This window comes from Streptomyces roseus, assembly GCF_001044425.1.
GTDB lineage: Bacteria > Actinomycetota > Actinomycetes > Streptomycetales > Streptomycetaceae > Streptomyces > Streptomyces roseus.
The window spans coordinates 36,116-78,759 of the sequence record NZ_LFML01000158.1; the positions used below are offsets into that span (position 1 = coordinate 36,116).

General features: G+C 74.8%; 28 protein-coding genes, 1 tRNA gene and 1 pseudogene. 11 read left to right on the forward strand and 19 right to left on the reverse strand.

Annotation, left to right across the window (positions count from 1 at the left end):
* From ACS04_RS32445 to ACS04_RS32475, 7 genes are all read right to left on the reverse strand, one after another.
* On the reverse strand, nucleotides 1-1,746 hold a 1,746-nt coding region (locus ACS04_RS32445; protein ID WP_048480442.1), incomplete at its 3' end, for a condensation domain-containing protein.
* Between the two features lie 52 nt (nucleotides 1,747-1,798).
* The gene (locus ACS04_RS32450; RefSeq protein ID WP_245236666.1) at nucleotides 1,799-8,155 is read right to left on the reverse strand and encodes a non-ribosomal peptide synthetase; all 6,357 of its coding nucleotides are present in this window, start codon (nucleotides 8,153-8,155) and stop codon (nucleotides 1,799-1,801) included.
* 178 nt (nucleotides 8,156-8,333) lie between these two features.
* Nucleotides 8,334-10,634: a lantibiotic dehydratase gene (locus tag ACS04_RS32455; RefSeq protein WP_048480443.1), complete on the reverse strand. Its 2,301-nt coding sequence runs from the start codon at nucleotides 10,632-10,634 to the stop codon at nucleotides 8,334-8,336.
* Nucleotides 10,635-10,644: 10 nt separating this feature from the next.
* Nucleotides 10,645-10,938: an acyl carrier protein gene (locus ACS04_RS32460; RefSeq protein ID WP_245236667.1), complete on the reverse strand. Its 294-nt coding sequence runs from the start codon at nucleotides 10,936-10,938 to the stop codon at nucleotides 10,645-10,647.
* Nucleotides 10,939-11,023: 85 nt separating this feature from the next.
* A complete protein-coding gene (locus ACS04_RS32465) occupies nucleotides 11,024-12,208 on the reverse strand; it encodes a threonine ammonia-lyase (protein WP_245236668.1) in 1,185 nt (394 codons plus the stop codon).
* Complete coding sequence (locus ACS04_RS32470) at nucleotides 12,205-13,710, reverse strand: amino acid adenylation domain-containing protein (protein ID WP_048480444.1); 1,506 nt, start codon at nucleotides 13,708-13,710, stop codon at nucleotides 12,205-12,207. The genes ACS04_RS32465 and ACS04_RS32470 overlap by 4 nt, the downstream gene beginning before the upstream one ends.
* Nucleotides 13,710-16,061 (reverse strand): lantibiotic dehydratase, encoded by a 2,352-nt coding sequence (locus tag ACS04_RS32475; RefSeq protein WP_048480445.1) that lies wholly within the window; start codon nucleotides 16,059-16,061, stop codon nucleotides 13,710-13,712. Before ACS04_RS32475 ends, ACS04_RS32470 begins: the two co-directional genes overlap by 1 nt.
* A 233-nt stretch (nucleotides 16,062-16,294) precedes the next feature.
* Here ACS04_RS32475 and ACS04_RS32480 point away from each other — a divergent pair, with 233 nt between their 5' ends.
* From ACS04_RS32480 to ACS04_RS32495, 3 genes are all read left to right on the forward strand, one after another.
* Entirely contained in the window at nucleotides 16,295-16,501 is a 207-nt protein-coding gene (locus ACS04_RS32480; RefSeq protein ID WP_048480446.1) for an MbtH family protein, read from the forward strand.
* An 804-nt stretch (nucleotides 16,502-17,305) separates the two neighbouring features.
* A complete protein-coding gene (locus ACS04_RS32485; RefSeq protein ID WP_048480447.1) occupies nucleotides 17,306-19,366 on the forward strand; it encodes a phosphocholine-specific phospholipase C in 2,061 nt (686 codons plus the stop codon).
* Between the two features lie 802 nt (nucleotides 19,367-20,168).
* Complete coding sequence (locus ACS04_RS32495; protein ID WP_048480449.1) at nucleotides 20,169-20,924, forward strand: alpha/beta fold hydrolase; 756 nt, start codon at nucleotides 20,169-20,171, stop codon at nucleotides 20,922-20,924.
* A 60-nt stretch (nucleotides 20,925-20,984) separates the two neighbouring features.
* On the opposite strand, the gene ACS04_RS32500 is transcribed toward ACS04_RS32495, so the two are convergent.
* The 3 genes from ACS04_RS32500 to treZ form a co-directional block, all read right to left on the reverse strand.
* A tRNA-His gene (locus tag ACS04_RS32500) sits at nucleotides 20,985-21,057 on the reverse strand.
* Between the two features lie 141 nt (nucleotides 21,058-21,198).
* Nucleotides 21,199-21,714, reverse strand: a complete 516-nt coding sequence (locus ACS04_RS32505) for a hypothetical protein (protein ID WP_245236669.1) — start codon at nucleotides 21,712-21,714, stop codon at nucleotides 21,199-21,201.
* A gap of 67 nt (nucleotides 21,715-21,781) precedes the next feature.
* The gene (gene treZ / locus ACS04_RS32510) at nucleotides 21,782-23,536 is read right to left on the reverse strand and encodes a malto-oligosyltrehalose trehalohydrolase (RefSeq protein ID WP_048480451.1); all 1,755 of its coding nucleotides are present in this window, start codon (nucleotides 23,534-23,536) and stop codon (nucleotides 21,782-21,784) included.
* Between the two features lie 112 nt (nucleotides 23,537-23,648).
* On the opposite strand from treZ, the gene ACS04_RS32515 reads away from it, so the two are divergent.
* Both ACS04_RS32515 and ACS04_RS32520 read left to right on the forward strand, forming a co-directional pair.
* Nucleotides 23,649-24,212: a DUF1707 and FHA domain-containing protein gene (locus ACS04_RS32515; RefSeq protein ID WP_048480452.1), complete on the forward strand. Its 564-nt coding sequence runs from the start codon at nucleotides 23,649-23,651 to the stop codon at nucleotides 24,210-24,212.
* A gap of 32 nt (nucleotides 24,213-24,244) precedes the next feature.
* A complete protein-coding gene (locus ACS04_RS32520; protein ID WP_048480453.1) occupies nucleotides 24,245-24,784 on the forward strand; it encodes a GNAT family N-acetyltransferase in 540 nt (179 codons plus the stop codon).
* Here ACS04_RS32520 and ACS04_RS39095 read toward each other — a convergent pair.
* On the reverse strand, nucleotides 24,774-26,303 hold the full coding sequence (locus ACS04_RS39095) for a M14 family zinc carboxypeptidase (protein ID WP_078865593.1): 1,530 nt from the start codon (nucleotides 26,301-26,303) through the stop codon (nucleotides 24,774-24,776). The two genes, ACS04_RS32520 and ACS04_RS39095, sit on opposite strands and share 11 nt — an antisense overlap.
* Before the next feature lie 145 nt (nucleotides 26,304-26,448).
* A complete protein-coding gene (treY, locus tag ACS04_RS32530; protein WP_048480454.1) occupies nucleotides 26,449-28,698 on the reverse strand; it encodes a malto-oligosyltrehalose synthase in 2,250 nt (749 codons plus the stop codon).
* A 231-nt stretch (nucleotides 28,699-28,929) separates the two neighbouring features.
* Here treY and ACS04_RS32535 point away from each other — a divergent pair, with 231 nt between their 5' ends.
* Nucleotides 28,930-30,336: an MFS transporter gene (locus tag ACS04_RS32535; protein ID WP_245236670.1), complete on the forward strand. Its 1,407-nt coding sequence runs from the start codon at nucleotides 28,930-28,932 to the stop codon at nucleotides 30,334-30,336.
* On the opposite strand, the gene glgX is transcribed toward ACS04_RS32535, so the two are convergent.
* Entirely contained in the window at nucleotides 30,321-32,435 is a 2,115-nt protein-coding gene (glgX, locus tag ACS04_RS32540) for a glycogen debranching protein GlgX (RefSeq protein WP_048480455.1), read from the reverse strand. The two genes, ACS04_RS32535 and glgX, sit on opposite strands and share 16 nt — an antisense overlap.
* Before the next feature lie 307 nt (nucleotides 32,436-32,742).
* On the opposite strand from glgX, the gene ACS04_RS32545 reads away from it, so the two are divergent.
* Entirely contained in the window at nucleotides 32,743-34,041 is a 1,299-nt protein-coding gene (locus tag ACS04_RS32545) for an SAV2148 family HEPN domain-containing protein (protein ID WP_048480456.1), read from the forward strand.
* Nucleotides 34,042-34,113: 72 nt separating this feature from the next.
* On the forward strand, nucleotides 34,114-34,839 hold the full coding sequence (locus ACS04_RS32550; protein ID WP_048480457.1) for a 3'-5' exonuclease: 726 nt from the start codon (nucleotides 34,114-34,116) through the stop codon (nucleotides 34,837-34,839).
* A gap of 49 nt (nucleotides 34,840-34,888) precedes the next feature.
* Here the strand turns inward: ACS04_RS32550 and ACS04_RS32555 are convergent, their stop codons facing one another.
* Together ACS04_RS32555 and ACS04_RS32560 are read right to left on the reverse strand one after the other, a co-directional pair.
* Nucleotides 34,889-35,515, reverse strand: a complete 627-nt coding sequence (locus tag ACS04_RS32555; protein ID WP_048480458.1) for a hypothetical protein — start codon at nucleotides 35,513-35,515, stop codon at nucleotides 34,889-34,891.
* Nucleotides 35,516-35,539: 24 nt separating this feature from the next.
* The gene (locus tag ACS04_RS32560) at nucleotides 35,540-36,400 is read right to left on the reverse strand and encodes a phosphotransferase enzyme family protein (protein WP_048480459.1); all 861 of its coding nucleotides are present in this window, start codon (nucleotides 36,398-36,400) and stop codon (nucleotides 35,540-35,542) included.
* Nucleotides 36,401-36,431: 31 nt separating this feature from the next.
* Here ACS04_RS32560 and mgt point away from each other — a divergent pair.
* Nucleotides 36,432-37,768, forward strand: a pseudogene (mgt, locus tag ACS04_RS32565) (macrolide-inactivating glycosyltransferase).
* Complete coding sequence (locus ACS04_RS32570) at nucleotides 37,765-38,316, forward strand: DUF1697 domain-containing protein (protein ID WP_048480461.1); 552 nt, start codon at nucleotides 37,765-37,767, stop codon at nucleotides 38,314-38,316. Before mgt ends, ACS04_RS32570 begins: the two are co-directional and overlap by 4 nt.
* 2 nt (nucleotides 38,317-38,318) lie before the next feature.
* Here ACS04_RS32570 and ACS04_RS32575 read toward each other — a convergent pair whose 3' ends face one another.
* Nucleotides 38,319-39,176 carry an aldo/keto reductase gene (locus ACS04_RS32575; protein WP_048480462.1) on the reverse strand — a complete coding sequence of 286 codons (858 nt, stop codon included), beginning with the start codon at nucleotides 39,174-39,176 and terminating at the stop codon, nucleotides 38,319-38,321.
* A 45-nt stretch (nucleotides 39,177-39,221) separates the two neighbouring features.
* Between ACS04_RS32575 and ACS04_RS32580 the strand changes: the two genes are divergently transcribed.
* Nucleotides 39,222-40,238, forward strand: a complete 1,017-nt coding sequence (locus ACS04_RS32580; RefSeq protein ID WP_048480463.1) for a ketopantoate reductase family protein — start codon at nucleotides 39,222-39,224, stop codon at nucleotides 40,236-40,238.
* Nucleotides 40,239-40,269: 31 nt separating this feature from the next.
* Here ACS04_RS32580 and ACS04_RS32585 read toward each other — a convergent pair whose 3' ends face one another.
* The 3 genes from ACS04_RS32585 to ACS04_RS32595 all read right to left on the reverse strand — a co-directional run.
* A complete protein-coding gene (locus ACS04_RS32585; protein WP_048480464.1) occupies nucleotides 40,270-41,052 on the reverse strand; it encodes a sirohydrochlorin chelatase in 783 nt (260 codons plus the stop codon).
* An 8-nt stretch (nucleotides 41,053-41,060) separates the two neighbouring features.
* Nucleotides 41,061-41,945, reverse strand: a complete 885-nt coding sequence (locus ACS04_RS32590; protein WP_048480465.1) for an ABC transporter permease — start codon at nucleotides 41,943-41,945, stop codon at nucleotides 41,061-41,063.
* Nucleotides 41,932-42,644 (reverse strand): ABC transporter ATP-binding protein (locus ACS04_RS32595; protein WP_048480466.1); only part of this gene is annotated, 713 nt, incomplete at its 5' end. The genes ACS04_RS32595 and ACS04_RS32590, both read right to left, overlap by 14 nt.

Genomic DNA, 42,644 nt, shown 5'->3' on the forward strand with positions numbered 1-42,644 from the left:
GAGCAGCGCGACGGCCAGGTCGACCGAGCGGCCCAGGCAGACCCCGACCAGGGACTCCGGGCCGATGCCCGCCGCCCGCAGCCGCCGGGCCAGGGCCCGCGAGGCCGCGTCGAGTTCGCCGTACGTCAGGCTGCGCCCGCCGCCGGAGACGGCCACGGCGGCGGGGGCCTGCCGGATCCGCTCGGCCAGGCGCTCCATCGCGAGCCGGGGGGCCGGCTCGGGTATGGCGCCGGCCGGCGGGCGGTTCGCCGGGCCGTCGGGGCCGAGCAGCGCGGCGCGCTCCCCGGCGGTGAGCAGGTCGGCCATGGCGAGCGGTACGTCCGGCGCCTCGGCGAAGGCCCGCAGCACCGCGACGGTGTGCTCGGCCAGCCGGGCCACCGAGGCCGCCTCGAACAGGTCGGGGCGGTAGACGAAGCGGAGCCGGATGCGGTCCGCGTCCTCGCTGACGTCCAGCGTCAGGTCGAACTTCGCGGTGGTCAGGTCGATCGGGAAGGCCGTGCCCCTCGCCCCGCCGAGGGCGTACCCGCCCTGCGGCGCGGCGGCGGAGTGCGAGAACAGCACCTGGAACAGGGGGTTGCGCGACAGGTCCCGCTCGGGGCTCAGCTCGTCGACGATCCGCTCGAAGGGCAGGCTCTGGTGGGACAGGGCGCCCAGGACGCTCTCCCGCGTCCGGGCGAGGAGCTGCGCGGAGGTCGGGTCGCCCGCCAGGTCGGTGCGGATGACGAGGGTGTTCACGAAGAACCCGACCAGCTGCTCGATCTCCGGGCGCTCCCGGTTGGCGACGACGGTGCCGATCGCGATGTCGTCCTGGCCGCTGTGGAAGGCGAGCGCCGCCTGGAAGGCCGCCATCAGGGTCATGTACGAGGTGGTGTCGGCCCGGCGGCCGAGCTCGGCCAGCGCCGCCGTCAGCTTCTCGGGGAGCTCCACCGTGTGCACGGCCCCGGCGGAGCTGCGGACGGCGGGCCGGGGGTGGTCGGTGGGCAGTTCGAGCGGGGTCAGACCGGACAGCGCCGTACGCCAGTAGTCCAGGTCGGCGCTCTCGTCGGCCCCGCGCTGCCAGTGCGCGTAGTCGGTGTACTCGACCGGCGGGCGGGCGGACTGCGGGGCCCGGCCCTGGCGTCTGGCGCGGTAGCAGACGCCGAGGTCCTCGGTCAGGATGTCCAGCGACCAGCCGTCCGAGACGATGTGGTGCATGGCCAGGACCAGGACGTGGTCCTCGGCGCCGATCCGCAGCAGCGTGGCCCGGAACGGGGGCGCGGCCGCGAGGTCGAAGGGGCGCAGCGCCACCTCCCGTACGGCGGCGGCGATCGCCTCGGGTCCGCCTTCGCGGACCGCCGGAGGCAGGTCGACCACGTCGAGGCCGGCCGCCTCGGCGGCGGGCAGCACGCGCTGGGCGGGCACCCCGTCCTGGTGGGAGAAGACCACCCGCAGCTGCTCGTGGCGGTCGGTGAGGTCCCCGATCGCGGCGCTGAGCGCGGCGGTGTCCAGGGGGCCGGTGAACCGCCAGGCGGCGGGCATCAGGTATTCGACGCCGCCGGGGTCGAGCTGGTCGAGGAAGTACAGGCGCTGCTGGGCCGCGGACAGGGGGGCCTGCGCGGGGCGCGGGTCCAGGCGGGGGATCCCGGCGGGCGCGGCGGCGGCCTTGCCGCGCAGGCGCATTTCCAGGAGCCGGCGGGCGGCGGGGGAGAGGCCGCCGGGGGTGTCCGACGAGGCGGTGGTGGAGGGTTCGACCTGTGCAGTGGTCATCGCAAGTGCCGTCCAATCAAGGCTGGGATGGAGGTCCGGAACGCGGTGGCGGTCAGAACTCGGAGGTCAGGGACAGGTCGATCTCGTCGTCGCTCATCGAGGAGATCTGGTCGACGAGCTGTCGTTCCACTTCGATGGCGAGCAGTTCGACCGTCGGGTGGTCGAACAGGTCGCGCACCTGGATCGGGCAGTCGAAGGCGGTGCGCAGCCGGGAGGCGGCCGCCACGGCGCGCAGCGAGTGGCCGCCCAGGGAGAAGAAGTCCTCCCGGATCCCGACTTCGGGCAGGCCCAGGACCTCGGCCCAGATCTGGGCCGTCACCACCTCGGTCGGGGTGCGCGGCGCCACGGACGCGGCCGGCGCGGGCAGGTCCGGGTCGGGCAGGGCGGCGGTGTCCACCTTGCCCTGCACGGTCCGGGGCAGGGCGTCGAGCAGGACGAACGCGGCGGGCACCATGTAGCCGGGCAGCAGGGTCCGGCACCAGGCGGTCAGCGCCCCGGCGTCCGGCCCCCGGTCCCGGACGGCCGCGTAGCCGACCAGGGCGCGCTCCCCGCGCAGTTCGCGGACCTGGACGGTCGCGGCGTGCACGTCCGGGTGCTGTTCGAGGACGGTCTCGATCTCGGCCGGTTCGATGCGGAAGCCGCGGATCTTGACCTGGTCGTCGGTGCGGCCGAGGAACTCCAGCTCCCCGGAGGGCAGTCGGCGCACCAGGTCGCCGGTGCGGTAGAGCCGACCGCCGGCGCCGCCGTACACGTCCGGTACGAACCGCTGCGCGGTGAGGGCGGGCTGCCCGAGGTAGCCTCGGGCCAGCTCCGGGCCGCCGATCAGCAGCTCGCCCGGCACCCCGACGGGGACGAGCTGGTCGAGCGCGTCGACGACGTACGCCCGGCGGGAGCCCAGCGGCCGGCCGATCGCCACCCTGCCCTCGACGGGCGCGGTGACGGTGTGGGCGGTGGCCGAGATGACCGATTCGGTCGGGCCGTACGTGTTGACGACCGGCACGTCGGGCAGGTGGGCGAACCACCGGGCCAGCGGCGCCGAGGGCAGCGCCTCCCCGCCGGTGACCAGCAGCCGCAGCCCCTTGAGGTCCCCGGCGACGGTGTCGAGGCGGGCGACGATCTCCTCCCAGTAGGCGGGGGTGGCCTCCATGACCGTGATGTCCCGGGTGCGTACGGCCTCCGCGAGCTCCTCCACCGACCACACCTCGTCGGGGCGGACCACCACCGAGGCTCCCGCGCCGAGGGCGGGCAGCACCTGCTCCAGCGAGGCGTCGAAGGAGAAGGAGGCGAAGGCGAGGACCCGGTCCTCGGCCGTGATGCCGAACAGCTCGCGGGCCGCGGCGGTGTGGGCGCCCAGCGCGTGGTGTTCCACGCCGACGGCCTTGGGCCGGCCGGTGGAGCCCGAGGTGAAGATGACGTAGGCGAGGTCCCCGGGAGCGGGCGCGTGGTGCGGCGCGTCCGGATCGGGTACGACGGAGTCGACGGGGACGGTCCGCGGTCCGAGTGCGGCGGCCAGCGCCTGCGTCGAGCCGTCGCTGAAGACGCTGTGCACGCCCGCCTCGGCGCACATGAACCGCAGCCGCTCCTCGGGCAGCCGCGGGTCCAGCGGTACGTAGACCCCGCCGGCCCGCCAGATCGCGGCCATGGCGGCGACCGAGCGGATGCCGCGGCGCAGGCACACGCCGACCGGTGTCCCGGGCCGCACCCCGGTGGCCGCCAGAGCCCTGGCCAGGCCGCCGGTCACGCCGTCGAGCTCCGCGTACGTCAGGCTCTCGTCCCCGCAGAGCAGGGCCACCGAGTCCGGGGCCCCCGCCACGGTGAACGGCTGCGCCGGGGCGGCGACCGCGGTGCCCGCCGCCTCGGCCAGCTCCTCGTACTCGGAGGCGGACAGCAGCTCCAGCCGTCCGACCGCCCGCTCCGGATCGGCCACCACCGCCTCCAGCACCCGGCCCACGTGCCCGGCGAACCGGGTGACCGTGGCGGCGTCGAAGAGGTCGCTCGCGTACTCCACGTTCAGTGCGAAGCGGTCGGGATAGAGCAGGAAGGTGGCGGTCAGGTCGAACTTGGCCGAACCCCACGGCAGGACGAAGTGCTCCACGTCGAGGCCCTCGATCCGCGGGCCGCCCGCCGCGCTCTCCTGGACGTCGAACATCACCTGGAACAGCGGGTTGCGCGAGGGGTCCCGCTCCGGCCGCAGCTGCTCCACCAGCCGCTCGAAGGGCACCTCCTGGTGGTCGAAGGCCCCGAGCACCGACTCCCGCACCCGGTCCAGGAACTGCGTGAACGTGGGCTCGCCCGACAGGTCGGCGCGCAGCACCACCGTGTTCACCAGCAGCCCCACCAGCCGCTCCAGCTCCAGCTGTCCGCGGCCCGCGACCGGGGTGCCCACCGCCACGTCCCGCTGCCCGGACCAGCGGCCCAGCACGATCTGCACCACGGCCAGCAGCACCGTGAACCGGGTCACCCCGTGCCGGCGGGCCAGCTCGCCGAGGGCGGCCTCCAGCTCCTTCGGCAGGTCGATCTCCACCGCCCCGCCCCGCCCCGACCAGCCCGCCGGACGGGGCCGGTCCGTCGGCAGTTCCAGTACGGGCACACCGGCCAGGGCCTCCTCCCAGTACGCCAGCTGCCGCTCCAGCACCTCGCCGGCCATCCGGTCGCGCTGCCAGACCGCGAAGTCCCCGTACTGGAGGGGCACGGGAGGCAGTTCGGCGGGGCGCCCGGCCGTACGGGCGGCGTAGGACTCGGCCAGCTCGCCGATGATCACGTCCTTGGACCAGCCGTCGGTCGCCGCGTGGTGGAAGGCGATGACCGCCACGTGGTCCTCGGGGTCCAGCTCCCACACCCCGGCCCGCAGCAGCGGCGGACCGGCCAGGTCGAAGCGGCGGGTGGCGTACGGGACGGCCACCGCGCGCAGCCGCTCCAGCCGTACGGCCTCCTCGTCCCCGGGCGGGGCCGACTGCCACACCAGCGGTACGCGGACCCCGTCGACCACCCGCTGCACGGGCTTGCCGTCCACCTCGACCAGGGCGGTGCGCAGCGCCTCGTGCCGGGACACCACCTCGTCGAGGGCGCCCTGCCAGGCGTCGCGGTCGAGCCCGCCGCGGATCCGCCACGAGAACCAGAGCACGTACTCGTCGCCGACGTCGGACATCCGGTCCAGGAACCACATCCGCTCCTGCCCGAAGGACAGCGGCAGCGGTCCCGAGCGGTCCACCGGGACGACGGTGGCGGCGCCGGCCTGCCGGGCCGCGGCCACCACCGGGCCGAACGCGCGGATGGTGGGGTTCTCGAACAGGGTGCGCAGCTCGACCTCGCGGCCGAGGCGCTCGGCGATCCGGGAGACGGCCATGGTGGCGAGCAGCGAGTGGCCGCCCAGGTCGAAGAACCCGTCGTCGATGCCGACCCGGTCGACGCCGAGGACCTCCGCCCAGATGTCGGCCACCACCTGCTCGGTGGCGTCGCGCGGCGCGGTGAACTCGGCGCCGCCCGCCACCGCCCGGTCCCGCTCGGCCCGCTCCCCCTCCGGCCGGGCGGCGGGCAGCGCGGCCCGGTCCAGCTTGCCCGAGGCGTTCACGGGCAGCGCGTCGAGTGCCACGAACTCCCCGGGCACGGCGTAGTGCGGCAGGCGGCCCGCGCAGAAGGCGCGCAGGGCGGCGGGCTCCACCGGGCCCTCGGGGCCGGCCACCACGTAGCCGGTCAGGCTCTTGCCGCCCTGGGCGTCCGAGCCGACGGCCACCGCGGCGGCCACCACTCCGGGGCATTCACCCAGCGCCGCCTCGACCTCGCCGAGTTCGATGCGGAAGCCGCGGATCTTCACCTGGTCGTCGGTGCGGCCGAGGAACTCCAGCTCCCCGGAGGGCAGTCGGCGCACCAGGTCGCCGGTGCGGTAGAGGCGTCCGCCGTCCCCGCCGAACGGGTCGGGTACGAAGGCGGCGGCGGTGAGGGCCGGCCGGCCGAGGTAGCCGCGGGCCAGCTCCGGGCCGCCGATCAGCAGCTCGCCCGGCTCCCCGGCCGTAACGAGCTCGTCGTGCGCGTCCACCACGTACACCCGGCGCGAGCCCAGCGGCCGCCCGATCGGCACCCGGCCGGGGTCGGCGTCCCCGGCCGCGCCGATCTCGTGGGTGGTGGCGGTGACGGTGGTCTCGGTCGGCCCGTACGCGTTGAGGACCCGTACGTGCGGGGCCCGTGCCTGCCAGGCGGCCAGCGCGGCGGCCGGGACGGACTCCCCGCCGAGGATCAGCAGGCGCAGCGGGGCCAGGGAGGCGGCGGTGCGGTCGGTGAGCGAGAAGGCCAGCTCGGCCCAGTAGGTGGGGGGCAGGTTCAGCACGGTGATCGCGTAGCGCTCGACCACCAGGGGGATCTGCGCGGGCAGCCACTGCTCGTCCGGCCGGACCACCAGCGTGGCCCCGCAGCCGAGCGCGGTGAGCAGCTGATCCAGTGAGGCGTCGAAGGAGAAGGACGAGAACGCGAGCACCCGGTCCCCGGCCGTGATGCCGAACTCCGCCCGCGCGGCGGCGACATGGGCGTCGATCGCGCCGTGCTCGATCCCGACGGCCTTCGGGCGGCCGGTGGAGCCCGAGGTGAAGATGACGTAGGCGAGGTCCCGCGGGTCGGGGACGTGGTGCGGGGCGCCCGCGTCGGGCCCGGCGTCCTCCACCCGCAGCACCCGCGGGCCGAGCGCCCCGGCCAGTTCGGCGGTGGCGGCGTCGGTGAGGACGTACGCCAGAGCGGCCTCCTCGGCCATGAACCGCAGCCGCTCCTCGGGGAGCGCCGGATCCAGCGGTACGTAGACCCCGCCGGCCCGCCAGATCGCGGTCATCGCGGCCACGGATCCGACCCCGCGCTTCATGCACACGCCGATCGGGGTCCCCGGGCCGGCGCCGGCCGCCCGCAGGGCGGTGGCCAGGCCGCCGCCGAGGGCGTCCAGCTCGCGGTAGCGCAGGATCCTCTCCCCGCAGACCAGCGCCACCGCGTTCGGCTCGCCCGCTACGGCGAACGGCGCGGCCGCCGGCGCGGGGCGCCCGGAGCCCGCCGTCGCGAGCAGGCGGGCCCGCTCCTTGCCGGGCAGCGGCGCCAGCCGTCCGGCGAGCTCGGCCACCGGGGTCCCCGGCGAGGCGGTGACCGCGCGCAGCAGCTCCAGGTACCCCTCGGTGAAGCGGACCATCGTGCTCCGGTCGAACAGGGCGGTGGAGAACTGCAGCCGCGCCGCGATGTCCCCGTTGGCGCGCAGGCTCAGGTCGAGGAACACGTCGAGCGGTGTGCCCGTCAGCGGCGTCCGTACGAGACCGACGTCCAGGTCGTCGAGGCGGGCCGCCGCGGGGACGGTGTTGAGCAGGGTGAAGGAGGCCTGCGCGAGCGGGTGGCGGGACAGGTCGCGCTCGGTGACCACCTCGCCGACCACCCGGTCGAAGGGCGCCTCGGAGTGCGAGAAGTCCCGCAGGGCCCCCGCCCGGACCCGGCCCAGCAGTTCGGCGAAGGTCGGATCGCCCGACAGGTCGGTGCGCAGGACGATCGTGTTGACGAACGGGCCGATCACATCGGCCACCTCGGCCCGCCCGCGCTCGGCCAGGGTGGTGCAGACGGCGATGTCGCGGCGGCCCGAGTAGTGGCCCAGCAGGGTCTGGTACACGGCGAGCAGCAGCATGTAGCGGGTCGCGCGCTGTTCGCGGGCCACCCGGTCCACCTCGGCCACCAGCTCGGCCGGCAGCTCGAAGCGGACCACGTCACCGGAGCCGTCCCAGAAGGCCGGCCGCGGCCGGTCGGCGGGCAGCGCGAGCGGGGCGACCCCGGCCAGCCGCTGCCGCCAGTACCCGAGCAGCCGCTCCATCCGCGGCCCGCTCAGCCGCTCGGCCTCGGTCCGGGCGACGTCGGTGTACTGCAGCGGCGGCGCGTCCACCGCCTCGCCCCGGTAGCCGGCGTCCAGTTCGCGCAGCAGCACGTCCCAGGACCAGCCGTCCACCGCGATGTGGTGCACCACCAGGAGCAGCACGTGCTCGTCGGCGCCGATGCGGGCGAGGGTGGCCCGCATCGGGTGCTCCGTGGCCAGGTCCAGCGGCCGCGCCAGCTCCCGGTCGAAGAGCTCCTCGGTGCTGCCCGCCTGCGTCCGCGCCAGGCGGGTGCGGCCCGCCGGGTCCACCACCGGTACGGGCTCGCCGTCGACGGCCGTGAACCGGGTGCGCAGCACCTCGTGCCGGTCCACGATGCCGGCCAGCGAGCGCTCCAGGGCCTCGGCGTCCAGGGCGCCGCGGATGCGCAGGGCCAGCGGGAGGAGGGACTCGGCGGAGCCTCCGCTCAGCTGGTCGAGGAACCACAGCCTCCGCTGCGCGAACGACACTCCGTCACCGTCACGTACGACGTCGACGGCTTCGCTGCCGTGCCTCGCCGGTCCGCCGTGCGCTGCGACAACCTTCACTGTGGGCCTCCAAGCGGTGTTTTCCTCAACACTGCTGGCTGCGGAGATCCGTCAGTAGGGAAGAAGACGCAGCCGCGCGCGCAGCCCCGGGGGGTAGAACGCGCAACGGCGGCGCGCACGGCGGCCCTCGCTCCGCCGTGCGCGCCGCCGGTACGCGTCGCTCCTCGGGTGGTGCCCTCTAGCCCTCGTCCACCGCCACGAAGCGCAGCTCGGAGGTGTAGGCCTCGCCCCGGTCGTCGGTCAGCCAGGCCTGTTCGGGGTTCGGCAGCATCTCGGTGAACACCGCCCGGCCCCCCGGCTCCTTGCGTGCCATCCTGCGGACGGCCTTGGCGAGGATGTTGACGTACACCGGACTGTCGAAGTCCACGTAGAACGGCCGGGTCTCGGTCGGCAGCACGACGAACACGAACCGGGGCAGCTCGCGCCGCTCCCGCCACTGCCGGGCCCGTACGAAGCGGCGCGCCTCGTCCTTCTCGTCGGCGAAGTCCATGTCCGACGGCGGCAGCCGCCAGGTCTCGCGCGCCACGACGAGGCGGTCCACGGTGACCCGGGGGGAGTGCTCCGCCCCGTCCGGCAGGATCTGGAACAGGTCCATCGCCAGGGTGGTCAGGACGTGCGAGAACACGTCCACCGCCGGGAATTCGGCCCCGTCGGGCAGCACCACCGCCAGCTCGCCGTCCGCCCGCTCGGTCACCGCCACGTCGGCGCTGAGTACCGTACGGGGCCGGCCCGGGTCGGCGGTGAAGTCGACGAGGGCGACGTAGTAGTCCTCGGGGCGGACCAGGGAGAGCCGGATCCGCGCGGAGAGCCGGGAGCGGTGCTCCTTGGGCAGCAGCGGCAGCAGCCGGGGGCCCGGATGGTCCCGGCCGGTCAGCCCGAGCAGCTCGCCGGGGTCCGGGTGCTGGTTGACGAACAGCGAGGCGCCCAAGGTGTTGGCGGCGACGTGCAGTTCGCCGAGGACCAGTTCGAAGTCGCCCCTTTCCACGGCCTGTTCGCCGGATGCGGCGATCATGATGTCGGGGCTGAGGTAGCGGGCGGCGGTCCAGCCCCCGCCGGGGCCGCCGAACTGCTCGGCGACGGGGCCCGCGACGGCCTCCAGCGGCAGCCTGACCCGGCGGGTGCCGGGCGGCGGCGACAGGATGGCGTCCCAGCGCCTGCGGAACTCCTGCTGGAGCCCGGCGGATTCCGTGCGGGCGGCGCCGTGCAGGATCGGCATGCAGGCGAACCAGAACGCGGCCAGGTCGACCGGCCCCTGCCCGGCCAGCCGGCGGTACACCTCGCGCGCCCGGGCCATCACGGCCTCGGCGAGCCGCGCGGTGAGCCACCCGGCGCTGGTCAGCAGGGGGTCCAGCGGGGCGAGGGCCTCGTGCACGGTCCGCCCGAGCGTGGCCGTGGCCGCCCGCCGGCAGTCGGAGTACACCAGCGCCCGGCAGGGCGCCGTACCGGCCGCCTTCTCGCGCACGGCGGCGGTCTCGGTCAGCGCGACGAACTCCGCCTCCAGGTCCGTCAGCGCGGCCACCAGCGCCTCGGGCCCGTCCGCCTCGCCCACCCGGTCCCGGCCCCGTTCCAGGGCGTCCAGGGCCGCCAGGCCGGACTCGCGCAGCTCCGCGTCCCCGACCCGGTCCAGCCAGGCCCGCAGATGCCGCTCGGGGCGGGCGTCGGCGGGCACCTCCAGCTTCCACACCACCCACCGGCGGGCGACCAGGTCGGCCAGCACGGCCGACACGTCCACCTCCGGCAGCGCGGCCCGGATCTCCCGTGCCGGGCGTACGCCGTCGCAGAGCGCGAGCACCGCGCGCGCCCCCTCGTCCAGCGCCTGGCGCGGCCGGCCCGGCACCGTCACGTCCATGCCGGCCTGGCGGACGAACGGCACGCGCCGGGGCGCCACCCACTCCCGCAGCGCCGGGTCGGTGTCGATCCGGGCGGCGAGGGCGTCGATGGCCCAGCTGGCGAAGTACACCTGCGATCCGGCGATCAGCCCGGTGCCGGGATCGACGCGGATCCCCTCCTCGGCGCCGGCGGCCAGGTCCCAGCGGCCCCAGCCGACCGGCCCGAAGAAGCCGATGGTGTCGTTCTTGACGCAGAACCGCTGCCAGTAGTGGGCCACCAGCTCCTCGCGCTGGCGCGGCATGCTGGTGCGGCCCGCCGCGGTCGGGGTCCAGTTCAGGAAAGGCGTGATCCCGGAGGTGAGCACCGGCCGGTTCTGCCAGGCCACCGCCTCCCGGAAGGCGGGCATCCGGGCGATGTCCTGGAGCGCGTGCGCCGTCTCCACCTGGGCGTCGGCGAACAGGGCGGCGAACTCCCCCCACCGCTCGCCGGCCAGGCCGGCCGCGCCCTCCTCGGGATCGAACTTGTCGGCGGCCTGGGCCAGCCCGCCGGGGGCCAGCCGCAGCACGCCCCCGGCCGGAAAGCCCGCGCCGCGCAGGGCGAACTGGTCCCACAGCCGCCAGCGGCCGCCGGGTACGTAGGTGTCCGTCATGACCGGCCCCTCATGCCTGGACGTAGTCGGCGTGGACGACGTCGGCGAGGTCCGCCGGCGAGGGGTAGGCGAAGACCAGGGCCACCGGGACCTCCGCCCCGAGGGCCTCTTCGAGCCGTGCGGTGATCCGGAAGGCGGTCAGCGAATCGCCGCCCCACTCGTAGAAGTCGCTCTGCTCGTCGAGGTCGGCGACCCCCAGCGTCTCGCGGTAGACGGAGACGACCAGCTCGGTCAGGGCGGTGGCGGTCAACTGCGAGGTCAGCTGCGCGGTCGGGTTGGCGGTCTCGTTCGCGGTCATGGTCATGAGGTCTCCTTCAGGAGCGGATCTGCGCGTGGTGTGGGTGCCGTGCGGGTGGTGCGGGTGGTGCGGGTGGTGCGGGTCCATGGGTTCAGGTCGTGCAGTGGGTACGGGAAGGGGGCGCGGCCGCGGCGGCCGCCATCAGCGCCGCCTTGGTGTTGCCTCCCGAGACGACGGCGACGCAGGTGCCGGCGCCGCTGCCGCGGCCCGCGCGGATCGCCCCGGCCAGCGCGACCGCGCCGGAGGGCTCCGCCTCGACCCCGCGCCGGCGCAGCAGCGCGGCCGCGGCGAGGATCTCCGCGTCGGAGACGGCGATCAGGTCGTCGACCCGGTCCCGGATGACGGGGTACGGGACCGCCCCCGGCTGCTGCCCGCGCAGCCCGTCGGCGACGGAGTCGCCGGGCGCCAGCCGTACGGGATGCCCCGCGGCCAGCGACCTGGCGTAGCGGGGGGTGCCGGCGGGCTCGACGCCCACCACCCGTACCGGATGCCCGTACGCGGCGAGGCACACTCCGGCGAGCAGCCCGCCCCCGCCGGTCGGCACGTACACGGTCTCGGTGTCGGGCGCCTCGGCGAGGATCTCCAGGCCGACCGTGCCCTGCCCGGCGACCACCAGCTCGTGGTCGGAGGAGGGGATGAGGACGGCGCCCGTCTCCTCGGCCAGCTCCCGCGCCCGGGCGTCGCGTTCGGCGACCCCGCCCGGCACGCGGACGGTGCGCCCGCCGAGGGCCTTGATGACGGCGATCTTGGCGGGATGCGCCCCGCCGGCCAGCACCACGGTCACCTCGGCCCCCAGCGCGCGGGCCAGCCGGGCCAGCGCGATGCCGTGGTTCCCGGAGGAGCCGGTCACCATCCGGCGGGCGCCGAGCGCCAGCACGGCGTTGGCGGCCCCGCGCAGCTTGAACGACCCGCTGTACTGGAGGTGTTCGGCCTTCAGCAGCAAGCCCCGCCCGGTCCGGTGGAGTCCGGGCGCGGGCAGCCCCGGCAGCAGCGGGGTCCGCCGCACCCGGCCGGCGATCCGCGCGGCGGCGGCCTCCACATCGGCCCGGCCGAGCGCGGTGCCCCGGGCGGCGAGGGCGGATGCGGCGGCCGGACCGGCCGCGCCGGCCGGAGCGGCCCGTGCCGCCAGGGCCCCGGGCGCCAGGGGCGCGCGCGGCCCGGGCAGCGAGACGGAGGACATGGAGGGCGCGGAGGGCCCGGAGGTCCTGGACGCCACGGAGGTCATGGAGGCCGCGCCCCTCACGGGCGGGCGCGGCGCGCTCGGTGCGGTGGTCATGGCCGGCCTCCGGTCTGCGACAGGGCGCGGCGGTCGGCCTTGCCGCCGCGGGTGGTGGGCAGTTCCGCCAGCCGCGCGAACCGGCGCGGCATCAGGTGCGGGGGCAGCGACCTGCCCAGATGGGCGCGGAGTGCCGCGTCCTTCACCTCCGCCAGCTCCCCGGTCAGGTGCGCGACGAGGAACACCCGCCCCTGCGCGTCGGTGTCGGAGGTGACGACCGCCCCCGTCACCCCCGGATGGGCCAGCAGCGCGCCCTCCACCTCGGCCGGGTCCACCCGGTAGCCGCGGATCTTGACCTGGCGGTCCCGGCGCCCCAGGTACTCCAGCCCGTGCGGCCCCATGGCCGCGAGATCGCCGGTCCGGTACATCCGGGCGCCGGGCGGCCCGAGCGGGTCCGGTACGAAGCACTCGGCCGTACGGGCGGGCCGCCCGCGGTACCCCCGGGCCACCCCCACCCCGCCGATGCAGACCTCCCCGACGGACCCGTCGGGCACCGGCGACAGTCCGGAATCCAGCAGCCGGACGACGACCCCGTCGATCGGCGTTCCGACGACGTCGGTCAGGACGTCCGGCTCGGCCGGTACGGCGTAGCGGGTCGACGTCATCGTGCACTCGGTCGGCCCGTACTGGTTGACCAGCGCGCCCGGCACCAGGGACCGGCCGCCGGCGGTCAGGAACGGCCGCAGCGACTCACCGCTCGACACCACCACCCGTACGCCGTCGAGCAGCCGCTCCCCGTCCGGCTGCCCGGCCAGGAAGGCCAGGAAGGAGGGCGTCACGCTGAGCAGGGCGCTCACCGCGTGCTCCCGTACCGCCGCCCCGAACTCCTCGGGCCGCAGCAGAGCCGAACGCGGCACCACGACCAGCCGCCCGCCCGCCAGCAGCGGGGCGAAGGTGTCCCGCAGCGAGGCGTCGTAGCCCAGCGGGGCCACCTGGAGGGCCACCGTGTCCGGGCCGAGGCCGTACTCGCGGGCGACGAAGCGCAGGTACGAGTCCAGGCCGGCGTGTTCGACCAGGACGGCGCTGGGCTCCCCGGTGCTCCCCGAGGTGTGGCTGACGTAGGCCAGGGCCCGCCCGTCGGGCGGCCCGCCGCCCCACGGCTCCTGTCCGTCCGGGCTCCCCGGCCGGTCGAGCAGTACGGGGGTCCCCGGGATCGGCAGGTCGAGCCCGCCGGCAAGGGCCGAGGTGGTCAGCAGCATGTCGGCGCCGCCGCTGCGGACCAGAGCCGCCAGCCGGGCCGGCGGCTGCTGCGGGTCCAGGCTCAGGAAGGCCGCCCCGGAGCGGACCACCGCGGCCGGCGCCACCACGGAGTCCACCCCGCGTTCCACGGCCACCGCGCACACCGTCTCGGGCCGCGCGCCCCGCGCCCGCAGCGCCGCGGCCAGCGCCTCGATACGGGCGACGAGCTCCCCGTACGTCAGCTCGCCGGCCGGTGTGGCCACCGCGATCCGGCCGGGGTCCAGGGCCGCGTGCGCGGCGATGTCGTCGACGAAGGTCCGCATCACGCACCCCCGTCCGCGGCGGGCTCGGGCGCCGGCCGCGAGACGTCGGTGACGGTCTGGTCGACGGCGACGAAGCGCAGCTCCGAGGTGAACGAGGCGCCCTCGTCGTCGGTCAGCCAGGCCTGCTCCGGGGTCGGCAGCATCTCGCTGACCTTCAGCTTGGCGCCGGGGTCCTTGCGGGCGAGCCGGCGCGCCGCCTTCGCGAGGATGGTCAGGTACACCGGGCTGTCGAAGTCCACGTAGAAGGGCCGGGGTTCGGTCGGCGAGACCACGAAGACGAAGCGGGGCAGATCGTGTTCCTTCCGCCAATGGCGGGCCCGCACGAACCGCCGGGTCTCGGACTTCTCGTCGGCGAAGGCCAGTTCGGACGCGGGGAAGGCCCAGGTCTCGCGTGCCACCACCATCTTGTCGATGCTGATGCGCGGGGTGTGGTCTCCCTCGGGGCGCAGCGTGAACCGGTCCATGACCCGCTGCGTCAGGGTGTTCGCGTACACGTCCAGCAGGTCGAACGCGGCCCCGTCGGGCAGCACCGCCATCAGCAGGCCGTCCCGCTCCTCGACGCGGACGTCGGCGCACAGGACGGTGCGCGGGCGGTGCGGGTCACCGGTGTCGTCGACCAGCGAGACGTAGTAGTCCTGCGGCCGGTCCAGCGAAGGCCTGCTGCGCGTCGACCACTTGAGCGGCAGCTCCTTGGGCAGCATCGGCAGCAGCCGGGGCCCGGGGAAGTCGCGGGTGGTCTCCGCGATCAGCTCCTCGCGGTCCGGGTGCTGGTGGACGAAGAGCGAGGCGCCCATCGTGTTGAGCGCGCTGTGCATCTCGCCCAGCACCATCTCGAAGTCCCCGCGGGCCACCGCGTCCGCGCTGTCGGCGAGCAGCAGCACGTCCGGGCTGAAGTAGCGGGCCAGCGACCAGCCGGCGCCCGGCTCCTCGAACTCCTCGCGCACCCGCTCCGCAATGTCCGCCGAGGAGACGCGGACCCGGCGCGCCCCCTCCGGCACGGCCAGGATCCGCGCCCATTTCGCCCGCAGTTCGGCCTGGACGGCGTCGAGGTCGCGGGTCGCCTCCGGGTAGGGGGAGGGCAGGCAGCCCAGCCACATCGCGCCGAGGTCCACCGGGCCGGCCGCGCTCAGCCGCTCGTACACCTGGCGCAGGCGCGGCCGGACCCGCTCGGCGAACCGGTTCGTCATCCAGCGCGCCGCCGTCAGGCACTGCGCGAGCGGGGTCAGCTCGTCCAGCAGGGCGGTGCCGAGGGTGGCCGTCGCCGCGCGCCGGGCGTCGGAGTACACGAGCCCCCGGCAGGGCGCCGTCCGCTCGCCCTTGGACCGCTGGGCGTCGGTTGCGGTCAGCGCCGCGAAGTCCGCTTCCAGCGCGGAGATCGCCGAGGTCAGGGCCTCCGCGTCGAGGCCGGCCGCCTGTACCGCGTCCCGTCCCCGCTCCAGTACGGCCAGCTTCTCCAGGGCCGGCTCGCGCAGGGCCGGATCGCCGATCCGCTCCAGCACGGCGCGCAGCTCGCGCTCCGGGTAGGTGCCCGTCGGCACGTCGAGGCGCCAGTGCACCCACCGCTTGGACAGCAGCCACCGCACGGCCTCGGTGGCCTCGGCCACCGGGATCCCCAGTGCCGCGGCGATCGCGGCCGGCGGCCGGGTCCCGTCGCACAGGTCCAGCACGGCGCGGGCCCTCTCGCCGATGGGCTGCGGCGGCCGGCCCGGCAGGTGCACGGACAGGCCCTCGGCCCGTACGAAGGACACCCGGCGCGGCGGGATCCAGGCCCGCATCGCGGGGTCGGCGTCGAGCGACTTGGCCAGGGCGTCGATGGCCCAGCTGGCGAAGTACACCCGCGAGTCGGCGAGGAACCCGCCGCTGCCGGGGTCGACCTCCACCCCGTGCGTGGCGAGGTCCCAGCGGCCCCAGCCGACCGGGCCGAAGAAGCCGATGGTGTCGTTCTTGACGCAGAACCGCTGCCAGTAGTGGGCCACCAGCTCCTCGCGCTGGCGGGGCATGCTGGTCCGGCTCGCGGCGGTCGGCGTCCAGTTCAGGAACGGGGCGATGCCGGTGCGCAGTACGGCCGGGTTCTGCCAGGCCACGGCGGCCCGGAAGCGCGGCGAGGCGGCGATGGACTGGAGCAGTTCGGCGGTGGCGACGGCGCCGTGGTCGAAGGCCCCGGTGAACGCCTCCCAGTCCGGGCCGGCGAGCGCGTCGCCGGGGCCGAACTTGTCGGCGGCCAGGGCGAGGCCGGGCGGGGCCATGCGCAGGACCCCCTCGGCCGGGAAACCCGGACCGCGGAGTGCGAAGTGCTCCCACAACCGCCACCCGCCGGTGGGCAGGTGCACGGTCTCTGGGGTGTCCGACATGGCGGAGCTCCTTCCAGCCTGATGGGGTGACGTGGCCGGCGGCGCTGTACCTCTCGGTCGCCACCCTGGCTGCCCCGAACACTGCCGCCGCGCGCACCGGCGCCACCAGGGAAGGAGCGGCAGCACCGGCCGCCGGTCCTTCTGCGCGTTTGTCCCTATGGCGCCCCCGCCCCGGCACTGCACGCTGTGACCCATCACGGAACAGCCGAACAACCAAAGGGAGGGCCGGACCAATGGCCGAGACGGACGAGAGCGGCTACCGCGTCGTACGCAATGACGAGGAGCAGTACTCCATCTGGCGAGCGGACCGGGAGCTCCCGGCCGGCTGGCAGGCCGAGGGCACGCAGGGCACCCGCCAGGAGTGCCTGGACCACATCGCCGAGGTGTGGACGGACATGCGCCCCCTGAGCCTGCGCCGCCGCATGGCCGCGGCATCCTGAACGGGGGCACGAACGCCGGTCGGCGCGGCTGAGCCGCGGGGGAACCGAGCCCCGCCGACCGGTGCACCACCCGGGGCCGCACGGAGCCCCGCGGGCGATGGCGCGCGGGGTGAGGTGCTGCCTCCGTACGGGTTGACCGGCGATACGCGCGCGGTGGCCGGACGTGGCCGACCGGACGCCACCGCGGGCCCGGGCGTGGCTCACCGCAATCCGGTACCCGGCGGCGGGACCCGCGCAAGCGACCGATCGCCCCGGTCCTCGTGAGCGCGGGCCTCGTCCGGCCTGGGTTCGCGTGAGCGGCGTCCACCGGAGCCGCAGCGCGGCCGGGTCACGCTCCTGGATCCGGGCCGGAGGTTCCGGTAACGCGCCCGCCCCGTCCTCCGGGTCCCCGCCACCGGCCCGCGGTCCGCGCGGGACCTGCGCCCCCACGTGCCTGCACGTGCCTGCGCCGCCCCGGCTCTGGGACCGTGAAGACGCCGTCGAGTACCCGCACCCGCCCCCCGGCCGGAATCGGCGGCTCGCCCAAGTGGGCCAAGTGCAGGGTCTGTTGCACGGAGCTGAGTTCCCCGTACCGTGCCACCAGCGGAGCGGCCGGCAGGCCGGAAAGTGCGCGGGACCGCCCCATGGCATGCCCGAGCTCGGTCCCCGCCATCCGCTCCGCACCCCGTGCGCAGGGCCCGGGAGGTCTTTCCGTTCTCCAGCTGTACCGCGCCGCGTCACGAACCGATCCCCGTCCGGTACCCCGGGACCGCTCTCCTTGGGGCGCCCCTCGACATCCCCCTCACCCCCAGAGGTCGTCACCCCATGGCTGAACTCAATCGCCGCAGGTTCCTGCAGATCGCGGGCGGAACCGCCGCGGCCGCGATGCTGAACGAGAGCATCGCCCGCGCGGCCGCCATCCCGGCCCAGGGCGCCACCGGCACCATCCAGGACATCGAGCACATCGTGGTGCTCATGCAGGAGAACCGGTCCTTCGACCAGTACTTCGGCTCGATGAAGGGGGTGCGCGGTTTCGGCGACCCGCGCCCCGTCCTCCAGGACAACGGGAAGTCCGTCTTCTACCAGTCCAACGGGACGAAGGACATCCTCCCCTTCAACCCCCAGGTCACCAACCTGGGCATGCAGTTCGTCGAGGGCCTCAACCACGACTGGGCCGGCGGCCACGCCGCGTACAACAACGGCAAGTACGACAAGTGGGTCCCGGCCAAGACGGCCACGACCATGGCGTACATGACGCGGAACGACATCCCGTTCCACTACGCGCTCGCCGACGCCTTCACCGTGTGCGACGCCTACCACTGCTCGTTCATCGGCGCGACCGACCCGAACCGCTACTACATGTGGACGGGCCACACCGGCAACGACGGAACCGGCGGCGGCCCCGTCCTCGGCAACCAGGAGGCCGGCTACGGCTGGAAGACCTACCCGGAGCGCCTGGAGGCGGCCGGGGTCTCCTGGAAGATCTACCAGGACGTCGGCGACGGCCTGAACGCCGCCGGCGGCTGGGGCTGGATCAGCGACGCCTTCCGCGGCAACTACGGCGACAACTCGCTGCTCTACTTCAACAGCTACCGCAACGCCCAGCCCGGTGACCCGCTGTACGAGAAGGCCCGTACGGGCACCAACGCCAAGGCGGGGGAGAGCTACTTCGCCAAGCTGCGCGCCGACGTCGTGAACGGCGCGCTGCCCCAGGTCTCCTGGATCGCCGCGCCCGAGGCCTTCAGCGAGCACCCGAACTGGCCAGTCAACTTCGGTGCCTGGTACATCTCGCAGGTCCTGGACGCGCTCACCGCGAACCCGGCGGTGTGGGCGAAGACGGCGTTCTTCATCACCTACGACGAGAACGACGGCTTCTTCGACCACGTCGTCCCGCCCTACCCGCCCGCCTCCGCCGCCTGGGGCCTGTCCACGGCGGACGTCACCCGCGACCTCTACGCCGGTGGCGGCGGCTACGCGGCCGGCCCCTACGGCCTCGGCCCGCGCGTCCCGATGATCGTGGTCTCCCCGTGGAGCAAGGGCGGCTACGTCTGCTCCGAGACCTTCGACCACACCTCGGTCATCCGGTTCATGGAGAAGCGCTTCGGCGTGCAGGAGCCCAACATCTCGCCCTGGCGCCGCGCGGTCTGCGGCGACCTGACCTCGGCGTTCGACTTCACGCGTGCGGACGCCTCGCCCGCGGCCCTGCCCTCCACCGCCGGGTACGTCCCGCCGGACCACAACGCGCACCCGTCCTACCACCCGGTGCCGCCGGCGACGGGCTCCCTGCCCAGGCAGGAGGCGGGCCGCAAGCCCACGCGCGCGCTGGGCTACGCCCCGTACGTGGACGGCAAGGCGGTCACCTCCACGGGCCAGTTCACCCTGACCTTCTCCTCCGGTCCCGCCCTCGGCGCGCACTTCCACAGCACCTCGGGCAACCGGACCGACGGCCCCTGGCCCTACACGGTCGAGGCGGGCAAGACCCTCTCGGACACCTGGAGTACCAGCAGCTCCACCGGCAACCAGATCAACCTGACGGTCTGGGGTCCGAACGGGTTCCTGCGCACCTGGAAGGGTCCGGCGAAGAAAGCCGGTCCGGAGGTCACGGCCCGCCACGACGCGGCGACCGGCAACCTGAAGCTGACGCTGTCCAACTCCGGCACGGCGGCGGTCGACCTCACGGTGACCAACGCCTACGGCGGCGCCGCCCAGACCCTGCGGGTCGCGGCGGGCGGCACGGCCACGTACACGGCGGACCTCTCCACGACGGGCCGCTGGTACGACGTGCAGGTCGTCTCCGGCGCGGACGCCACCTTCCTGCGCCGCTTCGCAGGCCACGTCGAAACCGGCGCCCCGGGCCTCTCGGACCCGGCCATCAAGACCGTCTGACGCGGTCGTCCGGTGCGCGCAGCAGTCGCCGTTCCAGGACCGGCAGGTCCGCGGGACGGTGGCTGCGGGCGTGCCGCAGCAGCAGGTCGCGGGCGGTGTCCGGGACGCGCCTGCGCTTGGGTGGCGGGTGGTGAACGCCTCGCTCGCGAAGAACCGCACGGCCCCGTCCAGGCCGCCGCGGTCGGTTTCCCGGACCGCCCAGGCGAGTTCGTCCGTGGGCTCGGCGGCGAGCAGCCGCACCGGCGCCTCCACGGCCAGCACCGACGCCGCGCCCGTCCCCCGCGGCCTCGGCGCCCCGAGCCAGGAGAACACCAGGGCGGCCCGCACCCCGGGGCGGTCCGGTTCCTCCCCCCGCGCCAGGGCGGCGGCGTACTCGCGCAGCCGCGGGGGCGCAGCCCGCGCCCAACGGGCCCGGTGCCGGGCCGGGATCCCCTCCGCGGCGGCGGGCGCGAGCAGGCGCGCCAGCGGCTTCGCGCGGGACAGGTCCACGGCCCGCACGCACTGCCCGCCCGGCTCGTACAGCGTCACGCGGCCGTCGTGCCCACAGCACGGGCAGTCGTCGGATCCGTCCGGTCCGTGGTCCGGCGGCCATGCGGCGAGCAGCTCCCGGACCTCGCCGGGCTCGTGGATCTCGTACTGCGCCGGGTGGTACGGGTGCGTCGCCGGTCCGGACGCGGCCGCCCGGCCGGTGGAGACGGCGGCGCGCACCGCGCGGGAGAGGGGTTTCACGGTGTGATCGTAGATCCGATGGGCAGAACGTACGGCGTCCGTCCAGCCACGCCCCGTCACCGAGGGAGAACGCATGGCCATCGCCCACCGCAGGATCGGCACCGGCCCCGTCCGCGTCATCGTGCTGCACGACTGGTTCGGCACCTGCGCCAACTGGGGCTCCGCCCTCGACTACCTGGACCCGGAGGGTTTCTCGTACGTCTTCCTCGACTACCGCGGCTACGGGGACCGCCGGGACGTCCCCGGCCGCTACACCCTCCCCGAGATCGCCGACGACGTCCTCGCGCTCGCCGACGAGATCGGCTGGGACACCTTCTCCCTCATGGGGCACTCCATGGGCGGCAAGGCCATGCAGCAGGTGCTGGTCCGGGCCCCCGAACGGATCGAGAAGCTCATCGGGATCAACCCGGTCCCCGCCGCCCCGTACGAGATGGACGACGCGACCCACGCCCTCTTCCACGGCGCCGCGGGCAGCGCCGAGCACCGGCGGACCATCCTCGACCTGGTCACGGGCCACCGCGCGGGACGCCACTGGCTGGACCGGATGGTCGCCCACTCCCTGGGCGCCTCCCGACCGGAGGCCTTCGCCGCCTACCTCGCGAGCTGGCAGCCGCTGGACCTCTCCGCCGCCGTCAAGGGCAGCACCGTCCCCGTGCTGGTCCTCGTGGGGGAGAACGACCTCGCCCTCACCCCCGAGGTGATGCGGGCCACCTGGCAGGTCTCCTACCCCGACTGCCGCGTCCACCCCGTGGCCGGCGCCGGGCACTACCCGCCGCACGAGACCCCGGTGGCCTTCGCCGCGGAGGTGGAGAGGTTCCTGCGGGGATAGCCCGGGGCGGACGCGAAAAACCCCCGGGGTACGAGGAAACCTCGTACCCCGGGGGATCAGGGTGAGTGACGGGACTTGAACCCGCGGCCACCTGGACCACAACCAGGTGCTCTACCAACTGAGCTACACCCACCACGAAGGGCGGCGAACGCCCGTCGATGTGCACGCACAGCATAGCTGATCAGGAGGGTGGTCCCGCCACGCGTTATCCGGCCGCGGCGTGCGGCGAGCGCCCTCGCCCGGCCCCCGCCCCGCCCCCGTACGGGCGCCGCGGCTACTTCAGGGCCGCCTTCGTGGCCACGATGATCAGCCCGAGGAACAGGTTCACCACCCCCTCGGCCGCCAGCTGGCCGCGGCTGGCGCCCGCCCGGGCGGCGCCGACGCACGCCCACAGGACCTGCTGCGCCACGGAGACGCCCATGGCCAGCCAGGCCGTCCCCCAGTAGTCCAGATCGAGGAGGGCGCTCAGGGCGACGGCGGCCGCGGGCAGGACGGCGGCCTCCACGATCGGCCACTCGTGGAGCGCGACCCGCCGGATCTCGCGCCCGCTCCACGGCTCGCCGAGCACCCGCTCCCCGGCGAGGTGCGCGTAGACGTGCGTGGCCCAGAACACCAGGCCCGTGACCAGCAGGAGCAGGATGAGATGGAGCCGCGGCCGGTCGCCGACCGTGGTGGCCGTGGCCACCACGGAGGTGGCGAGGAGGGAGCCGTACACGGCCCCGGCGGAGTCGGTCCGCAAGGCGCGGTGCGGCCCGCTGCGACCTGCGGACATGCCACTGGGGATGCTCACGCCCCCCACGATAGGGAGCCCGCCCCCCGTCGCCGCCCGGGCACGCCGGGCCGTCCGGGCGGGGAAATCAGGGCCCCAGCACCACCACCGACTCGGCCGGGACGTGCACGCGGCCGTCGGGGCCCGGGTGGTCCACCGGGTCCCAGGCGGCCAGCACCCGGACCCCGTTGCGGCCGAAGGCGATCGTCACCGGCTCGGGGGACAGGTTCACCGCGACCCGTACGTCGCCGCGCCGGAAGGTCACCCAGCGGCGCTCCTCGTCGTAGGCCACGCGCACCGCCGCGAGGTCCGGATCGCGGAGGTCCGGGTGGGTGCGCCGGAGGGCGATCAGCGTCCGGTACCAGGCCAGCAGCCGGTCGTGCGGGGCGCGTTCCGGCTCCGCCCAGTCCAGGCAGGAGCGGTCCCGGGTGGCCGGGTCCTGCGGGTCCGGGATCTCCTCCGCCTTCCAGCCGTGCGCCGCGAACTCCCGGCGCCGGCCGCTGCGCACCGCCTCGGCGAGCTCCGGGTCCGGATGGTCGGTGAAGTACTGCCACGGCGTGCCCGCGGCCCACTCCTCGCCCATGAACAGCATCGGCACGAACGGCCCGGTCAGCGCCAGCGCCGCCCCGCACGCCAGCAGCCCGGGGGAGAGGGAGGCCGCGAGCCGGTCGCCCAGCGCCCGGTTGCCGATCTGGTCGTGGGTCTGCGTGTAGCCGAGGAAGCGGTGCGCGGGCGTGCGGCGCCGGTCCACGGGGCGGCCGTGGCTTCGGCCCCGGAAGGAGGACCAGGTCCCGTCATGGAAGAACGCCCGGGTCATGGTCTTGGCCAGCGCGGCGAGCGGCGCCTCGGCGAAGTCCGCGTAGTACGCCTGGGACTCGCCCGTCAGCGCGCAGTGCAGGGCGTGGTGGAAGTCGTCGTTCCACTGCGCGTGCAGGCCCAGGCCCCCGGCCGCGCGCGGGGCCGTGGTGCGCGGATCGCACCGGTCGGACTCGGCGATCAGGAACAGCGGGCGGCCCGTCTCGGCGGCCAGCCCGTCCACGGCCGCCGACAGCTCCTCCAGGAAGGTCAGCGCCCGCTCGTCGGCGAGCGCGTGCACCGCGTCCAGCCGCAGCCCGTCGATCCGGTAGTCCCGCAGCCAGGCGAGGGCGCTGCCCAGCAGGTACGCGCGCACCTCGTCGGAGCCGGCCGCGTCCAGGTTGACCGCCGCGCCCCAGGGGGTGTGGTGGGTCTCCGTGAAGTACGGGCCGAAGGCCGGGAGGTGGTTGCCGGAGGGGCCCAGGTGGTTGTGGACCACGTCCAGCACCACCCCGAGCCCGGCCGCGTGCGCCGCGTCCACGAACCGGGCCAGCCCGGCCGGGCCCCCGTACGGCTCGTGCACCGCCCAGGGCGCCACCCCGTCGTACCCCCACCCGTGCCGGCCGGGGAAGGGGCAGACCGGCATCAGCTCCACGTGCGTGATCCCGAGCGCGGTCAGGTGCCCGAGACGGGCGGCGGCCGCGTCGAAGGTGCCCTCGGGGGTGAAGGTGCCGATGTGCAGCTCGTACAGGACCGCGTCCTGGAGCCGGGTGCCGGGCGCCGGCCCCCGCGGGGTGAGCGGCTCGAAATCGACCACCGCCGAGAGGCCGTCGGGCCCGTCGGGCAGCCGCCGCCCGCGCGGGTCGGGCCGTACGGTCTCCTCCCCGGCGGTCACGCCCACCAGGAATCCGTACCGGTCCCCGTCGGCGGCCGGGGCCTCGGCGGTCCACCAGCCGGCCCGGTCCGGATCGCGTGCCATCTCGTACGTCGCGCCGCCGAGTCGCAGCGCGACCCGGTCTGTCTGCGGTGCCCACACCTCGAACTGCACGGACGGTTCCCCTCGTCTGCTGCGGTACCCGGAACGTGTGCCGGGCCCATCATCGCGTGGACGGCCGGAGGAGTTCTGGACACTCCGGCCCTGACGGGCCGACAATCACCCTGTGACGTCGAGTTTCGAGTTCCCCGCCTTCCCGGTAGCGCGCCTCTCGGACGCGGAGCGCGACCGGGCGCTGGAGCAGCTCCGCGAGGGTGCGGCCCTCGGCAAGCTGTCCCAGGACACGTTCCTGCGCCGTATGGAACTCGCCCTCGTCGCCCGCCGTTCCGAGGACCTCGCGGTCCTCACCGCCGACCTCGGCGTCCGCGGGAACGGCGAAGGCGCCTGGACCCGCCGCGTCTTCGGCTGGGTGGGCCGGGTCTCGGCCGTGTCCGCCGGGGTCCGGCGGGCCTGGAACGCCGAGCGGCTGCCGAAGCTGCTGCTGCCGCACCCGAGCGCGCGCTCCCTGAGGATCGGCCGCGACCCGGGGAACGGGCTGCGGCTCACCGACGAGACGGTCTCCCGGGTCCATGCCGAGCTCGGGATGCGCGACGGGGTGTGGGTGCTCACGGACCTCGGCTCCTCCAACGGCACCACGGTCAACGGCCTTCGGGTGACCGGCTCGGTGGTGGTCCGGGACGGGGACCAGATCGGCTTCGGCCGGATGAACTTCCGGCTCTCGTCGAGCTGAGCCGTGTCCTTCAACTGATCACGCCGGGCCCGATGACGGTGCCCAGGGAACACGCAGACCCCGAGCGGCAGCCGCCCGTCGTACGCCCGGCACGCCCCGAGGACCTGCCCCGCCTCGTCGAGCTCGTCCACGAGCACGTCGCGTACGAGAAGTCCGCGCCCCGGCCCGCGGGCCCGGCCGACCGGCTCTGGCCACAGCTGTTCGCGGACGGAGCCCGGCTGTGGGTGCTGCCGGCCGGAGCCCCGGACGGACCGGTCGCCGGATACGCCGCGTGCTCCGCCGAGTTCGCCTTCTGGGACGCCCGGCACCACCTGCACGTGGACTGCCTCTACCTCGCCGAGGAGGCCCGCGGCCACGGCCTCGGCGCCGCCCTGATGGCCGCGGTGGCGTACCTCGCCCGCTCGTTCGGCCTCGACCAGGTCCAGTGGCAGACCCCGGACCGGAACGAGGGCGCGATCCGCTCCTGCGACCGGCTCGGCGCCACCGGCGCCCCCAAGCGCCGCTACGCCCTGGCCGTCCCGCCGTCCGGGGAGCCGGCGGCCGGCGCCGGGGGGACACCTCCTACGCACTGACCGCCCCGTCGGGCCCGGCCGGCCGGCCGGGCTCCCCGGCCCCGTCCGGCCCCTCCCCGTCCAGCCCCTGCGCGACGAGCCGCTCGAACGCCGCCAGGACCGTACGGGACTGGTGCTCGACCTGGGTGGCCACCGGGATCCGGCGCGCCCGGAACCGGGCCCCGAACTCCTCGCACCAGCCGGTGACGAGCCGGTCCAGCCCCGGGGCCGCCGGATGCCCCTGGGCCCGGAGCACCCGCAGCAGCATCGAGGCGGCGCGCAGCGACAGCCGCCGGGCGAAGGCGTCGATGCTGCTGATGGAGGCCGCCGTCGCCTCGGCGGGGGCCCCGGAGCCGGTCCACTCCACGGTGATCCGGGGGATCAGCGCGAGCGTCCAGTCGACGGCGCGCAGCAGCGCGGCCGCCTCGGCGTCCGCGCCGGGGCCCGGGTGGCTTCCGGGGCCCGCCGCGGGATCCGCTCCCGGTTCCCGCGCTGCCGGCCCGTCCGCTCCCGGCCCGTCCGCGCCCGCCCCCGGTACGAACGCCCCCGGTACGAACGCCCCCGGTACGAACGCTCCCGGCCCGCCCGCCCCCAGGACGAACGAGCCCGGTACGAAGGCCCCCGGTTCGCCCGGCCCCGGCAGCCGGTCCCGTACGCGGGCCACCAGCGCGGCGTCGGCGGCGAGCCGCGCCGCCAGGACCCGCAGGGCTCCGCGCGGGTCCGGGTGCGGGGCCGGGTCGTCCACCAGGTCGGAGGCCCACATGGGAACTTCCACGATGGCGGTGGTGCCCGCGTAGCGGTGCGCGTGGTACCAGGTGCTGAGCCGGGTGTCCTCCGGGTGGAACGCCCCGTTCGGGTCGGCCCCGGCCTGCGGCATCACGAAGATCCCGGGGCCGGGGGAGGGCCAGCCGGCCGCGTCCGAGGCCCCGGTCTCCACCGGGATCCGCAGCTCGGCGGCCGATTTGGCGAACGGCTCCGCGAGGCCCGGTATGTCCCGGGTGAGCTGGACCCAGGACCCGCCGAGGTCGGTGCCGTGCAGGGAGACCTGGAGGGCGGGGCGCAGCTCGTCGATGAGGGCGGTCAGCGCCAGGGTCTCGGGCGGCAGCCGGTCCGGAGGCAGTAAAGACGGCGCCCACTCGGGCTGTTCCGGACCGGGGGGCCTGAAGAAGTTGCGGTGGTAGTCGACCAGGGAACGGGGCCGGGGCGTGCGGTGCAGGGCCGCCCCGTCGGGATCGGCGCACAGCAGGAAGTGCCAGCCGCGGCCCGCGCGCACCGCCGGCTCGCGCAGTACGCGCCGGGCGAGGGCGAGCGCGGTGGCGCCGCCGACGGGCTCGTTGGCGTGGGCCCCGGCGACGACGAGCACGCCCGCGCCCCGCGGACGGCCGCCCGGCTCGATGGAGAGCAGCCACAGGGGCCGGCCGCCCCGGGAGGTGCCGGCCCGGCGGAGCCGGGCCGGGCCGGGATGCTCGTCCGCCAGCGCGCGGGCGGCCGAGGCGAGTTCGGACGGTGTGGGGTAGCACATGTCACGGAGGAGGGTCACGTCTCATGCAATGCCCGCCGCGCACGCCCCCTACTGCTCCGCGCGCCCCAACACTTCCCGGAAACCCCTGGCCAACGCCTTGGGGCGGCGGCCCGGGGCGGCCGCCGTGGGGCGGTGGCCTGCTCCGGGATCCCGGGGGCCGTCCTCAGTCGTCCCCGCCCTCGCGCACGAGGAGGGCCACCGGCCGCGCCGAGAGCAGCTCCGCGAGCGGGACCCCGCCCTCGTACGACACCCCCGGGTCCAGCACCGCCGTCCACTTCCCCGGCGGGAGGGGCAGGGCGGTGTCCCGCCAGCCGCCCGCCCCGGCCAGCCGGTGCGCGAGCCGGGTGGCCGCCGCGACGAGCCCGCCCGTACGGGCGAAGGCCAGGCAGTGTCCGGCCGCCGGGCCCCGGGCGTCCAGCGGGGTGTAGCCGGTGAACAGCCCGGGCCGGTCCCGGCGCAGCCGCAGCAGGGCGGCCGTCAGCGCCAGCTTCTCCTCGGCCGGCCCCCGCGGCGCGGCCCCCGCGTCCAGCTTGGCCAGGACCTCCTGCGGGAACCGGGCCGGGCGCCGGTTGTCCGGGTCCACCAGCGCCCGGTACTCCGTCTCGGCGCCCTGGTAGACCTCCGGGACCCCGGGCATCGCCAGGTGCAGCAGCGTCATGCCGAGCAGGTTCGCCCGGGCCGCCTCGTCGAGCTCGGGCGGCAGCTCCGCCTCCTGCTGCGCGTATCCCGCCACCGTCTCCTCGTACGCCGGGTCCTGGTCGGTCCAGCTCGTGTGCAGGGCCGCCTCGCGGACGCCCTTGAGGAGGGCCTCCGCGAGGCGCTCGGCGCGCTCGGGGGCCTCCCCGAGGCCGAGCGCCGTCTGCCGTGCCACCCAAGCCAGTTGGGGATCGGCTCCGGCGGGCCGGCCCATCACCGCGGGGGCCTGGGAGAGGGCCGAGATCCGGGCCCGTACGTCCGCGCTGCGCTTGGTGTCGTGCGTGGACAGCACCGTCCCGGAAGCCGGCCGGTCCCGGTCGAGCTCGGCGCAGTACGCGTGGAACTCGGCGGCCGTCACCGCCGGTCGGCCGGGATCCCCGCCGACCTCGGTGGCCGACAGCAGCGGGGCGTACCGGTAGAAGGCCCGGTCCTCCAGCGACTTGGCCCGCAGCGCCGCCGAGGTCTGGGCGAAGCGGGCCGCGAACGCCGGATCGCGCCGTAGGAGGTCCCGTACGCCCGCCACCGCGCCCGGCCCGGCCGCCGCGGCGGCCTCCGCCAGGGCCCGCGGGTCGAGCTCCGGCCCGCCGGGGTAGGGCCGGTAGACCGGATAGGCGATCAGCAGCTCCCGCACCCCGGCGGCCGGCCCGGGACCCGCGGCCCGCTCCAGCGCCGCCAGCTCGGCCGCCAGATCGCCGGTCAGCACCTCGCGCGCGGCCACCCGGGCGGTTTCCCGCCAGTCCGCGCTGCCGGTGAACTCCTGGTACCGGCACGCCAGTTCGGCGGCGCCCTCGGGGTCGGTGAGCACCCCGTCCACCCGGTACAGGGCGTCGTAGCCGGTGGTCCCGGCGACCGGCCAGGCGGGCGGCAGCCGTTCCTGGCGGGCCAGGATCTTCTCCACCACCACCCAGCAGCCGTCGCCCACCGCCGAGCGCAGCCGCCGCAGGTACCCCTCCGGATCCGCGAGCCCGTCCACGTGGTCGATCCGCAGCCCCTCGGCCACCCCGTCCCGCACCAGCTCCAGCACCTTCGCGTGCGTCGCCGCGAACACCTCCGGGTCCTCCACCCGGACCCCGATCAGGTCCGAAATGGTGAAGAACCTGCGGTAGTTGAGCTCGGTCCGGGCCTCCCGCCACCAGGCCGGCCGGTACCACTGCGCGGCCAGCAGTTCCGGCAGCGCCAGCTCCGCCGTCCCCTCCCGCAGCGGGAACTCCCAATCGCCGTGGCGCAGGAGGCCCGCTTCCCGGTCGGGGGTGAAGTCCTGCGGCCCGGGCGGCTCGGCGAGCACCGGCAGCAGCACCTGCCCGCCGTCCGCCTCCCATTCGATGTCGAACCAGCGGGCGTACGGGGAGTCCGGCCCCTCCCGCAGCACCTCCCACAGGGGCACGTTCAGCCGCAGCGGGGAGGGCACCGCCATGTGGTTCGGGACGATGTCCAGCACCAGACCCAGCCCGTGCTCCCGGGCGGTCCGGGCCAGCGCGCGCAGCCCCGCCTCGCCGCCGAGCTCGGCCCGGACCCGGGTGTGGTCGGTGACGTCGTACCCGTGCGTCGAACCGGGGACCGCCTCCAGCACCGGCGAGAGGTGCAGGTGCGAGACCCCCAGCGAGGCGAGATGGGGTACGACGGCCTCGGCGGCGGCGAAGGGGAACTCCGGCCGCAGCTGGAGGCGGTACGTCGACGTCGGAGTGACGCCTGTCAGAACATCGGATCCCGTCGGCATGCGCTCATACGGCCGGCTCACTTCTGCCTCCTTGCGTGGAAACCCGTGACGCGACAAGACACCTCCTAGCGTTCCCGTTGCGGGGGCTCCTACCGGGGAGCGGGCATTCGAGTACCGATTCTCCGAGGGGGAGGGAGGCCAAGAGAACGTACGTACCCACCTTCGGCCCTCCCGGATTCCGTGTCATGACCCAATGCACCCGATCGGATGCACCGCGTTAGCGTTGATCAAGTGGCCGGAACCGTCAACACCTATCGAAAAGTCATCGCCCTGACCGGGCCCCTCCTCCCGCTCCTCTCCTTCCTCGCGCGACTGCCCGTCGCGATGTCCCAGTTCGGGAGCGTGCTGCTGGTCGCCGAGACCAGCGGTTCGCTCGCCACCGCCGGCATCGTCGGCGGTACCCTCTCCGCGGGCCAGGTGGTCTTCGGGCCCGTCCTGGGCCGGCTCGCCGACCGGTACGGGCAGCGGCCCGTGGTGCCGGCCGCGGCCGCCGTCAACGCGCTCGCCACCGGGGCCCTGGTCGCCGGGGCCCTGAGCGGCCTCGCCACCGTCCCGCTCGCCGCGATCGGCGCCGTCACCGGTGCCTCCGTACCGCTGATCGGGCCGCTGGCCCGGACCCGCTCCGTGTCCCTCGCCCACCGCGCCGGGGCCGACGAGGGCGTGATCGGCGCCGTCCACTCCCTCGAAGGCACCCTGGACGAGGTCTCCTTCGTCTTCGGGCCGGCCCTCGTCGGACTCGCCGCGCTCACCCTGCACCCCGCGATCGCCCTCGGCGGGGCGGCCGCCCTCGTCGCCGTCTTCGGTACCGCGTTCGCCCTGCACCCGACCGCGGCCGTCACGGCCGGCACGCGCCCGAGGACCGCTGCTGCCGGTGCCGGTGCCGGTGCCGGTTCCGGCACTGGTGATGCCGCCCCGCGGCCCGCCCGCCACCCGGGTGTCGTGTACGCCGTCCGGGCCTCCCTGCTCCTCCAAGGCGCCATGTTCGGCGCCTGCCAGGCCGGAATCGCCGCCCTTACCGCTCGTCTGGGCGTCCCCGGCCAGGCGGGCATCGTGTACGCCGCCATGGGGGTGGTCAGCGCCGCCGTGGGCCTCGCCCTCGGCGCGCTGCCGGCCCGGATCGGGCTGCGGGTGCGCTGGCGGGCGGCCACCGCCGCCGCGCTGGTGCTCTCCGTACCGCTGCTCTTCACCCACACCCTGTGGCCGCTGTACGCGGTGGTCACCGTGCTCGGCGCCGCGTACGCCCCGCACCTGATCACCGCCTTCGCGCTGACCGAGCGGGCCGTGGAGCCCGCGCGGCTCGCCGAGGCGATGGCCTACGCCGCCAGTTCGCTCGTGGCCGGCCAGGCCGCGGCGCTCGCCGCCGCCGGGCGGCTCGCCGAGTGGTACGGGCCCGCCGGGGCCTTCGGGGTCGCCGTCGGGGCGGCCGCGTCGGCCCTCGTCCTCGCCCTCGTGGCCGGCGTGCCGACCGCCCGCGCGCACCCCGGGGCGCCGAAGGTCTTCATCCCGGCGCAGCAGACGGCCTCCCCCGAGGGGGAGGGCCCCGCGCGGACTGCGCCGACCGGCTCTTCCGGCTCGTCCGGCTCCTCCGGTTCCTCCGGCTCCAGCGACTCCTCCGGCTCCTCCTACGCCGGGCGCTGAAGCAGCACCAGACACCGACCCGTCAGCGCCACCCGGTCCCCGGCCGCGTACTGCGGTCCGGTGCCGGGTGGCAGTACGTCCGGCCGCGCCGTGTCCACGACGAGCCGCCACTGCGCGCCGTGCCCCGCCGGGATCGTGAACTCCTGCGGATCGGCGCCGGCGTTGAACATCATCAGGAACGAGTCGTCGGTGATCCGCTCCCCGCGCGAGCCCGGCTCCGAGATCGCCTCCCCGTTGAGGAACACCGTCAGCGCACGCGTGTTCTGGTTCTGCCAGTCGCGCGCCCGCATCGGCTCGCCGTGCGGGGTGAACCAGGCGATGTCGGACAGCTCGTCGTTGGTCCCCTCCACCGGTCGCCCGTGGAAGAAGCGGCGCCGCCGGAAGACCGGATGGTCGCGCCGCAGCCACACCATCCGCCGGGTGAACTCCAGCAGGGCGGGCGCCGGTTTGCCCGGCTCGGGCCATTGCACCCACGACAGCTCGTTGTCCTGGCAGTACGCGTTGTTGTTGCCGCCCTGGGTGCGGGCGAACTCGTCGCCGTGGCTGAGCATCGGCACGCCCTGCGAGAGCATCAGCGTGGCCGTGAAGTTGCGCATCTGGCGCTCGCGCAGCTCCAGCACCTCCGGGTCCTCCGTCGGCCCCTCCACCCCGCAGTTCCAGGACCGGTTGTGGGTCTCCCCGTCCTGATTGCCCTCGCGGTTGGCCTCGTTGTGCTTCTCGTCGTACGAGACGAGGTCGTGCAGGGTGAAACCGTCGTGGCAGGTGGTGAAGTTGATGGAGGCCAGCGGGCGGCGCCCGTCGTCCTGGTAGAGGTCCGAGGAGCCGGTGAGCCGGCCCGCGAACTCCCCGAGGGTGCGCGGCTGCCCGCGCCACAGGTCCCGGACGGTGTCCCGGTACTTGCCGTTCCACTCGGTCCACAGGGGAGGGAAGTTGCCCACCTGGTAGCCGCCCTCGCCCAGGTCCCAGGGCTCGGCGATCAGCTTGACCTGGCTCACCACCGGATCCTGCTGGACCAGGTCGAAGAACGAGGAGAGCCGGTCCACCTCGTGGAACTGCCGGGCGAGGGTGGCGGCGAGGTCGAAGCGGAAGCCGTCCACGTGCATCTCGGTGACCCAGTAGCGCAGCGAGTCCATGATCAGCTGGAGCACGTGGGGGGAGCGCATGAGCAGCGAGTTCCCGGTCCCCGTTGTGTCCATGTAGTGCCGGGGGTCGTCCGTGAGCCGGTAGTACGAGGCGTTGTCGAGCCCGCGGAAGGACAGCGTCGGGCCCAGGTGGTTGCCCTCGGCGGTGTGGTTGTAGACCACGTCGAGGATGACCTCGATCCCCGCCTCGTGCAGGGCCCGTACCGCCGATTTGAACTCCAGCACCTGCTGGCCGCGGTCACCGGAGGCGTAGCCGTTGTGCGGGGCGAAGAAGCCGATCGTGTTGTAGCCCCAGTAGTTGCTGAGCCCGTCGTCCACCAGCCGGTGGTCGTTGACGTACTGGTGTACGGGCATCAGCTCCAGCGCCGTCACCCCCAGCTTGGTGAGGTGCCCGATGACCGCCGGGTGCGCGAGGGCGCCGTACGTGCCGCGCAGCTCCTCGGGCAGCTCGGGGTGGCGCATGGTCAGCCCCTTGACGTGCGCCTCGTACAGCACCGTGTGGTGGTACTCGTGGCGCGGCGGGCGGTCGTTGGCCCAGTCGAAATACGGATTCACCACGACCGAACTCATCGTGTGCGGAGCCGAGTCGAGGTCGTTGCGCGAATCGGGCCGGCCGAAGTGGTAGCCGTACACCTCCTCGCCCCAGTCGACGCTCCCGGCGATCGCCCGCGCGTACGGGTCCAACAGCAGCTTCGCCGCGTTGCAGCGCAGCCCGCGCTCGGGCTCGTACGGCCCGTGCACGCGGAAACCGTAGCGCTGCCCGGGCATCACCCCGGGCAGGTACGCGTGGCGTACGAAGGCGTCGGTCTCGCGCAGTTCGACCGCCGTCTCCGAGCCGTCGTCGTGCAGGAGGCACAGCTCGATGCGTCGGGCGGCCTCCGAATAGACCGCGAAATTGGTTCCGGCGCCGTCGTACGTGGCGCCGAGCGGATACGCCTGTCCCGGCCAGACCTGCATGGATACGGCTCTTCCCCTCGTTCCCCCGGCTGGCGGGCTGATGTGTCGGTGCCGATCCGGCGTGGACCGCGTCTCGGCTAGATCTTCCCCGAAAGTGGGCTCGCAAGCGGGGACTTGGGATGCTCCTACCGGGTGACCCGGAGAGCTGATATGCGGGTCAGCCGACCATCTGGGCATCCGATAATGGGTCAACGGACCACCTGCGCACCGATCGTCGGACCCCATCCGGCTGCACCGGGCGCCGAGCTCGGAGTACCCTTCCGTGATCACTGGAGACGGGCGTCCAGACGCAGAAGGCGGTGCACGGGTGAGCTCGGGAGGTCTGGAGCTGCCCCCTGGTGACAGCGGTCACGAGGGCGGCCCGGCGGACGCCCCAGGAGGTGCACCCGGTGGTGCGCCCGGCGGGGTGTCCGGCGGTGCGGCGGCGGGGGTGCCGGCCGGGGCGGTGTCGCTCGCCCCGACGGAAGCCGGGAGCGCGCCGGCCGGGGCCGAGCTGGACTGGGGCGCGGACGCCTGGAGCGAGGTGCGCACCCGCGCGCAGCGGGCCGGCCGTGCGTACATCTGGCTGAATCTGATCGAACAGCGGCTGCGCGCCGTCGTCGGCGCGGTGCTGCGGCCGATCTACGAGCCCGTGCACGGCGGCGACGACTGGGTGGTCGCGGCCGCCGGGCCCGCCGGGCAGGAGTGGGTGCAGCGGGCCGTGGCCGTGCGCGAGGTCAGCCGGCGCAAGGGATACCTGCTGGACCCGGCCGACGACAACGTGCTGAGCTTCCTGACGCTCCCGCAGCTGCGCGAGCTCATGGTCCAGCACTGGCCGTGCTTCGAGCCGTACTTCGACGACCGGCGGGAGATCGAGCTGGCGCTCGACGAACTGGAGGTCACCCGGAACGTGGTCTCCCGCAACCGGGCCCTGTCGCGGGCGGTGCTGGAGCAGGCCGAACGGGCCTCGGCGCGGCTCCTGGAGGTGCTGGGCGGCGGGGCGGGCTCCCCGGGCGCGGACCGGCTGCCGATCGACGCCGTCGAGGACCTGGTGGGCGACCGGTACGCGGACGTCATCTCCGTCCACCCGGACCGGGTGCGGCTCCAGCGACAGCTCCCGGCGGAGGACCTCTTCGGCGGCGCGCGCCGGCTCGACGCCATCGGCATAGGGCTCAACCTGCTGGTGCAGAACTTCTCCGGCCGAAGACTCGTGCGCCTGACGGAGGCCGGCTGCCGGGTCCGGCTGCTGTTCCTGAACCCGGCCAGCAGCGCCGTCAAGCGCCGTGAGCGGGAGCTCGGGCTGCGCAAGGGCGAGCTGAGCCGCTCGGTGGAGATGAACATCCTGCACGTGCGCCGGGTGCGGGCGGGGCTGCGGGACCCCTCGCGGTTCGAGATCCACGTCTTCGACGAGACGCCCCGCTTCACCGCGTACCTGGTGGAGGGGGAGGCCTCGGGCATCGCGGTGGTGCAGTCGTACCTGCGCCGGGCGCGCGGCATGGAGGCGCCGGTGCTGGTCCTGCGGGGCGGCGGCACCCGCGGCCCGGCGCGGGACGCGGAGCACGGACTGTTCCCGACGTACCGCGAGGAATTCGAGTCGATCTGGGAGGACTCCCGCCCGGTGTCATGACTGTCAGTGCCCCGTGGCAGGCTGAAACGCGTAGACCGAAGGTGCACGGGGAGTGCGGGGGAGGGGCGCGGCATGGGGGACTGGCACGGCGGTGTGCTGATCGGATTCGACCTGGAGACGACCGGCACGGAGCCGGGGGAGTCGCGGATCGTGACGGCGGCGGTGGTCGAGGTGCGGGCGGGCGAGGTGTGCGAGCGGCGCGGCTGGCTGGCGGATCCGGGGATACCGATTCCCGACGGGGCCTCGGCGATCCACGGGATCAGCACGGAGCGGGCGGTGGCGGAAGGCCGCCCGGCGCGGGAGGTCGCGGACGAGGTGGCGCGGGCCCTGGTGGAGCACTGGCACCGGGGAGCGGTGGTCGTCGCCTACAACGCGGCCTTCGACCTGACCCTGTTGACGGCCGAGCTGGCCCGGCACGGTCTGCCCTCGCTGGCCGACCGGCTGGGCGGGATGGAGACCGGGCCCGTGGTCGACCCGCTGACCATCGACCGCGCCGTGGACCGCTACCGGCGCGGCAAGCGGACGCTGGAGGCGGTGTGCGGGGTGTACGGGGTCACCCTGGACTCCGCGCACGACGCGGGGGCGGACGCGCTGGCCGCGGTGCAGGTGGCCCGGGCGATAGCCGCCCGGCATCCGGAGGTCGCGGCGCTCACCCCGGCCGCGCTCCACGCCCGCCAGGGCAGCTGGCACGAGCGCTGGGCGCGCGACTTCCAGTCGTACCTGCGCCGCCAGGGCACCCCGGACGCGGTGATCGACCCCCACTGGCCCCTGCGCGAAGCCCTCCCGGCGACGGCCTGACCGCGCCGGCCCGGCCCGGCCTGACCGACACGACTCGGCCTGGCACCCGCTAGGCCGGCCATTCCTCCAGGTACTCGATGTGCAGGCCGCGGTCGGCCGGACGGCAGTCCACGCGCCGGCAGTAGTGCCGGCCGGTGTGGCCGAACACCACGCCGGGGCCCGTGCGGGCGAGATCGGCGAACCGTCCGGCGCCCTCCCGGAGGGCCTGGGCGCTGCCGGTCATGAACAGCGTCTCGCTGTGGATGTCCTGCCGGAAGCGGTCCCGGCTCGCCCACGGCTGCCGGCCCGAGCCCGCGGGCCGTGCGTCCGGATCAGGGACGCGCAGGTCCACGGTGCGCGGCCGTCCGGGGCCGAGCCGGCCGCGCAGCTCCTTCCACCGGGACGGGGCGAACTGCAAGGAGTGGTGCAGCAGGACGAGATCGAGCGGGCGCCAGGTGCCCGCGTACGCTCCGCCCGCCGCGCCTTCCCGGAGCGGCAGGTGGACCAGGGACCGCGGCGACGTGGCCGCGAGGGCCCACAACCCCGCCGCGAGGTGGGCGGCTTCCCGGTCGAACCAGCCGTCCATGGACCAGGGGCCGTCGACCAGCACCGCGCGGGCCGGGACGCGGGCCGGGCGGATGACCTTGAACTCCCTCGCGCCCAGGCGCGCGGTGTGGACCGTGGTGTGCAGCCTCATGGTGCGTTCTTTGATACCGAACGGCTAGAACGCGTGCCACCGCGTTTCCGGGTCCGCCTCGCGCAGGGAGGTGACGCGGCGGCGGAATTCGGCCAGGGCCTTCGGGTTGGCCGGGGCGTGCTGGGCCACCCAGGCGCAGCTGGCCGTTTCGCGGGCGCCGCGGAGCACCGCGCAGCCCTCCCACTCGCGCACGTCCCAGCCGTACGTCGCCGTGAAGGCCGCGTACGACCGCGCGGGCAGGCCGTAGCGGTCGCGGGAGAGGGCCATGACCACCAGGTCGTGCTCGCGCAGATCGGCGGAGACGGTCTCCAGGTCCACCAGGACCGGCCCGTCCGGGCCCACGTGGACGTTGCGGGGCAGTGCGTCGCCGTGGATCGGACCCGGCGTCAGATGCGGGGTGAGGGCGGCCACCTCGCCGGCGTACGCGTCGCGCCGGGCCCGCAGGTACGCCGCGTCGGCGGGGTCGACCGCTTCGCCCGCCAGCCGGAGCCAGCGCTCGACCCCGCCCAGCAGGTCCCGCGCGGGCAGCGCGAAAGGCGCCGCCGGCAGGGCGTGGATCCGGCGCAGCAGCACCGCCAGGTCCTCGGGGCCGGCCGGGCGGACCGCGTCCGGGAGGCGGTGCCACACCGTCACCGGACGGCCCGCCACCAGCCGCGCCCGCGGCTCGGCCGCGCGGACGGCCGGGACCCCGGCGCCTTCGAGCCAGCCGGCCACCGCGAGCTCCCGTTCGGCCCGCTCCAGCAGCGCGGCCTCCCGGCCGACCTTCACCACCAGCTCGCCCACCGCGAACACCGCGTTCTCGCCGAGAGCGAGCAGCGCGGCCGTATCGGACCGCCCCGTCAGACCCGCCGCCATCAGTACGTCCCTGGCCTGCGCCTCGTCCATGCCCTGTCTCTCCGGATCCGGATCCTCGTGAATCCGCCCAGTCTCGCACCCGTGGCCCGCGCCCGGCCGGAAAACCACTTTGCACGAGACGTATCGTCTCGTTAGCCTCGACCCATGACCTCAGCCAAGCCCGCACAGCCCGCACAGCCCGCGCACATCGCCATGTTCTCCATCGCCGCCCACGGGCACGTCAACCCGAGCATCGAAGTCATCCGCGAGCTCGTCGCCCGCGGCCACCGCGTCAGCTACGCCATCCCCGCCCCCTTCGCCGAAAAGATCGCGGAGACCGGCGCCACACCGGTGATCTGGAACTCCACCCTCCCCACCGACGAGGACCCCGAGGCCTGGGGCACCGAGCTCATCGACAACATCGAGCCCTTCCTGACGGACGCCGTCCAGGCGCTGCCGCAGCTCGCGGCGGCCTTCGAAGGCGACGAGCCCGACCTGGTCCTCCACGACATCACCTCCTACCCGGCGCGCGTCCTCGCCCACCGCTGGGGCGTCCCCGCCGTCTCCCTCTCCCCGAACCTGGTCGCCTGGACCGGGTACGAGGAGGAGGTCGGCGCAGCGATGGCGGCCGAACTGCGCGCCACCGGGCGCGGACGGGCCTACTACGCCCGCTTCCGCGCCTGGCTCGACGAGAACGGCATAGAAGAGGACAGCGACTCCTTCACCGGCCGGCCGCGCCGCAGCATCGTCCTCATCCCGCGCGCCCTCCAGCCGCACGCCGACCGCGTCGACGAGTCCGTCCACACGTTCGTCGGCGCCTGCCAGGGCGACCGCAGCGCCTCCCAGGGCACCTGGGAGCCCCCGGCCGCGGCCGCCGGGAAGAAGGTGCTCCTCGTCTCCCTCGGCTCCACCTTCACCAAGCAGCCCGCCTTCTACCGCGCCTGCATCGAAGCCTTCGGGGACCTCCCCGACTGGCACGTCGTCCTCCAGATCGGCACGTTCACCGACGAGGCCGAACTCGGCGCCGTCCCCGCCAACGTGGAGGTGCACCGCTGGGTTCCACAGCTGGACATCCTGCGCCGGGCCGACGCCTTCATCACCCACGCGGGCGCGGGCGGCAGCCAGGAGGGCCTCGCCACCGGCACCCCGATGGTCGCCGTCCCGCAGGCCGCCGACCAGTTCACCAACGCCGACATGCTCCAGGGGCTCGGCGTCGCCCGGCACGTCCCCATGGCGGAGGCCGACGCCCGGACCCTGCGGGAGGCCGTCCTCGCACTCGTCGGGGACCCCGAAGTCGCCGCCCGCGCCGAGGCGATCCGCGCGCAGACGGCCACCGAGGGCGGTACGCGACAGGCGGCCGACCTCATCGAGGCGGAACTGGCCGCGCTGTCGGTGGACCGCCCTATCGTTCGGCCATGACCACGAAGAAGTACGCGGCCCTGCTGCGCGGAATCAATGTCGGCGGGGCCAAGAAAGTCCCGATGGCCGAGCTGCGCGAGGTCCTGACCGACCTCGGGCTGACCGGGGTGCAGACGTACCTCCAGAGCGGCAACGCCGTCTTCACGAGCCCCGAGAAGGATCCGGGCGCCCTCGCCCGCGAGCTGGAGCGGGCCGTCGAGGCCCGCTTCGCCTTCCGGGTGGCCTGCCTCGTCGTCGACGGGGAGTACCTGCGCGCCGTCGCCGAGGCCTGCCCCTTCCCGGCGGCCGAGCTGGAGGGGAAGCAGCTGCACGCCACCTTCCTCTCCGCGCAGCCCGGCGAGGAGCGGTTCGCCTCGATCGACGGGCCCGCGTACCTGCCGGAGGAGTACCGGATCGGCGACCGGGTCGTCTACCTCTACGCCCCGGACGGCCTGGGCCGCTCCAAGCTGGGCGAGGCCCTCCACAAGCCCGCCGTCCTCAAGGGCATCGACGCGACGACCCGCAACTGGAACACCGTCGTCAAGCTCGTGGAGCTCACGGCCGGCTGACGCTACTCCCCGAGCGCGTCGAGTCCGGACAGCTCCTGCGGCGTCAGGCGGATCTTCGCCGCGTCCAGGTTCTCGGCCAGGTGGGCGGGGGAGCCGGTCCCCGGCGTGGGACACAGCACCGGCGAGTGGTGCAGCAGCCAGGCCAGCGCGATCTGCCCCGGCCCCGCCCGGTGTCCGGCGGCCACCGCCGCCACCGCCGCCGCGCTCTCGCGCGCCAGCGCCCCGCTGCCCAGCGGGTAGTACGGCAGGAAGGCGATCCCCCGCGCCGCGCACAGCGCGAGGACCTCCGCCGAGGACCGGTCCAGCAGGTTGTACGGGTTCTGCACGGCGGCGACCGGCACGACCTCCAGCGCCCGCCGCAGCTGTCCGGCGCTCACCGTGTCCAGCCCGATGTGCCGGATCTTGCCCTCCGCCCGCAACTGCGCCAGCGCGCCGAGCTGTTCCGCCTCCGGGACCGCCGGATCGAAGCGGTGCAGCTGGTACAGGCCGATGCTCTCCGACCGCAGCCGCCGCAGGCTGGCCTCGCACATGGCCCGCAGCTGCTCGGGCCGCCCCGCCGCGTGCCACCGGTCGGGCCCGGTGCGCACCACCCCGCCCTTCGTGGCGACGACGAGCCGCTCCCCGTACGGGTGGAGGGCCTCGGCGATCAACTCCTCGGCCAGGCCGGGGCCGTAGTTGTCGGCGGTGTCGATGAGCGTGACACCGCGCTCGACGGCGGTGAGCAGCAGGGCCCGCGCCTCGGTGCGGGTGCCGCGCGGCCCCCAGTAACCCGGCCCGACCAGGCCGCCCGTGCCCAGACCGAGCCGCCGCACGGGCAGTTCCCCGCCGAGAAGGAACTCGTCGAACACGTCATCCGCCATGCCCCGACCGTATCCCGGGGCTCAAGGTGTGCCAGGCTCCGGAGCATGCGTTACATCATCATCGGCGCCGGGGCGATCGGCGCGACCATCGGCGGACGGCTGGCGGAGGCGGGCGCCGAGGTCGTCCTCGTCGCGCGCGGCGCCCACGCCCGGGCCCTCAAGGCGGACGGGCTGCGGCTCACCACGGCGCACGGGACCCGGGTGCACCGGATCCCGGTGGCCGAGGGCCCGGCGGAACTCGGTGAACTGCGGCCGGACGACGTGCTGCTGCTGACCGTCAAGACCCAGGACGCGATCGCCGCGCTCGACGCGTGGGGCGACGCGGAGGTGGCGGGCGGCGGCACGGCGGCGCAGCGGCTGCCGGTGCTGTGCGCGCAGAACGGGGTGGAGAGCGAGCGGCTGGCGCTGCGCCGCTTCGCCCGCGTGTACGGGGTCTGCGTCTGGCTGCCCGCCACCTTCCTGGAGCCGGGCGTGGTGTCCGCGCTGTGCGCGCCGCTGACCGGCATCCTGCACCTGGGACTCGCGGCCGGGGGCGCGGACGCCAAGGCCGGGCGGATCGCGGCCGACCTGGAGAAGTCCGGCTTCGAGGCCCCGGTCGTCGAGGACGTGATGCGGTGGAAGTACGCGAAGCTGCTGGGGAACCTGGGCAACGCCGTCCAGGCGACGACGGGCCCCGAGCCGCACCCGGCCAAGGCGGCCCTGCTGCTGCGCGCCCGGCGGGAGGGGCGGGCGGTGCTCGGGGCGGCCGGGATCGCCCACGCCTCCGACGAGGAGCAGGCGGCGGCCCGTGACGGCAAGGTAGAGCAGCCGCCGGGCGTGCGCGGCGGCTCGTCCTGGCAGTCCCTGCGCCGGGGCACCGGCTCCATCGAGGCGGACTACCTCAACGGCGAGATCTCGCTGCTGGGGCGCCTGCACGGGGTCCCGACCCCGGTGAACGACACCCTCCGCCACGCGGCGAACATCTTCGCCCGCGAGGGGCTGCCGCCGGGCGCCATGGCGGTCGAGGAGCTGACGGCCCTGGCCGACGAGGCGGAGGCCAGGGCCGGGGCAGCCGGCCGGTGAACCAGGCCGCCTGGCCGGGCGGGACCGGGGATCAGGCCGCGGCGAGCAGGGGCACGCCGCGCCGCGCCGCGTCGTAGCGGCGCAGCAGGAGCCGGGCCAGCTCGGGGGCCGCGCCGAGGACGCCGGCCACCAGGTCCGCCCCGGCGGCCTCCGCGCCCGCCTCGATGCGGTCCGGCAGGCGCCCGGGGGCGATGACGTACGGGGCCACCGCCACCCGGCGGACGCCCTCGGCGCGCAGGGCCCGTACGGCGTCCTCCGTACGGGGCAGGCGGGCGGAGGCGAACGCAGGCCGCACGGCGCACCAACCGGTGTGCCGCCACTCCCGCGCGATTTCAGCGATCACTGCGATCGCCTCCGGGTCGGAGGAACCGGCGGACGCGAGCACCACACCGGTGGTGGCGCGGTCCGCCGGGGTGAGGCCCGCTTCCGCGAGGCGGCGCTCCAAGGCGTCGACCAGCAGCGGGGACGGGCCGAGGACGTCCGCGATCCGGACCGAGAGGTCCGGCATCCGGGACGTGGCCTCGGCCAGCACCGCGGGTATGTCGGACTTCGCGTGGAACGCCCGGGTCAGCAGCAGCGGGAGGGCCACGATCTCTCGTACGCCGGAGCCGTACAGGGACGAGGTCACCTGGGGCACCGTCGGGGTGTCGAAGTCGAGGAAGGCCGTCTCCACCCGCAAGCCCGGCCGCAGCGCCCGCACCCGCCGGGTGAGGGCGCGCACGGTCGCCGCGTGCCGCGGGTCGCGGCTGCCGTGGGCGATGACCAGCAGGACGGGGTCGCTCGCGGGTGAGGCGGCGCGGAAGAGGGGAGACATGGCGCGGCTCAGCTCTTCACCAGGAGGCCGCGGTTGCGCAGGACGTGTCGTTCGGCGGGGCTGAAGATGAGGAGGTCGATGGCGATGCCGACGACGAGGATGAGGGTGATGGCGAGGAATACGCCGGGGAGGTCGATGTTGTTGCGGCCGTTTTCGAGGAGTTGGCCCAGGCCCAGGCCGAGGTCGGGGGAGCTGGCGATGATTTCGGCGGCCATGAGGGAGCGCCAGGAGAAGGCCCAGCCCTGCTTGAGGCCGGCGAGGTAGCCGGGGAGGGCGGCGGGCAGGACGATGTGGCGGGCTCCGGTGAGGCCGGTGGCGCCGAGGGTGCGGCCGGCGCGCAGGTGGAGCGGGGGGATCTGGTCGATGCCGGCGACGAGTCCGTTGGCGATGGAGGGGACGGCGCCGAGGAGGATGACGGTGTACATCATGGCGTCGTTGAGGCCGAACCACAGGACGGCGGGGGGTACCCAGGCGACGGAGGGCAGGGATTGCAGTCCTTGGAGGATGGGGCCGATCGCGGCGCGGACGAATGTGACGCGGGCGACGAGGAGTCCCAGGGGGGTGCCGATGGCGAGGGCGAGGAGGAAGCCGAGCAGGCCGCGGGAGACGCTGGTCCAGATGACGTCGAGGAGGGTGCCTGCCAGCCACATCTGGGTCAGGCTGTCCCAGACCGCGGACAGCGGCGGGAGCTTTGTCTCGTCGGTGACCTTCAGGGAGACCAGTGCCTGCCAGACCAGCAGCACCAGGCCCACGGCGATGAACGGAGGGAGGACCTTCTTGACGATGACCTCGCGCGCCGGGGGGCGGTGGGTCTGGACCGCGTCGAGGGCGTCCAGGCCGGCCTCCAGACCGGCCAGGTCGTCCGTCTTCGCCCTCGTGTCAGTGCTGGCCATGGCGGCGGATCTCCCCACGCAGGTGTTCAGTGATCTCTACGGACAGCTCCGCGACGTCCGCGTCCTCGATGCGGCGCGGCTGCGGGATGTCCACGGTCCATTCCTTCACGACCCGGCCGGGGCGGGAGGAGAGCAGGACCACGCGCTGGGCGAGGCGCACGGCTTCGCGCACGTTGTGGGTGACGAAGAGCACGGAGACGTCGGTCTCGGCCCAGATGCGGGTGAGTTCGCCGTGGAGCACGTCCCGCGTGATGGCGTCCAGCGCCGCGAAGGGCTCGTCCATCAGCAACAGCCGACTGTCCTGGGCCAGGGCCCGGGCCAGGGCGACGCGCTGGCGCATGCCGCCGGACAGCTCGTGCACGCGCTTGCCGTGGGCGCCGCCGAGGCGGACCAGCTCCAGCAGGCGCTCGGCCTCCGGCTTGCGGTCGGCCTTGGGCACCCCGCGCAGGCGCAGGGCGAGTTCGATGTTCTTGCCCGCGGTCAGCCACGGGAACAGGGCGTGCTCCTGGAACATCAGGGCGGTCCGGCCGGCGGTCTCGATCGTGCCCGCGGAGGGCTTGTCGAGTCCGGCGACGAGGTTGAGCAGGGTGGACTTGCCGCAGCCGGAGGCCCCCAGGATGGTGACGAACTCGCCGGGCGCGACATCGAGGCTGATGTCGTCCAGGACGAGCTGCGATCCGGCCGGGCCGGAGAAGGACT

What these genes read in the sequence shown, in the direction of transcription:
- ACS04_RS32455 (WP_048480443.1), bottom strand. Translation starts at nt 10,634, where the DNA reads ATGACGGACACCTACGTACCCGGCGGCCGCTGGCGGCTGTGGGACCAG.
- ACS04_RS32460 (WP_245236667.1), bottom strand. Translation starts at nt 10,938, where the DNA reads ATGACCATGACCGCGAACGAGACCGCCAACCCGACCGCGCAGCTGACC.
- ACS04_RS32465 (WP_245236668.1), bottom strand. Translation starts at nt 12,208, where the DNA reads ATGACCACCGCACCGAGCGCGCCGCGCCCGCCCGTGAGGGGCGCGGCC.
- ACS04_RS32470 (WP_048480444.1), bottom strand. Translation starts at nt 13,710, where the DNA reads ATGCGGACCTTCGTCGACGACATCGCCGCGCACGCGGCCCTGGACCCC.
- ACS04_RS32475 (WP_048480445.1), bottom strand. Translation starts at nt 16,061, where the DNA reads ATGTCGGACACCCCAGAGACCGTGCACCTGCCCACCGGCGGGTGGCGG.
- ACS04_RS32480 (WP_048480446.1), top strand. Translation starts at nt 16,295, where the DNA reads ATGGCCGAGACGGACGAGAGCGGCTACCGCGTCGTACGCAATGACGAG.
- ACS04_RS32485 (WP_048480447.1), top strand. Translation starts at nt 17,306, where the DNA reads ATGGCTGAACTCAATCGCCGCAGGTTCCTGCAGATCGCGGGCGGAACC.
- ACS04_RS32495 (WP_048480449.1), top strand. Translation starts at nt 20,169, where the DNA reads ATGGCCATCGCCCACCGCAGGATCGGCACCGGCCCCGTCCGCGTCATC.
- ACS04_RS32520 (WP_048480453.1), top strand. Translation starts at nt 24,245, where the DNA reads ATGACGGTGCCCAGGGAACACGCAGACCCCGAGCGGCAGCCGCCCGTC.
- treY (WP_048480454.1), bottom strand. Translation starts at nt 28,698, where the DNA reads ATGCCGACGGGATCCGATGTTCTGACAGGCGTCACTCCGACGTCGACG.
- glgX (WP_048480455.1), bottom strand. Translation starts at nt 32,435, where the DNA reads ATGCAGGTCTGGCCGGGACAGGCGTATCCGCTCGGCGCCACGTACGAC.
- ACS04_RS32550 (WP_048480457.1), top strand. Translation starts at nt 34,114, where the DNA reads ATGGGGGACTGGCACGGCGGTGTGCTGATCGGATTCGACCTGGAGACG.
- ACS04_RS32555 (WP_048480458.1), bottom strand. Translation starts at nt 35,515, where the DNA reads ATGAGGCTGCACACCACGGTCCACACCGCGCGCCTGGGCGCGAGGGAG.
- ACS04_RS32560 (WP_048480459.1), bottom strand. Translation starts at nt 36,400, where the DNA reads ATGGACGAGGCGCAGGCCAGGGACGTACTGATGGCGGCGGGTCTGACG.
- ACS04_RS32570 (WP_048480461.1), top strand. Translation starts at nt 37,765, where the DNA reads ATGACCACGAAGAAGTACGCGGCCCTGCTGCGCGGAATCAATGTCGGC.
- ACS04_RS32575 (WP_048480462.1), bottom strand. Translation starts at nt 39,176, where the DNA reads ATGGCGGATGACGTGTTCGACGAGTTCCTTCTCGGCGGGGAACTGCCC.
- ACS04_RS32580 (WP_048480463.1), top strand. Translation starts at nt 39,222, where the DNA reads ATGCGTTACATCATCATCGGCGCCGGGGCGATCGGCGCGACCATCGGC.
- ACS04_RS32585 (WP_048480464.1), bottom strand. Translation starts at nt 41,052, where the DNA reads ATGTCTCCCCTCTTCCGCGCCGCCTCACCCGCGAGCGACCCCGTCCTG.
- ACS04_RS32590 (WP_048480465.1), bottom strand. Translation starts at nt 41,945, where the DNA reads ATGGCCAGCACTGACACGAGGGCGAAGACGGACGACCTGGCCGGTCTG.